This window comes from Bradyrhizobium sp. 154, assembly GCF_023073875.1.
GTDB lineage: Bacteria > Pseudomonadota > Alphaproteobacteria > Rhizobiales > Xanthobacteraceae > Bradyrhizobium.
Genome location: NZ_JADPKG010000117.1, coordinates 230,685 through 288,170, shown reverse-complemented (window position 1 = coordinate 288,170; position 57,486 = coordinate 230,685). Strand labels below are relative to the sequence as shown.

Annotated in this window: 47 protein-coding genes (2 of these 47 running past the window's edge); 22 read left to right on the top strand and 25 right to left on the bottom strand. The window is 65.1% G+C overall.

The window, feature by feature from the left end; all coding sequences use genetic code 11:
* The 4 genes from IVA92_RS32255 to IVA92_RS32240 all read left to right on the top strand — a co-directional run.
* Positions 1–680, top strand: the 3' portion of a protein-coding gene (locus tag IVA92_RS32255) for a flagellar basal body P-ring protein FlgI (RefSeq protein ID WP_247278668.1). It extends 445 nt beyond the left edge of the window; only the last 680 of its 1,125 coding nucleotides appear in the window; its start codon lies off the left edge, out of view; it ends in the stop codon at positions 678–680.
* Positions 680–1,048 carry a flagellar assembly peptidoglycan hydrolase FlgJ gene (gene flgJ, locus IVA92_RS32250; RefSeq protein WP_247278669.1) on the top strand — a complete coding sequence of 123 codons (369 nt, stop codon included), beginning with the start codon at positions 680–682 and terminating at the stop codon, positions 1,046–1,048. Before IVA92_RS32255 ends, flgJ begins: the two co-directional genes overlap by 1 nt.
* An 11-nt stretch (positions 1,049–1,059) precedes the next feature.
* Positions 1,060–1,557: a hypothetical protein gene (locus IVA92_RS32245; RefSeq protein WP_247278670.1), complete on the top strand. Its 498-nt coding sequence runs from the start codon at positions 1,060–1,062 to the stop codon at positions 1,555–1,557.
* 162 nt (positions 1,558–1,719) lie between these two features.
* Entirely contained in the window at positions 1,720–2,079 is a 360-nt protein-coding gene (locus IVA92_RS32240; protein WP_247278671.1) for a hypothetical protein, read from the top strand.
* A gap of 119 nt (positions 2,080–2,198) precedes the next feature.
* Here IVA92_RS32240 and flaF read toward each other — a convergent pair whose 3' ends face one another.
* From flaF to IVA92_RS32225, 3 genes are all read right to left on the bottom strand, one after another.
* Entirely contained in the window at positions 2,199–2,567 is a 369-nt protein-coding gene (flaF, locus tag IVA92_RS32235; RefSeq protein WP_008554779.1) for a flagellar biosynthesis regulator FlaF, read from the bottom strand.
* A gap of 285 nt (positions 2,568–2,852) precedes the next feature.
* Entirely contained in the window at positions 2,853–5,093 is a 2,241-nt protein-coding gene (locus tag IVA92_RS32230; RefSeq protein WP_247278672.1) for a DUF1522 domain-containing protein, read from the bottom strand.
* A 218-nt stretch (positions 5,094–5,311) separates the two neighbouring features.
* Positions 5,312–7,597 (bottom strand): DUF1522 domain-containing protein, encoded by a 2,286-nt coding sequence (locus IVA92_RS32225; protein ID WP_247534644.1) that lies wholly within the window; start codon positions 7,595–7,597, stop codon positions 5,312–5,314.
* A 322-nt stretch (positions 7,598–7,919) separates the two neighbouring features.
* Between IVA92_RS32225 and flbT the strand changes: the two genes are divergently transcribed.
* Complete coding sequence (gene flbT / locus IVA92_RS32220; protein WP_247278674.1) at positions 7,920–8,360, top strand: flagellar biosynthesis repressor FlbT; 441 nt, start codon at positions 7,920–7,922, stop codon at positions 8,358–8,360.
* Between the two features lie 103 nt (positions 8,361–8,463).
* Here flbT and IVA92_RS32215 read toward each other — a convergent pair whose 3' ends face one another.
* From IVA92_RS32215 to IVA92_RS32180, 8 genes are all read right to left on the bottom strand, one after another.
* Positions 8,464–9,963 carry an aspartate aminotransferase family protein gene (locus IVA92_RS32215; protein WP_247278675.1) on the bottom strand — a complete coding sequence of 500 codons (1,500 nt, stop codon included), beginning with the start codon at positions 9,961–9,963 and terminating at the stop codon, positions 8,464–8,466.
* A complete protein-coding gene (locus IVA92_RS32210) occupies positions 9,960–11,183 on the bottom strand; it encodes a hypothetical protein (protein WP_247278676.1) in 1,224 nt (407 codons plus the stop codon). Before IVA92_RS32210 ends, IVA92_RS32215 begins: the two co-directional genes overlap by 4 nt.
* Before the next feature lie 10 nt (positions 11,184–11,193).
* Positions 11,194–11,979 (bottom strand): hypothetical protein, encoded by a 786-nt coding sequence (locus IVA92_RS32205; protein ID WP_247278677.1) that lies wholly within the window; start codon positions 11,977–11,979, stop codon positions 11,194–11,196.
* 71 nt (positions 11,980–12,050) lie between these two features.
* A complete protein-coding gene (locus IVA92_RS32200) occupies positions 12,051–13,934 on the bottom strand; it encodes a flagellar protein (protein WP_247278678.1) in 1,884 nt (627 codons plus the stop codon).
* 21 nt (positions 13,935–13,955) lie between these two features.
* A complete protein-coding gene (gene flgK, locus IVA92_RS32195; protein WP_247278679.1) occupies positions 13,956–15,839 on the bottom strand; it encodes a flagellar hook-associated protein FlgK in 1,884 nt (627 codons plus the stop codon).
* Positions 15,840–15,873: 34 nt separating this feature from the next.
* Positions 15,874–18,135 (bottom strand): flagellar hook-basal body complex protein, encoded by a 2,262-nt coding sequence (locus IVA92_RS32190; RefSeq protein ID WP_247278680.1) that lies wholly within the window; start codon positions 18,133–18,135, stop codon positions 15,874–15,876.
* A 236-nt stretch (positions 18,136–18,371) separates the two neighbouring features.
* Positions 18,372–18,884, bottom strand: a complete 513-nt coding sequence (gene msrB, locus IVA92_RS32185) for a peptide-methionine (R)-S-oxide reductase MsrB (RefSeq protein WP_247278681.1) — start codon at positions 18,882–18,884, stop codon at positions 18,372–18,374.
* Between the two features lie 87 nt (positions 18,885–18,971).
* Positions 18,972–20,429 (bottom strand): FAD-binding oxidoreductase, encoded by a 1,458-nt coding sequence (locus IVA92_RS32180; protein WP_247278682.1) that lies wholly within the window; start codon positions 20,427–20,429, stop codon positions 18,972–18,974.
* A gap of 92 nt (positions 20,430–20,521) precedes the next feature.
* Here IVA92_RS32180 and IVA92_RS32175 point away from each other — a divergent pair, with 92 nt between their 5' ends.
* Genes IVA92_RS32175 through IVA92_RS32165 form a run of 3 tightly spaced genes read left to right on the top strand, consistent with a single transcriptional unit; the run spans position 20,522 to position 22,145 of the window.
* Positions 20,522–21,058: a histidine phosphatase family protein gene (locus IVA92_RS32175; protein WP_247278683.1), complete on the top strand. Its 537-nt coding sequence runs from the start codon at positions 20,522–20,524 to the stop codon at positions 21,056–21,058.
* Positions 21,059–21,107: 49 nt separating this feature from the next.
* Positions 21,108–21,533, top strand: coding sequence for a universal stress protein (locus IVA92_RS32170; protein WP_247278684.1), 426 nt, complete (start codon positions 21,108–21,110; stop codon positions 21,531–21,533).
* A 15-nt stretch (positions 21,534–21,548) separates the two neighbouring features.
* On the top strand, positions 21,549–22,145 hold the full coding sequence (locus IVA92_RS32165) for a hypothetical protein (protein ID WP_247278685.1): 597 nt from the start codon (positions 21,549–21,551) through the stop codon (positions 22,143–22,145).
* A gap of 429 nt (positions 22,146–22,574) precedes the next feature.
* Here IVA92_RS32165 and IVA92_RS32160 read toward each other — a convergent pair whose 3' ends face one another.
* A complete protein-coding gene (locus IVA92_RS32160; protein WP_247278686.1) occupies positions 22,575–22,811 on the bottom strand; it encodes a DUF1127 domain-containing protein in 237 nt (78 codons plus the stop codon).
* Positions 22,812–22,993: 182 nt separating this feature from the next.
* On the opposite strand from IVA92_RS32160, the gene IVA92_RS32155 reads away from it, so the two are divergent.
* On the top strand, positions 22,994–24,337 hold the full coding sequence (locus IVA92_RS32155; RefSeq protein ID WP_247278687.1) for a PLP-dependent aminotransferase family protein: 1,344 nt from the start codon (positions 22,994–22,996) through the stop codon (positions 24,335–24,337).
* 8 nt (positions 24,338–24,345) lie between these two features.
* Here the strand turns inward: IVA92_RS32155 and IVA92_RS32150 are convergent, their stop codons facing one another.
* The gene (locus tag IVA92_RS32150) at positions 24,346–24,927 is read right to left on the bottom strand and encodes a hypothetical protein (protein ID WP_247278688.1); all 582 of its coding nucleotides are present in this window, start codon (positions 24,925–24,927) and stop codon (positions 24,346–24,348) included.
* A 78-nt stretch (positions 24,928–25,005) separates the two neighbouring features.
* Here IVA92_RS32150 and IVA92_RS32145 point away from each other — a divergent pair, with 78 nt between their 5' ends.
* Positions 25,006–25,440 (top strand): hypothetical protein, encoded by a 435-nt coding sequence (locus IVA92_RS32145; protein ID WP_247278689.1) that lies wholly within the window; start codon positions 25,006–25,008, stop codon positions 25,438–25,440.
* 4 nt (positions 25,441–25,444) lie between these two features.
* Here IVA92_RS32145 and IVA92_RS32140 read toward each other — a convergent pair whose 3' ends face one another.
* The 3 genes from IVA92_RS32140 to IVA92_RS32130 form a co-directional block, all read right to left on the bottom strand.
* Complete coding sequence (locus IVA92_RS32140) at positions 25,445–27,844, bottom strand: EAL domain-containing protein (protein WP_247278690.1); 2,400 nt, start codon at positions 27,842–27,844, stop codon at positions 25,445–25,447.
* Between the two features lie 111 nt (positions 27,845–27,955).
* The gene (locus IVA92_RS32135; RefSeq protein WP_247278691.1) at positions 27,956–29,365 is read right to left on the bottom strand and encodes an MFS transporter; all 1,410 of its coding nucleotides are present in this window, start codon (positions 29,363–29,365) and stop codon (positions 27,956–27,958) included.
* Positions 29,366–29,579: 214 nt separating this feature from the next.
* Entirely contained in the window at positions 29,580–30,086 is a 507-nt protein-coding gene (locus tag IVA92_RS32130) for a ferritin-like domain-containing protein (protein ID WP_247278692.1), read from the bottom strand.
* Positions 30,087–30,511: 425 nt separating this feature from the next.
* Between IVA92_RS32130 and IVA92_RS32125 the strand changes: the two genes are divergently transcribed.
* From IVA92_RS32125 to garD, 8 genes are all read left to right on the top strand, one after another.
* The gene (locus IVA92_RS32125; protein WP_247278693.1) at positions 30,512–31,594 is read left to right on the top strand and encodes a YbhN family protein; all 1,083 of its coding nucleotides are present in this window, start codon (positions 30,512–30,514) and stop codon (positions 31,592–31,594) included.
* 78 nt (positions 31,595–31,672) lie between these two features.
* Positions 31,673–33,625, top strand: a complete 1,953-nt coding sequence (locus IVA92_RS32120; protein WP_247278694.1) for a hypothetical protein — start codon at positions 31,673–31,675, stop codon at positions 33,623–33,625.
* Positions 33,626–33,895: 270 nt separating this feature from the next.
* Positions 33,896–35,248 carry an MFS transporter gene (locus tag IVA92_RS32115; protein WP_247278695.1) on the top strand — a complete coding sequence of 451 codons (1,353 nt, stop codon included), beginning with the start codon at positions 33,896–33,898 and terminating at the stop codon, positions 35,246–35,248.
* 126 nt (positions 35,249–35,374) lie between these two features.
* Positions 35,375–36,280, top strand: coding sequence for a LysR substrate-binding domain-containing protein (locus IVA92_RS32110; RefSeq protein WP_247278696.1), 906 nt, complete (start codon positions 35,375–35,377; stop codon positions 36,278–36,280).
* 123 nt (positions 36,281–36,403) lie between these two features.
* Positions 36,404–37,348, top strand: coding sequence for a 5-dehydro-4-deoxyglucarate dehydratase (gene kdgD, locus IVA92_RS32105; RefSeq protein WP_247278697.1), 945 nt, complete (start codon positions 36,404–36,406; stop codon positions 37,346–37,348).
* A gap of 26 nt (positions 37,349–37,374) precedes the next feature.
* Positions 37,375–38,718: a glucarate dehydratase gene (gene gudD / locus IVA92_RS32100; RefSeq protein ID WP_247278698.1), complete on the top strand. Its 1,344-nt coding sequence runs from the start codon at positions 37,375–37,377 to the stop codon at positions 38,716–38,718.
* A gap of 78 nt (positions 38,719–38,796) precedes the next feature.
* On the top strand, positions 38,797–40,245 hold the full coding sequence (locus IVA92_RS32095; RefSeq protein ID WP_247278699.1) for an aldehyde dehydrogenase family protein: 1,449 nt from the start codon (positions 38,797–38,799) through the stop codon (positions 40,243–40,245).
* A 93-nt stretch (positions 40,246–40,338) separates the two neighbouring features.
* Positions 40,339–41,880, top strand: coding sequence for a galactarate dehydratase (garD, locus tag IVA92_RS32090; RefSeq protein ID WP_247278700.1), 1,542 nt, complete (start codon positions 40,339–40,341; stop codon positions 41,878–41,880).
* Between the two features lie 90 nt (positions 41,881–41,970).
* Here the strand turns inward: garD and IVA92_RS32085 are convergent, their stop codons facing one another.
* The 3 genes from IVA92_RS32085 to IVA92_RS32075 form a co-directional block, all read right to left on the bottom strand.
* Positions 41,971–42,327, bottom strand: a complete 357-nt coding sequence (locus tag IVA92_RS32085; RefSeq protein ID WP_247278701.1) for a hypothetical protein — start codon at positions 42,325–42,327, stop codon at positions 41,971–41,973.
* 292 nt (positions 42,328–42,619) lie between these two features.
* On the bottom strand, positions 42,620–43,216 hold the full coding sequence (locus tag IVA92_RS32080; protein WP_247278702.1) for a DUF2147 domain-containing protein: 597 nt from the start codon (positions 43,214–43,216) through the stop codon (positions 42,620–42,622).
* A gap of 118 nt (positions 43,217–43,334) precedes the next feature.
* Positions 43,335–44,363 (bottom strand): NAD(P)/FAD-dependent oxidoreductase, encoded by a 1,029-nt coding sequence (locus tag IVA92_RS32075; protein WP_247278703.1) that lies wholly within the window; start codon positions 44,361–44,363, stop codon positions 43,335–43,337.
* A gap of 184 nt (positions 44,364–44,547) precedes the next feature.
* Between IVA92_RS32075 and IVA92_RS32070 the strand changes: the two genes are divergently transcribed.
* The gene (locus IVA92_RS32070) at positions 44,548–45,015 is read left to right on the top strand and encodes a thioesterase family protein (RefSeq protein WP_247278704.1); all 468 of its coding nucleotides are present in this window, start codon (positions 44,548–44,550) and stop codon (positions 45,013–45,015) included.
* A gap of 17 nt (positions 45,016–45,032) precedes the next feature.
* On the opposite strand, the gene IVA92_RS32065 is transcribed toward IVA92_RS32070, so the two are convergent.
* On the bottom strand, positions 45,033–45,353 hold the full coding sequence (locus tag IVA92_RS32065; RefSeq protein WP_247278705.1) for a 2Fe-2S iron-sulfur cluster-binding protein: 321 nt from the start codon (positions 45,351–45,353) through the stop codon (positions 45,033–45,035).
* Between the two features lie 169 nt (positions 45,354–45,522).
* The gene (locus tag IVA92_RS32060; RefSeq protein ID WP_247278706.1) at positions 45,523–45,897 is read right to left on the bottom strand and encodes an Hpt domain-containing protein; all 375 of its coding nucleotides are present in this window, start codon (positions 45,895–45,897) and stop codon (positions 45,523–45,525) included.
* 398 nt (positions 45,898–46,295) lie between these two features.
* On the opposite strand from IVA92_RS32060, the gene IVA92_RS32055 reads away from it, so the two are divergent.
* Positions 46,296–52,004, top strand: coding sequence for an apolipoprotein A1/A4/E family protein (locus tag IVA92_RS32055; protein ID WP_247278707.1), 5,709 nt, complete (start codon positions 46,296–46,298; stop codon positions 52,002–52,004).
* Between the two features lie 272 nt (positions 52,005–52,276).
* Here the strand turns inward: IVA92_RS32055 and IVA92_RS32050 are convergent, their stop codons facing one another.
* Genes IVA92_RS32050 through IVA92_RS32040 form a run of 3 tightly spaced genes read right to left on the bottom strand, consistent with a single transcriptional unit; the run spans position 52,277 to position 55,069 of the window.
* Complete coding sequence (locus IVA92_RS32050) at positions 52,277–53,146, bottom strand: MlaD family protein (protein ID WP_247278708.1); 870 nt, start codon at positions 53,144–53,146, stop codon at positions 52,277–52,279.
* Positions 53,147–53,162: 16 nt separating this feature from the next.
* Entirely contained in the window at positions 53,163–53,933 is a 771-nt protein-coding gene (locus tag IVA92_RS32045; RefSeq protein ID WP_247278709.1) for an ABC transporter ATP-binding protein, read from the bottom strand.
* A 2-nt stretch (positions 53,934–53,935) separates the two neighbouring features.
* The gene (locus tag IVA92_RS32040) at positions 53,936–55,069 is read right to left on the bottom strand and encodes an ABC transporter permease (RefSeq protein ID WP_247278710.1); all 1,134 of its coding nucleotides are present in this window, start codon (positions 55,067–55,069) and stop codon (positions 53,936–53,938) included.
* 134 nt (positions 55,070–55,203) lie between these two features.
* Between IVA92_RS32040 and dgcA the strand changes: the two genes are divergently transcribed.
* The gene (dgcA, locus tag IVA92_RS32035; protein ID WP_247278711.1) at positions 55,204–56,199 is read left to right on the top strand and encodes an N-acetyl-D-Glu racemase DgcA; all 996 of its coding nucleotides are present in this window, start codon (positions 55,204–55,206) and stop codon (positions 56,197–56,199) included.
* On the opposite strand, the gene IVA92_RS32030 is transcribed toward dgcA, so the two are convergent.
* A complete protein-coding gene (locus IVA92_RS32030; RefSeq protein ID WP_247278712.1) occupies positions 56,169–57,365 on the bottom strand; it encodes a major facilitator superfamily domain-containing protein 6 in 1,197 nt (398 codons plus the stop codon). The two genes, dgcA and IVA92_RS32030, sit on opposite strands and share 31 nt — an antisense overlap.
* A 75-nt stretch (positions 57,366–57,440) precedes the next feature.
* Here IVA92_RS32030 and IVA92_RS32025 point away from each other — a divergent pair, with 75 nt between their 5' ends.
* Positions 57,441–57,486, top strand: partial view of a hypothetical protein gene (locus IVA92_RS32025; protein WP_247278713.1) — the 5' end (the start) only. 1,376 nt of this gene lie beyond the right edge of the window; only the first 46 of its 1,422 coding nucleotides appear in the window; its start codon is at positions 57,441–57,443; its stop codon lies off the right edge, out of view.

The window sequence follows — 57,486 nt, the reverse complement described above, 5'->3', positions numbered from 1 at the left end:
GCTCGCTCGCGATCTCCGGCTTCCAGGCTGAGGGCGAAGCGGCGAAAATCGTGCGCGGCGTGCCGACCGTCGGGCGCATTGCCAACGGCGCCATCATCGAGCGCGAGATCGAGTTCGCGCTCAATCGCCTGCCGAACGTGCGCCTAGCGCTGCGCAATGCCGACTTCACCACGGCCAAACGCATCGCGGCCGCCGTCAACGACTATCTCGGCGTCAAGACCGCCGAGCCGATCGACCCCTCGACGGTGCAGCTGTCGATCCCGCCGGAGTTCAAGGGCAACGTCGTCGCCTTTCTCACGGAGATCGAGCAGCTCCAGGTCGATCCCGATCTCGCTGCCAAGATCGTCATCGACGAGCGCAGCGGCATCATCGTGATGGGCCGCGACGTCCGCGTCGCCACGGTTGCGGTGGCGCAGGGCAACCTCACCGTGACGATCTCCGAGAGTCCCCAGGTGAGCCAGCCCAACCCGTTGTCGCGCGGGCGGACCGTGGTTGCGCCGCGCAGCAGCGTCACCGTCACCGAGGACGGAAAAAAACTGGCCGTCGTCAAGGACGGCGTATCGCTCCAGCAGCTCGTCGACGGCCTCAATGGCCTCGGCATCGGCCCCCGCGACATGATCAGCATCCTTCAGGCGATCAAGGCCGCCGGCGCGATCGAAGCCGACATCGAGGTGATGTGATGCAGACCGGCACGATCAACGCCCCGCGCGTCGCCAACGCTTCGGCCTTCTCGGTCGAGAGCCGCAACGGCCGGCCGGATTTCGAGTTCGCGAGCGCCTTGCAAAAAGTCTCACCGCAACAGCAGGCCAAGGCGCAGAAGACCGCCACCGATTTCGAGGCGATGTTCCTCAACAGCATGTTCTCGCAAATGACCTCCGGCCTGAAGGGCGAAGGCCCATTCGGCGACACGCCTGGAACCGGGGTGTGGCGCTCGATGCTGACGGAGCAATATTCGAAGAACTTCGCCAAGGCCGGCGGCGTCGGCGTCGCCACCGAAGTCTACCGCACCCTGATCATGCAGCAGGCGAAAACGATCCGCACGGCATAAGGTCAAACGAGATGAACCATTCCCACGGCTCACGTCCGCCGATGCAAGCGCCGCGCCCGAACCCCGTGCATGGCAGCGCCGAGGCACGCAAGATCGGCGAGAACCTGATGGATGCAATGAGCGCCCTGCTCGGACTGATCGAGCGCGAGACCGAGCTCGTCCGCGCCGGCAAGGTCCGCGAGGCGATGACGCTCGAGGGCAAGAAGCAAGAGTTGTCGCGCAACTATGTCGGCGCCGTCAGCCAGCTGAAGGCGAACCAACCCCAGCTCGCCAAATCCGCGCCCGAGTTGCTCTCGACGTTGCACCGCCACCACGATGCGTTCCGCGCCATGCTTCAGGTCAACCTCACCGTGCTCGCCACCGCACACGCGGTGTCCGAGAGCGTTGTGCGCGGCGTTAATGCCGAGATCCAGAAGCGCAACGTGCCGAACACCTATACGGCTGCGGGTCGTCGCGCGGCCCCCGGCCCGCGCCACATCACGCCGCTCGCGGTCAGCCGCTCGCTCTGAGCACCCGCACGAACAAGAGACAAATTTTACGAAAAACCGCGCGGCGATGTCGTCGCGCGGTTAGGCACGTTTGCTTACCAGGTCTTTAGTCCTGGTGTTCCATGCTTGCGCAATGAGAGGGGTTGGGATTTGACTCAATACTAGGCAACCAGGAGGCTGCCAATGAGTACAGATTTCAGCATCCGGCCGGTGGGGATCCCGGCCCCCGTGCAGATCATACCGACGTCCAACGCGGCGGCGAACGAGGCTGTGCAAACGGATCTTCCGGTGCGGCAGACGGTCGCCGCCAGCGATACCGGCGCGCCCGTGCGCAATGATCCGCCAAGCCACGAGAACGTCTCGCGCCAGGTCGTGTTCGACCAGGCGGCCGCATCCTTCGTCTTCCAGATCGTCAACGACAAGACCGATGCGGTGGTCAACCAGTTCCCCGACGAAGCGATGCTGCGCCGGCGGGCCTATTTCCATGCGCTGGATCTGAAGTCCGAACCCTCGCGCCCGCTCAGCACCGACCGCAGCGTCTGACGATCGAGCGTCGGGCGGCGTAACGGCAGTATCGAGATAGGTCTGGCTTGCCGCATCTGTAGGCGTGAATTTGGCCCGCACTCGCAGAATGCTCGATCATGACGCAGGACAGCTTGCTGTCACGGCCTTCCGGACAGACCAGCTGCGATATTGCGGTTGATCTCGATCAGCGGACGGAAGTGATCGAACTGCGGGCTCATCTGCAGCGCGGCGGTCTGGCTCAGCACGAACACGCTGATGTTGGCGATCTTCTGCCGGACGTCGATCGGCTGCGGATTGTTATCGCGCATCGCCTCGCTCAAGAAGATGGTCCAGAGCTTGCGGTTGAACATCAGGGCCTGCATGGTCTGCTCGCTGAGCGGATCGGCGTTGTTCACCGCATCCTGAAGCTTGTTCGCGGCCTTGAGCAGGGTTTGCGCCTCGATGTCGCGAGGAGATGCAGTGGTCGTTGCAACACGCGCGTAGGCCGAGGCAGCGGAATTCGACATCAATCACACCCTGGAGGTTACCTAGCGCGTTGAACGCGCTTAAGGATTTCTTTCCCGACCCTAGGCAGCACCGCTTAAGATTTTGCTTACGTGACGAGTGGAACGACTCCGGATTATTACGGTCGAGTCCTTCGTCACCGCAAAGCTAGATGCGCGCACGGATGCTGTAAACACGCCTCGCACGACGCGCATCAATCTCGGCTAATCCTGCCTTAGCGATCTCCATAAAAACGGCGGAGCGTGGGCCCCGCCGTGATGTTCAATTCAGTATCTTGCATCGTGAAATTAGCGGAGCAGCTGAAGCACGCTCTGCTGCGACTGGTTGGCCAGCGACAGCGCGGAGACCGCGATCGACTGCCGGGTCGACAGCGCCTGGCTGTTGGCCGCTTCCTCGTTGGTATCGGCGAGCGTCAGGTTGGACGAGCCGGTCTGGAGCACGTTGATCAGGTTCTTGGAGAAGTCCTGACGCACCTGCACGATCGAGAGGTTCGAGCCGAGCGCAGAGCCTTCCGAGCGCAACGTGCTCGAGGCCGCGTTGAGGCTCGCGAGCACCCTGTTGGTGGCGCCGTTGTCGATGAAATCGACGCCGTTGACGAGGTTGCTGAGACCGAGGCCCGCCGCGTTGAACACCACGCCATTGATGCCGAGCGTCGAGCTGCCGGTCTCATTGAAGATCAGCTTCAGCGTGTCGCCGTTGAGCAGGTTGACGCCGTTGAAGGAGGCGTCCTGCGACGTCGTGTCGATCTGCGCCAGGATGTTGTTGAACTGGTTGACGAGGTTCGAGCGCGCGGTCTGCGCGACCGGATCCTGGATCGGCGGCTGGGCCGTCGTAAAGGCAACCGTACCGGTGATCGTACCACCGACGACGCCGCCGGCCGTCACAGAGCCGAGCGTCGAAGACGCGTATTCGTTCACGGTGGTGATCGTGAGCACGCCGTTGGCGTCGATTGTCGCCGTGAGGTGATTCGCCTGAAGCTGCGAGTTCAGCTGATCGAGTGTCTTGACGGTGCCGTTGGTGCCGTCGCCGAAGGTGACGTTGACCGCCGTGCCGCCGTTGAAGGAGGTAAACGTCAGGGTCTTGCCCGAGATGCTGCCTACTCCCGGCGCGCGTCCCGCGGTGAAGGCCGTGCCGGTGCCGGTGGGACCGGTCAGACCGAACGAGGACAGCGCGTTGCCGGTTCCAGTGATCGACAGATCCGCCGTGGTGCCGGTGCTGAGCTTGAGAGCGCCATTCACGACCGAGGACAGCGACGAACCGCTCGCCGCAACCACGGCGCCGCCGCTGACGATGCCGGCCCCCGAAGCCAGATCGATCGCGTTCAACGAATCCTGAACGTTTCCGCCCTGGAGATACACGACGGAGTTGCCGTTGTTGTCCGTCACGATGTTGCCGATCTTGGTGGAGCCTGTCGGCGCGGCAGCAGGAGCGGCCGCATTCTTGAACGTGACCGTCTTGCCATCCACATTGAGCGTGGAGCCGTCTTGAACGAGAGTGCCGAGCGTCGCCGAAGTCGTCAGGCGCGCCTTGCTCACATTGACATTGCCGGACCCGGTCGCGGTTGTCAGACCGAGCGCCTTGAGGAAGTCGGCCTTGCCGGTGATGCTGAGGTCGGCACCGGTACCAGTGGTGAGGGTGAGAACACCAGAGGTGATGGAGGCGTTGGCGCCGGACGAGCTCGACAGCGTCGCGGTGCCGCCCGTGATGGCAGCCTTTTGCACGCCACTTGCAAGGTCGATCGCATCCATCACGTCCTGGACGGTTGCGGCCGGAGCGGCGTTTGTTCCGAGATAGACAGTCGAGTTGCCATTGCCGTCGGTGACGACGTTGTTGTTCTTGCCGGAGCCGGCAGGAACGTTGGCCACCGCGGGCGCAGCGCCGGCCCTGAATGTGATGGTCTTGCCGTCCACGACGAGCACATCACCATCCGACGGAGCACCGTTCGTCGCGATAGTGCTCGCGCTGGGCGTGCCGAGCAGCGTCAGACCCGCAGCCAGGCTGGCCGCGGTGCCGGCACCATCAGGAGCAGCCGAGCCGACCAGCGACTGCGAGATGCCGCCGAGCGTGGTCGTGGTGGTCGCCGGTGTCGTGCCGCCAGCGGTACCATTGGTGACCACATTGCCGGTTGCCGTTGCGTATGTATAGCTCGTGGTGCCGCGCAGATCAGCCGGCGTCGCGCCAGGGATCGTGGTCGAGATGTTCGACTTGGTCGAGTAGCCGACCGTGGTCTGGAGCGCCTGGTTGGCGATCGACTTGGCGCTGTCGATCAGCTTCTGCAGCGAGGTGATGCCGGTGTTGGCGGCCTGCAACACCTGCACACCGTTGTTGATGCCGTCGAGGAGATTGCTGATATCGCTCGCCCTATTGTCCAACCCCTGTGCCGTGAAGAAGTTGGTCGGGTTGTCGAGCGCGGTGTTGACCTTTTTCCCGGTCGAAAGGCGCTGCTGCGTCGTGGACAGCAGGTCGGCCGTCGACTGCAGCGACAACAGGTTCTGGCGAACTGACGCCGAGAGAACGATGTTGGACATTGGCGAGTCTTCCTCTTGAACCGGATACGAATCGGCCGCGCGGTCTCGAAAGCGGGCTTCTGTCCAGTTTTAGGAGGTGTCCTTTAAAGTATGGTTAACGCCGGTTTAAGCGATAGGGTTAATAGCGGGTGAACGCCCCTGCCCGCCTCCGGACGCAAAAAAGAGCGGCGGGGAAATAGCCCCGCCGCTCGTTTTTTTCTAGTTAGTTCAGTCGCTTATTAGCGGAGCAGCTGGAGCACGCTCTGCTGCGAGGTGTTGGCCAGCGAGAGCGCGGAGACCGCGATCGACTGCCGGGTCGACAGTGCCTGGCTGTTCGCTGCCTCGACGTTGGTGTCGGCCAGCGTCAGGTTGGACGAGCCGGTCTGCAGCACGTTGATCAGGTTCTTGTTGAAATCCTGACGGATCTGCACGACCGAGAGGTTCGAGCCGAGCGCCGAGGCCTCCGAGCGCAGCGTGCTGGACGCGGCATTCAGATTGGTCAGCACCCGGTTGGCGGCGGCGTTGTCGATGAAGTCGACGCCGATGGTCAGCGCGGCCAGACCCAGGCCCTTGGAGTTGTAGGTCACGCCGGTGATGTTCAGGCTCGACTTGCCGGTCTCGTCGAACACGAGCTTAAGCTGATCGCCGTTCAAGAGGTTGACGCCGTTGAACGAAGAGTCCTGCGAAGTCGTGTCGATCTGGTTCAGGATGTTGTTGTACTGGTTGACCAGGTTGGCACGAGCCGTCTGTGCAACCGCATCCTGGACGGGGGTAGAAGCCGTCGAGAAGGTCAGCGCCGAAGTGAGCGTGCCGCCGATCGCGCCGCCGGCGGTCGTCGAGCCGAGCGTCGAGGACGCGTAGTCGTTGGACGCGGTGATGGTCAGCAAGCCGTTGGCATCGATCGTGGCAGCCAGATTGTTGGCCTGCAGCTTGGTGTTGAGCTGATCGAGCGTCTTGACCGTGCCGTTGGTGCCGTCGCCGAAGGTGACGTTGACCGCCGTGCCGCCGTTGAAGGAGGAGAAGGTCAAGGTCTTGCCGGCGATGCCGCCGACGCCGGAGGTGCGGGCCGCGGTGAATGCGGTCGCGCTGCCAGTATTGCCGGCGAGGCCGAACACGTTCAGCACATTGCCGGTGCCGGTGATCGACAGGTCGGCATTGACCCCGGTGGACAGTCTGAGCTGGCCGGAGGTGTTGATCGACGAATTGGCTTGGCCCGTCGCGGTCGCGAGCGTACCGCCACCGCTGCCGTTGAGCGTGAAGGTTTGCACACCGGTCGCAAAGTCGATCGCCTTCAGCACATCGGCCACGGTACCGGCCTGCAGATAGACGGTCGAGTTGCCGTTGCCGTCGGTCAGGACGTTACCGCTGGCCCCGAAGCCGCTCGGAACCGCCGGAGCGTTGGTCGAGCCCGGGATCGGCGCGTTCTTGAAGGTGATGACGTGACCGTTGACGTTCAGCGTCGACCCGTCCTGGATCAACGAACCCAGCGAGCCGGACGCCGTGGTGCGCGTAATGGTGAAGACGGCATTGCCGCTACCCGTTGCGCTGGTGAGGCCCAGGCCCTTGAGGAAGTCGGCCTTGCCGGTGATGCTGAGGTCGGCACCGGTCGAGCTCTTGATCGTCGCGATACCGGCGGCGATGGACGAAGGGGTCGCGCCGGAAGCAGCGCCGAAGGTTGCAACACCGCTGCTGTTAATCGAAGCGGTCTGCACTCCGCTGGCAAGGTCGACCGCGGTCAGAAGGTCATTGACCGTGGCGAGCGGCGTGCCAGTGGTGCCGAGATAGACGGTTGAATTGCCGCTGCCGTCGGTAAGGACGGTACCGCCCGAGTTGACACCGGAACCGCTCGGGATCGACGTACCGCTCGGCGCGGTGCCGGCGCGGAAGGTGATCGTGTGACCGTTGACGGTAAGCGTGTCGCCGTCCGCCGGGGACGTACCGGCAACGGTCGCAGCACCGGCCGCACCGATCAAGGTCGCGGTGCCGGCCAGGTTGGTCGTGCCGTCGGCCGCTTTCACCGCCGCAGCAGCCGTGAAGCTACCCTGGGCAGCACTGCCTAACGTCGAAGACGAGGTCGCAGCGGCCGTGCCGCCGGCAGCGCCGCTATACAGCACGTTACCGAGAGCGGTCGCGCTCGCGTAAGACGTCGTGCCACGCAGATCCGAAGCCGTCGCACCCGCGATCGTGGTGGAGACGTTCGACTTGGTGGAATAGCCGACGGTGGTCTGCAGCGCCTGGTTGGCGATCGACTTGGCGCTGTCGATCAGCTTCTGCAGCGAGGTGATGCCGGTGTTGGCAGCCTGCAGCACCTGCACGCCGTTGGCGATGCCGTCGAGCAGATTGTTGATGTCGCTGGCGCGGTTGTCGAGCGACTGTGCCGTGAAGAAGTTGGTGGGATTGTCGAGAGCCGAGTTGACGCTCTTGCCGGTCGACAGACGGTTCTGCGTGGTGGCGAGAAGATCGGCGGTGGACTGGAGAGAGAGCAGGTTCTGACGAACCGACGAGGAGAGGACGATACCGGACATGACTCTGTTACCTTTCTGGTAAACGACGCTTACTGTTACGCGTCAGCTTGGATCGAGATCGACCCAGCGACCGGCGGACCGTGGCGCCCAGACCTCTAACGAAACATGAAATGAAATCCGTGCTTTTGCCCGGCCGCGCGTGATTCGGGCGTGGGAGTTGCGCACATCACCCCGCCGCCACAACAGATACAACATTGATAATGTTACGCTTTTTCGCGCGAACGCCGGCGATTTACAGCTCGTTAACTAATTCCGGGCGAGAATCATGCCCTGATGAGCCGCAACGAACGCTCGGTTACGAAAGCGTTGATGGAGAACAGGCATGGCCCTCAAGGTCGAGCTCAGACCGCACGAACGCATCATCGTCGGTAACTGCGTGATTACCAACACCGACCAGCGCGCCCGCCTCCTGATCGACGGCGACAACGTGCCGATCCTGCGCGAGCGCGACATCCTCACGCCGGAGACGGCAAACACGCCCGCCAAGCTGGTCTATCTGGCGGTCCAGCTCATGTACATCTCGCCGGATCCGCAGACCCAGCACGGCACCTATTTCAATCTGGTGCGCGACATCGTCACCGCGGTGCCGAGCGCCTGGCCGATCATCGAAGGCATCAACAACAACATCCTCAACGGCGACCTCTACCGGGCGCTGAAAGACGCTCGCAAGCTGATCGCTTATGAGGAGAAGCTGCGGGACCAGTTCGAAGCCACGCATCCGAAGGCGCAAGCGGACAAGGACAACGTCAGCACCGCCGCCTGACCACACGCGTTCGTGCCGCACGCGCGCGAACGATCAAGCCGCGCGAACGACAACGGCCCCGGATCACCTCCGGGGCCGTTGTCGTCTCAGGCATGCATCGCTGCTAGAGCGCCGCGAGCGGCGGCGCCTCGACCTCAACCACTCCGTCGCCGCTCCGGCGTCCACCGAACTCCAGCACGGCCGCGACCAGCGCGTCGATGTCCCTCTCATCGGTACGGTGATTGACGATCGCGGCACGGATCGCAAACCTGCCGTCCAGCGTGGTGCTCGACGGTGCCGCGACGCCCGACTCCTGGATGTCGGCGACGATCTCGCGATTGACCGCGTCATCGGCGCGATAGCGGAAGCAGACGATGTTGAGATTGACCGGCGCCAGCAATTCCAGCCGCGGCTCGGCCAGAATGCGCGCCTCCAGATATTTTGCAAGCGCGCAGCTTCGCGCGATCACCGCACCGAGCCGATCGGTGCCGAACGTCTTCAGAGTGAACCAGGTCTTCAGCGCACGGAAGCCGCGCGACAGATCAGGTCCGAGATCGCAGGGCCAGACCGCACCCGCCGCAAGTCCCCTCGCCTCCCGGCGCAGATAGGCCGCGGGCTGCGCAAACGCCTGCCGATGCTGCTCGCCGTCGCGCACCAGCAGGAAGCCGGCGTCATAAGGCACTTGTCCCCATTTGTGGAAGTCGAGCGCAATGGAATCCGCAAGCTCAATGCCGCCAAGCAGGGGTGCGAGCTCGGGTGACATGATCGCGAGCGCTCCGAAAGCGCCGTCGACGTGAAACCAGATCCCCTCCTCGCGGCACAGCTCCGCGACGGCCTTGAGATCGTCGATCGCGCCGACATCGACCGTGCCGGCCGATGCGACCACCAGGAACGGCTTGAATCCGACTTCGCGATCAACAGCGATCTGCGCGCGCAGCGCGGCAACATCGATGCGATGATCGGCATCGACACCGATCTTGCGTAGCGCGTCCGTGCCGAGCCCGGCAAGATCCATCGCCCGCGAGATGCAGCCATGTGCGGCGTGCGACGTATAGGCCGTGAGCAGCGCGCCGTCATTGCCGATACCGTGCTGGCGCGCCAGCGCGCCGAGCGCGTTCGTACGTGCCACTAGCACCGCCATCAGATTGGCCATCGACGTGCCCGTGACGAAGATGCCGCTCGCGTCGTCCGGAAACGCGAACAGACGGCGCATCCACGCGACGATCTGGCGCTCAACCTCGATCGGCATGTGGTCGCGTCCGCCAAGATTGGCATTGAGGCCGGCTGCGAGCATCTCCGCGAGCATGCCGACCGCGGTGCCGCCGCCATGGACCCAGCCCATGAAGCCCGGATGGACGTTGCCGGTCGCATAGGGCGCGACATGCTCGGCAAAATCGCGATAGACATCGGCGAGGCCGCTCGCCTGGCGCGGCACGTCGGCCTTGAATGCCGCGCGGACGTCGTCGGGGATCGGCTGCCAGACCGGACGCGCCCGAATGTTGGCGACGCCGTCGATCGCCTCGTCCAGCATGCGATGGGCCAGCGCGCGAAACTCGCTCCAGTCCTGGGGATCGAGTGATGTGTGGGTGACCGAGCCGGGCGTGTTGCGGATGATCTCGTTCATGCTGCGCTCTCCTTGCCCGCGCATGCATGCCGCGACAGCATCGCCGTGAACGCCGCAAATATCTTGCGCATCTGCGGCGGCTTGTACGGAAACACGACCGGCGAATCCATGTTGTGCACGACGGCGGTGTTGTCGGCTTCGAAGACCAGGAGCTCACGGTCCTGGTTCTCGGCGCAATCGACGATGAAATAGTCGAGCCCGACGCGTCTGCTCATCTCCTCGAGCGCGCTCCTGTGGCGCACCGCGAAGGTGTGGTCGAAGTCGAGCATGAAGATGGCCTCCTCGGCCCGCTTCTCCTCGCTGAATGCCATGTAGGCGTTGAGATACCAGATGTCCCAGCGATCGGCGATCGCCATGTGGCAAGCGTAAGGCTTGCCGTCGATCATGGCGAGGCGATATTTGCGATAGAGCCCGTCGGGGCTGACATAGTCGACGAAGCGTGCGACGAAGAAGTCCTCCTCCTTCCGTTCGCCGAGATAGGCCGATAGCGCCGCCGCATCAGCGAGCTTGGCGAGCCCGACGCCGGCATGCGAGCCGCGTGGTCGCGCGATCATCGGAAAGTGCAATTCGTCCGCGATGGAATTGCAGGCGATCCGCCCCAGCGCGAGCTCCGACAATTGCGCGCGCGTGGCGTGGACGGTCGCGGGAATGTCGAGGCCGGGCACACCCGTCAGCAGCCGGTACAGCTTGTCCCGATCGAGGTTGCCGATGAGATCGGGGCGATTGAGCAGCGGCCGCGGCCAGCATGGCACGGCCTTCTCGATCAGCGCGAGCGCGTCCCGGCATTCCTCGGAATCGGATGCAACCACGATGGCGACGTCGTGCTCGGGCAAGTTCTCCGGCAGACCGACGCCCTTGACCACATAGAGCGTCAACAGCTCGATGTCGGACCCTTCCAGCAGGAAGTCGATTGGCGTGTTGCCGCCCATGTCGATGTCGGCTGCAAGCGCGAGCACGCGCAAGCCCGGCTTCGGGACAGCGCTGGGCGTACGAAACAACTGATGGAAGGTCAGCACCTCCGACTGGATCGCAAGCCCCGCCTCCTTGTCGCCAAGGAGCTGGACGATCAGCGACAGATCCAGGCCTTCGCCCGCCTGCGCCGTCCCCTCTCTGATCCGGACCACGAGCCGGTCGCGCAACGGCTGCAAATCGACACCTTCGAAAGCCTGGCGCGTCAGCTGCGCAAAGCCAATACGGTCGGCGTACGCGCCGGCGCTCATCCCGAAAAGCTCACGCCGCATCGGCGGCCGCCGCTACGGGCGCCGGCGCGAATTGCGAGGCGATATCGCCGTGGAACACCGACGGTCCGACGTGATCGAGCGAACTCTGGATGTCGGCCCAGATCTCGCCGCCGATGTCGGTCCAGCGCTTGCAGAAGGCGAAGTCCTCGGACAGATACGTTCCGGTCGCTGGATCGATCATGCATTCGAACAGCGCGAACCGGTTGCGGCTCGCCGCCAGCGTATCGTGCGAATGCTCGCGGAAGAATTGCAAGTTGGTGTAGTCGGGGTGGCGGCACATCGCTTCCAACACGTGGCGCCGGATCATCAGGAAGCCGGTGCCGGCATAGCGCACGCGGGTGAAGCCGTTGACGACCACGATGCGCTCGGGATCCTCGATCTCCAGCACGTAGTCGAGCGCAGCCGCCGGCACGTCAGCGCGGCCGGCCTCAATCGCGCGCTTCGCCTTGTCCCAGTTGACCCGCTTGATCGGATAGCAGCCGGCGACGACGTCGGCGCCGCATTCGATCAGCCGGAACACCTGCTCCGGCTTGAAGCCGATGTCGGCATCGATGAAAAGGAAATGCGTCGCCTTGGGATCGTCCAGGAACAGTGCGACCAGATTGGCCCGCGCGCGCGTGATCAGCGCGTCGCCGTCGCGCAAATGCACCTTGAGCTCGAGATTGGACATGCCGTGCACGGCGCGCTGGAGCGCGAAGATCGAACTCGCATAGATGCTCGACACCTGCCCGCCGAAGCATGGCGTGGCCACCACCAGTTGCATCGTGTCCGGCATCCCCAGCTCCGCCCCGCTCCAATCCTCACGAAGAGGTAAAGAGGCATGGTTAACGGCGCCTTAACGCGTCCTTACAGGAACTTGACGAGCGAGAGCTGCGCCAAGTTCGAGGTCACTTGGTAGGATGCCTGGAGCGCATTCTGCAGCGCCAGGATCTCGCTCGCGACCTGGTCCGGCGAGGCCGATTCTGCCTGATCGATGATGGTCTGGAGCTGCGCCTTGGCCTGGGTCTGGCGCGTGGACGCATCCTTCATCGTGTTCTGGGCCATCGCGATGTCGGTCTGGATGTCCTCGATGCGCTGCTGCCCGGGCTGCTGGGTCAGCGCCTGCGTCACCCGCAGGCTCAGCGCGGAAACCTGCCCGCCCGAATATTGGCCGGTCGGCGAAGTCGAGAAGGTCCCGAACACCGCGATCGCCTGCAATTGCCGGCGGATCGCATCCTCATTCGCCTGGGCACCATATTGCACCGTCACGGCATCGTCGACCCGCGCCATCGCGGTTGAGCGCGGCGAGCCCGGCCCGTCGTTGCCCAAGTACCATTTCACTGTATTGGCCGAGCCGTTCACCAGCGTGGTCGCCGAACTCGCCGGCGACGAGCCGACGCGCAGCGGCGGTTGCGTGGCGGTCACGGGCGTCGAACTGAAACCGAGCGAACTCAGCGCGCCCGTGTTCGAGCTCGTAATGCTGAGGCTCGCCGCATCGTCCGTGTTGATCGTGATCGAGCCGCCATGGACGGTCGAGGGCTTCGAGGTCCCCGTGATCTGGTCGATCCTACTCAAGAGGGTCTGGATGCTATCGGTGACGTTGAGCTGGTTGCCGGTCGCGCCGGAAGCGACAAAGGTCAGCGTGGTGCCGTTGACGGTGATGGTGTCGCCGGCGACGAAGCCCGGCGAGATCGAGTCCGAAGGGCTCGCCCCGGACAGTGCCGTTGCGCCGGTAACAGGGGCCAACGGCGTCGCCTGGTTGTTGAGGGGCGCGCCGATTGCAGAGCTCGCGCTGTTGAAGAAGTTGTCTCCGGCGACAACCGCGGATGCCGCCACCAGCGAGGTGTTGGCGAGCTTGGTGATCGCGGTGTTCAGCGCCGTGTTGAGGTTCGCGGCCGTGTTGTTCGGGTTGACGGGGACGCTTGCATCGATCGCGAAGCTGCCGAGCGGGGTCGGCGTCGCCGTCGAGGCGGTCAGGTCGATCTGCTCGGTCGTGCCGTCCGGCAGGGTAAACTGGACACTCAGCTTGTCGCCGTTGTTCGGGTTGACGCCGTTGAGATCGACCGAGAACGATACCGGCGAGCCGCTCGGGCCGGTGACGGTCGCACCGGTCAGCGTCGAGGAGACCGACTTGATCTTGAGCCCGAACGGCGATCCGGCGGCGTCTTCCGCGACCTGCACCGAGCTCGGCGTCGGCTGCGTCTGCACCAGACGGCCCATGCCGTTGGCGCCGAGATCGGCGGCTTGGCGCTCCGCCATGACGGTCTTGAACCCCGCCTGCGTCGTGGTGCCGTTGATGATGTCACCGGCATCGGCGACCGATTGGGTGTTGACGGCCGTTCCGGAGAACAGATAACGGCTACCGGTCTGCGTGTTGAGAACGCCGACCATCGAGCCGAACTGGGCGGCCGCGGTGTTCTGCGCGACCGTCTGGCCGTTGACGTTGAGATCCTGCGCGGTAGAGGCCGAGCCCGTCTGCACCGTGCTGCGGATCTTGGTCAGCGACTGCAACGCGGTATTGGCGAGGTTGATGCTGACATTGACGTTGGTGATCGTGTCGGTATAGGCGGCGATGTTGGAGAGCTGCGCGCGCCCGGCGATCGCAAAACCCTCGTTGGTGCCCATGCCGGAATAGTTCTGCGACAGCTTGCCGGTCGAAAGCTGCGTCGACAGATCGGTGAGCTGCTGATTGATGTTGCGGATCTGCGAGCCCAGAACCGACGACGAGTAGTTGATGCTGCTGATCGACATGTTTCAGAGCCCTGTTACTTGTTACCCTTGAGCCTGGAGCAACGTGTTCATCATACTCTGCACCACCGACATGACGTGGGCGTTGGCGGCATAGGCATTCTGAAGCTGGATCAGGTTCGACATCTCCGAGTCCAGGTTGACGCTGGAGGTCGAGTTGAACTTGGCCTGGAGCGTCGAGACCACCACGCTCTGGCCCTGCTGGAGCTGGGTCGCCTGGGTCGCGGCATTGGCCTGCACGCTCAGGAACTGCTGGAGGTAGTTCGAAACGCTGCCGGCGAAGGGCTGGTTCGCCGAGCCGAGCCCGCTCTGCGGCGAATAGGAGAACACCGCATTGGTGAGCTGGGAATAGAGATAGTCCGAACGCGTGGTATCGCCCGCGGGCGTCACCGGCGAGGTGTTGTAGACCGACAGCCGGGTCGGATCGGAAACCAGCTGCGTGTTCACGGCGATGCGCCCGGCAAGGCCGGTCATCTGCGAACCCGACGCGGTGATCGCGCCGGTGTAGAGCGCCTGGCCGCCGTCGGTGAACAGCGGCAGTTGCGGGTTGCCCGAGGTCAGCGACGAGATCGTCTTGGTGGTCGAGGCTGAATTGACCTTGGCAAGGCCGGTGTTGTCGTCGGCTAGCCGCAGCGTCGTGGCCGTCGCCGGCGACGGGGCGGCGGCGAACGACAGATGCGTGCCTGATAGCGCGGTGTTGAGCGTAGAGGCGATCGCGCCCATGCCGCCGGCGAAGTTGATGCCGATCCGCATCGGGCTGGCATTCGTCGCGTTCTGCAGCGGCAACGCGGCCGGATCGGTCACGTTGACCAGCGTGATCTGGCGCTGCGTGTTGGTGGTCGTGTCCGTGTAGGTGATGTTGACGGTGTTGCCCGGCGCCGCACCGGCGAGGTCGAGATCGAATCCGGCCGGCGGACCGGAGACCGTGCTGCCGGCCGTCGTCTTGTCGGACAGCGCGCTCGACATCGTGGCGGCGAGCTGATCGATCTGGTTCTGCGCCTGCACCAGCGTCTGGTCGCGCAGCTTCAGGTCAGCCGCGATCTGGCCGGAAGACACCACGTTGTTGGCGACGACGTCGACCTGCGAGCCGTTCGGCAGCTTGATGTTGAACGCGCCGACGCCGGACTTGGTCGGATCGATGTTGTAGAGCGAGGTCGCCGACAGCGCGCCCGCGGACGCAAAGGAGAATTCCGAGGCGAGCCCGGCGCCGACGAGCTGAATCCCGGTCGTGGTGTAGATGTTGGCCTGGTTCGAGCCGTCCGTCGTGACCCGGACGTCGACATATTTCGACAGCGTGTTGATGGCCTGGTCGCGCTGGTCCATCAGCGTCGCCGCCGAGGGATCGTTGGCCGAAAGGCCCTGGAGCCTGGTGTTGATGTCGGCGATCTGCTGCATCGCCGCGTTGGCGGCTTGCGCCGAAGTGCCGAGATCCTGCTCGACATTGGAGCGCAGCGACTGGATGCCTTTAGTCGTGACGTTGAGCTGCTGTGCCAGCGCCTGGGCCGCGCCGAGGGCCACGGTCTGCGCCGACGACGCACCCGAACTGGTCGACAGCGCCTGGAGCGCTGTGGTGAAATTGTTCAGCGCAGTTTCGAGCGTGCCGGAATTGCCGGGCGTGCCATAGACATTCTGAAGCTGCTTCAAGATGTTGGCCATCTGGTCGGCGTAGCCGCTGCCGCCGGTCTCGGTCCGTAGCTGGTTCAGCACGTAGCTGTCGAGCTCGCGGCTGACACCGGTGGTCATCGCCGTCGAGCCGAAGTCGCCGGTGGTGACCTCGATCTGGTTCGGCGTCTGGACGACGTAACCCGGCGTCTGCGAATTTGCGACGTTCGAGGAGACGATCGAGAGCGCGGCCTGGTTGGCACGCAGACCGCTCATCGCACTGGCGAGGGCCGAACTCAAACCCATGTTACTAGCCGCCTTTGGTTACGTTACGCGCCGATCAGCGCAACACGTTCAAGAGGTCCTGCACCATCGAATTCGCGGTCGTGATCACCTTGGTGTTGGCCGAATAGGCCTGCTGGGTCACGATCAGCTTGGTGAATTCGTCGGCGATGTCGGTGTTGGATCCCTCCAGCGACGAGCCGCTGATGGTGCCCGAAGCGCCATCGATGGCGTCTCCCGACTGTTCAGTCGCGGCATAAGCGCCGCCGTCGAGCGCCTTCAGATAGTTTGTGCCGTTGAAATGCGATAGCTGGACCTGAGCGAGGTTGAGGTTCTGGCCATTCGAGAAGGTTCCGACCACGATGCCATTGTTGTTGACGGCAACCGAGCGGAGCTGACCGGCGGAATAGCCGTTCTGGGTGATGGTGTTGATGGTCACCGCGCCGCTCGTGCTGGCATATTGCGTTAGCCCGCCCGAGGAGATGTTGAAGGCGACGGAGCCGAGCGACTGGCCGCTCACGCTGACATTGTTGATGGTGATGCCCGAGCCGCTCGGCGAGGTCAGCGAGCCGTCCGAGGCAAAAGTGAAGGCCTGGCCGGTATTGACCCAGCCGACCGTCGTGCCGGTCGCATTCGGGTCGGTCTGGTAGAACAGGTTCCAGGTATCGGAATGGCCCGCGCCCAACGAAGCGCTGTCGGTCTTGGCCCAGCGCAATTGCAGATTCACCGGCGTGCCGGCGGCGTTGTAGGCGGTCACGGCACCGCCGCTGATCGATTCCTTGGTGAAGGTGGCGATGTCGTTGCCGATCACACCGCCGGTGCCGGCGGTGCCGCCGCCGTCGCGATTCTTGGTGATGGTCGAGGTGAAGCCGAGCGCGGCAAAGGCCGCGCTGTTCGAGCTCGACACTGTGAGATTAGAGACGGTGCCGGTATTCAGCGTGATCACGCCACCGCTGCTCACCGACGACCCCGACCCGCCGGAGAGTGCATCGATCTTGCCGAGCAGGGTCGTGATGTTGTCGGTGATGTTGATCTGGTTCGGGCCCGACGCACCCGAGGCGACGAAGGTCAGCGTCTGACCGTTGACGGTGATCGTGTCGGCGGGCGGGCCTGCGGAAAAACCCGACGAGAGCACTTGGGCGCCGCCGGCGGTCGCCGTGCCGCTCAGCACCGTTGAGCCCGAGATCGCGGGCGAGGACAGCACGTTTCCGCCGCGCGTCACGCTGCTGATGCCGAGCGCGGTGGCTGCCGTGCCGCTGCCCACCGCCACGTCGGTGCCGGTACCGCTGGAGATCACGATGTTGCCGCTGGCGGAGAGGGACGCCGTGACACCGGCGCCGCCGGCGGTCTGGATCGCGTTCAGGATGTCCGCCACCGTAGCCGTCGTGCCCGCACCGAGACCGATAGTGGTGTTGCTGCCGACCGTCGAGACCGTCGTGCCGGCGTTGAAGGTGACCGTGTTGCCGTTAATGGTCAGCGTCTGGCCGCTCAGCGCGGTGAGAATGCTAGAGGCGAGATGCGTACCTACCGTGTTGTCGAGGGACGTGGTGGTCGAAGCCACGGCGGACGAATTGTTCTGAAGCGCAACCGTACCCGTGCCCGTGGTCGACGAGTAGGGCGAGCGGACGTTGCCGGTCGCCGCCGCGCCGGAGACCTTTGCGTTGGCATAGGGTGCGGGCGGTGTGCCGACGGGCAACGGATTGGCGGCGAAGTCGGATGGGTTCAGTCCACCAGCGGCCAGCAGCGTGCCCGTCGCCGCCGTCGTGCTCGCCACCGTGTTCGGCTGCGTCGGCAGGTTCGCGGCGTACTGGATCGAGGTGGTCGCCTGCGCCGGAATGAAATTGTTCTGGAATTGCAGGACGGTCGCCACGTTGCCCTGCGGATTGCCCGTCTTCGGGTCGACCGTGACGCCCATCAGGTAATAACCGGCGCCATTGACCAGATTGCCGTTGGCATTGAGCTGGAAGTCGCCACGCCTGGTGTAGTAGGTGACGCCGCTGAACACCGGTACGTTGTCGACGACGCCGGTCGCCTTCTGGATCGAGAAGAAACCGTCGCCGGTGATTGCCATGTTGGTGGCGACGGTGGACGACGAGATCGTTCCCTGCGTCGTGATGGTGGCCTTGGCGTTGGCCGTCACGCCGCCTGCGACCTGCTTGCTCGGCACGGACGAGTCGGGAATGAGATCGACGAAGCTGGTGCCGATGCCCTTGTAACCGGTGGTCGATGAGTTCGCGATGTTGCCGGAAATGTTCTGAAGCGCGAACGACTGCGCCTGCAGGCCACCCACCGAGGTGTTCATTGCATCGAAGATACCCATAACTTTGTCTCCAAATCCGATCCCGGCGGCCGGTCGAGCCTGGCCGCAGTCGGAGGAGACAGTCGCAAAGGCTATGCCAATGCAGGTATCTTCAGGAAATCAACGACTTAAATGAACATGCCCCAGTCGGATGACCGGGGCACAATTGCCGGGCCGGCAACAATTGCCGGGATGCCATAGCGTTTTCGAGCGAAGTGGCTACCGGTTCGCGTGAAGAAGACGCCTCAAAAAAAGCCCTACGTCGCCGACGCCGCCGCGGGATGGAAGACCAGCCCGAAACCGTCGATGCAGTAGCGCAGACCGGTTGGTTTCGGACCGTCGTCGAAGACGTGGCCGAGATGGCCGCCGCAGCGGCGGCAATGCACTTCGGTGCGGACCATGCCGTAAGCACGGTCCTCTGTCTTGCCGACATTGCCCTCGATCGGCTGGTAGAAGCTCGGCCAACCGGTGCCGCTCTCGAACTTGGTGTCGGAGCTAAACAGCGGCAGGTCGCAGCCGGCGCAGGCGAAAATGCCCTTGCGATGCTCCTTGAGCAGTGGGCTGGAGCCGGGCCGCTCGGTGCCGTGATTGCGCAGGATCTCATATTGCTGCGGCGTGAGCTGGGCACGCCATTCGGCCTCCGTCTTCACGATCTCGAACTTTTCCGCGGCCTTCTCGCCAGCCTCGGCCGGCGATGCCCTCAGCCAGCGGAAGGCCGAAAGGCCGAACAGCCCGGCGGCAGTCGATAGCAGGATGCGGCGATCAAACATCTCATTCTCCGTGCGGGAGCGTTCACGCCCTGAGATACGGGCTTCTGACGGCCGATGTTACACTTCCGGGCGGAATTATTCTCGGGTCTATTGCGAGACGCTGTCCTCCTGCGGGGCTGGTTCCGCGGCCTGGGCCGCAGCTCGTGGCGGCGGTGCCGGCCGTGGCCGGACCCCGGGCGGCGGACGGCGCGGACCGGTGCCAGCCGCCCGGTTGGCTTCGGCGAGGCGCGCCTCGCGTTTCCCGTCCTTGACCCGCGCCCGCTCGCGGTAGCGGGCGAGCGAGCCGGCGGCCGCGGAACTCGCCCTGCCCCAGAGCCCGACCAATTGGCCGGCGACCCGTCCGGTCATCCCTCCCGCCCAGACCAGCTCGAAGGGCGAAAACAGGCGCCAGCGTTCATCACCCCGCAGGATGCTGCGCGCGATCAACTGTCCGGCCATGGCCGAGGTGTTCATGCCCTGGCGGCCGAACCCGCTCGCCACCCACAGGCCTTTGCGCAGTTGGCCGATCTGCGGCATGCCGTGCACCGTCTGGCCGGTGGCGCCGCCGAACATATCGGTGATCTCGACATTGCCGAGCTGGGGAAAGATCGTGCGGATCCGCCGCCTGACCGCGCCGGCGAAGCGCTGCGGACGCGCTGCCCAGGTGGTCTGCGGGCTCTCCCACATCAGCCGGTCGCCGTCGACGATACGAAAATGGTCGATGCCGCCGGAGTCCATCACCGATCCCTTGAAGGCGGTGATCTCGTGCACGCGCTCGCCAAGCGGCGCGGTGATGCCGGCATAGCGCCAGACCGGAAGCAACGTCTCCGACAAACGCCGCAGGGGCGCGCCGAGATGGATGTTGCCGGCGAGCACGATATGGCTCGCGCGCAGCCGCGCCGAGGGCGTGACGATGCGCTTGCGGATGCCGGAATGATCGATGCTGACGACCGGGGTATCCTCGAAGATGCTGGCGCCTGCCCGCCGCGCCAGTGCCGCAAGGCCGTGCACATATTTGCGGCCGTCGACCTGGAACGCGCGGGGATAATGGATGCCGTGGAAGTATCGATCGGTCTTGAGCACCGCTCGGACGCGATCGACCTGCCAGCCCTCGACCTCGGTATCGAAATCCTCGTGCAGCATCTGCAGCCGGCTGATCAGCCGGTCGCCGTCATCGACATTCGACACTTCCAGCGCGCCCTCGCGGAGGCCGATCCCCGGCATGTTCTCTTCGGTGGCGTTGGCGCGGACGAACTCGGCGCCCTGCTTCGACAGCGTCCACAATTCGCGCGCGTCCTCAAGACCGACGCGCTCGATCAGATCCGCGAGCGACAGTGCAAAGCCCGGCATCACGGTGCCGAGCTGGTTGCCGGAGGCGTTCCAACCGATATGGCGGCCCTCGAGCACCGCGACACTGGCCCCGAGCCGGGCCGCCTCCAGCGCGACCGAGAGGCCGGCAAGCCCCGCCCCGATCACGCAGATGTCGGCATCGAGATCGAACGTCAGCCGCGTCCGCTCGCGAAAGCCGGCTTCTTCCTGGGACACGCTTGTGAAAGTCTCGCTCATGTCGTTTCTTAACGGAGCCATCAGGCGCTTGTCACCTTGTCCTCAACCCGCGCCTGTAGATTATCGTGGACGCGTAACGATTCGAGAATGCCATGCGCCGTTTGATGCTGCTGCGTCACGCCAAGACCGAGACCGACGCACCGAGCGGCCGTGACCAGGATCGCCGGCTCGACGACCGCGGCCACAGGGATGCTGCGCAGATGGGCGACTGGATCGCCGCCCATCCGCCCTTCCCCGAGACCGTGCTGGTGTCGCATGCCGTCCGGGCCCGGCAGACCTGGGACATCGCCTGGGAGGCAATGAAGGACCGCGTCGCTGCGCCGCAGGTCGAGGTCCTGCCGGAACTTTATGGCGCCGATCCCGCGCAGATCCTGGACGCCATTCGCACTGCAACCGCCCCGGCCGACCCAAAGCAATTGCTGCTGGTCGGCCACAATCCCGGCATGCACGAGGTCGCGCTCATGCTTATGGGCAGCGGCGATCCGGCCGGCGCGCGGGCACTCGGCGACAACCTGCCTACCGCGGGGCTTGCGATCTTCGACTTTGACGTCAAGGATTGGGGTGACGTGGCCTACCGCCGCGGCAAACTGGTGCTGTTGGTCAGCCCCAAGCTGCTTCGATCGGGATGATCGCGCGACGTACCGCCAAGACGTGCTGACCGAAAGATTGGAGGCGCAGATGTTCAAGTCCATCCTCGTGCCCATTGACCTCGCTGACACCGATCTCGCCAAGCCGGCGATCGCAACCGCGGCGACGTTGTCGCAAACCTGGGGCGGCGTTGTACGCCTGCTCAACGTGCTGCCGATGACGCCGGTGATGCTGGCCGAATACGTGCCGGCCGATTTCGACGAGCAGCAGCGCCAGACCTCGGAAGAAGCGCTCGCCATCGTCGCGCGGGAGTCCGGGATCGAACCCTCCCGCATCTCCAGCGTGGTGCGCCAGGGCGGCATCTACCACGAGATCCTGGAGGAAGCGGTGCACATGAAAGCCGACCTCATCGTGATGACCTCGCACAGGCCGGCGATGCGCACCTATTTCCTCGGCTCCAACGCCGGGCACGTCGTGCGCTACGCCAAATGCTCGGTGCTGGTGGTCAGGCACTGAGCTCGGAGCAATGTCGTGAAGCAATGGTGGCGGAGATGGACCTATGAGGTCCCGCTTGCGGTCGGCGACGCACTATGGGAGGTGCTGGTCGTGCGGCTGGCCGCGCTGCTGGACAGACTGACGGTGCGGAAGTTGATCGCCTCCATCCCCGTCGCGATCATTGTGCTGGCCTACTATCACAGAATCCCGATTCCGCCGGAGCTGATGCTGGTCGGCGACTTCCTCGCTTATGTCGACATTTTCTCGGTGCTGTTCCTGGTAGGTATGCTGAGCCGCGTCACGACGGTCATGTTCTTCGTCAAACAAGCGGCAGCACGCGTCGCCCAGCTCACCGGCGGTGTCGTCGCACATATGCAACGTCTCGATATCCGGCATCGACGTGAACGGGGCGCCTGGTCGAGACCACACCGCAAATCCGACCGGCCCGAGCACGACCTCACGGCCTTTGAGCGCGACCGGGCTCAGATCCAGCAACGGGCGGTTTTGCGAGAACCGCCCGTTTGCACATTCTGGCAGATTTCCCAGACACAAGAGCGCGACATAGGCCGTTCCAACCGTCCGCGCAGGGAAGGCCGGGATGTCTCCGGTTGCCCTGTTGTCCGCTATGCATGAAGCACACGCAATCTGCTCTTGGCATGGCGGTCCATGGAAGCCAACCGGCTCCCGGTCTTCCCCCCGTCTTCCCTGCCCCTCTTTCAATTATGAGGGCAAGGCACCGAAGCAAAGCTCGGGCGAACAAGCCGCGAGGATGCGAAGGTGTGTCTGCCACCACACACTCGCTGTCATCGCCCGGCTCGACCGAGCGATCCGGTACGCCGAGACGGCAGTGATTGAACAGAGACGCCGCGGCGTACTGATTCCCCGCCGGGGCCTGTCATCGGGCTCGCCGAAGGCGAGACCCGGTGGCGGGGAATGACGGCGTCACCTGGAGAATCAGGCCGCCGCCTCTTGATCGTCATCGCGAGGAGCCCTTGCGACGCAGCGCGTCCGGGACACGCGAAGGGCGAACGCCGTCACCCACCCTTCGCCATTGTCATCGTCTCACAAATACCGCGTCAGCTCGGCCTTGAACTGCCCGTAGACGGCGTCCTCGATCTCGCTGCGCGTGATGCCGATATCGCGCAGGGCGCGGTCGTCGAGTTGGTTCAGCGTCTTGACGGCGGAGCGGCGCTCGAGGCGGTCGAACAGCGCATAGGTGGCGGCGACGAGCGTGCTGAAAAATCCGCGTGATGAGGAGGGGCGTAAACTCCGCTCGGCAGTTTGCGAGATCGTGGTCATTGTTCTTCTCCGGCATGCTGTCCCGCGCGGCGAAGCCGATGCCGTTGGCGCAGACGCTTCGAGCGCTTGCACCTCATTTGCCGCGGGATTGCTCTCGCTCTCCTCGGCTCGCGGAACTTGATGGAACTTAAATGCTTCAGTACACTGATCGGAGCAAGTAAAACATTGCTCTCGGTGCAATAATGTCCAAGTTCGAGTACGTGAAGCTCGCCGATGCCATTGCGGCCGATATCACTAACGGCACGTTAAGGCCTGGCGACCGGCTGCCGCCGCAGCGCAATTTTGCTTATGACCGCGGCATCGCGGTCTCGACCGCGAGCCGGGTTTACACCGAATTGCTCCGTCGCGGGCTCGTCGTCGGTGAGGTCGGCCGCGGTACCTTCATCTCCGGCGATGTCAGGCGCGAAGTCGAGACGATCAGGGAGCCCGTGGACGCGCGCATCAATTTCGAGGTCAATTATCCGCTGCTGCCGCAGCAATGGGCGATGATCGCCAAGAGCCTTGCAGGGCTCGAGCGCGTCGACGCGCTCGAATCCGCGCTGCGCGTCTCGACCAGCACCGGCACCAAGAGCGCGCGCGTTGCGGCCGCCGCCTACCTCGCACGCAAGGATTTCGCGCCGCAGGCCGAGCAGATTTTCTTTACCGCCAACGGCAAGCAGTCACTCGCGGCCGCGCTCGCAGCGCTCGTCCCCACCGGGGGCCGCTGCGGTGTCGAGGCGCTGACATATCCTTACGTGAAGAGCATCGCCGCGCGGCTCGGCGTGACGCTGGTCCCGATCCCGATGGACGAGCACGGCGCGCGGCCCGACGCCATCCAGAAAGCGCATCGCGAAGCCCACCTGTCGGCGCTGTATCTCCAGCCCATCATCCAGAACCCGCTCGGCGTTACCATGAACGCAACGCGGCGCGCCGATATCATGCGCATCGCCGAGAAGCTCGATCTCACCATCATCGAGGACGCCGTCTACGGCTTCCTCGCCGACGACACGCCGCTCGCAGCGCTCGGGCCCGACCGCTGTATCGTGCTCGACAGCCTGTCCAAGAAGGTCGCGCCCGGCCTTGCGCTCGGCATCCTGGTCGCGCCGCCGCATCTGCGCGAGAGCGTGATGAGCGCGATCCGCACCGGCGGCTGGATCGCCTCCGGCCACGCGCTGGCGTCCGGGCAGCGGCTGATGGCCGACGGCACCGTCGCCGAGCTGACAAGGCTGAAGCGCATCGACGCCGCACGCCGCCAGCAGACCGCAGCGAGGCTCTTGGCCGGCTACCAGCTCGCCGCCGATCCGCGCGCCTATCATCTTTGGCTGACGCTGCCACCGCATTGGCGTTCGCAGACCTTCGTCGCCGCGGCAGCCCGGCGCGGCATCGCGCTGACGCCGTCCTCGACCTTCGCGATTGCTCATGGTCATGCACCGAATGCGGTGCGGCTCGCGCTCGCGCCGCCCTCGCCCGAGCAGCTCGATTCCGGCCTGCGCACGATCGTTTCGCTGCTCGGCACCAAGGAAGAGGATTTTGACTCGACGGAGTAGCGATCTATCTATGGCAGCAAGGACCGGGGTAGTTGATCGAAGCTGTAGCTCCGCGGCCGGTTGCGCCGGACGAAGCCGCCGACCCGCCAGGCGAACAGCGCGGCAAAGCCGAGAATGAACAGCGCGCCCGCGAACTCGCCGATCATCAGCGCGCGGATCAACAGCACCGCCATCGCCACCGTCAGCACCGCAAGGAAGACCAGCACCGCCGCATAGGCCATGCGGCCGAGGCCCGCGCTCAGCGTCGCCCGGCTGCCGGCCTTGGCCATGCGTGCATGCAGCGCGACGATGAACTGGCGAAAACCGCTGTCCTGCGGCGCCATCAGCGCGGCCGTTTGCCAGCTCGTCGACAGGATCGCGATGCGCCGACCATCGGCGTGGCTGACGTCGGCGCGAAAGCGGTGCTGCTGCATCGACACTGGGCGGAACGACAGCCGGATCGCGCTGATCTCGTCATAGCGCCACAGCGCGGAGCGCCCGGCGATGTGCCAGGACAGGCCCTCGTCCGTCAGCTCGAAACGGTGGGCCGAACCGATCAGCGAGGCCTTATAGGCATAGCTCGTGACTGCGTCAGCATCCGAAACCTGCATCTCGACATCGATCCCGTCCTCGCGATCCCGTCAGCGATCCGCTTGCGCGAACGCCCTCGCCCATCCTACAAGCGGGGCATGGCTGAGACGACCTTTTTTCCGCGCCGCCTGATTCTCGGCGCTGCCCTGATCTCCGGCGTGCTGCTCGCGCTCGCGGTGCATATGCTGGGCGCGCGCTACGGGCTCGACCTCGGCGGTCTCTGGCGCGCCGACACGCATGAGTTCATCCCGGCCGGCGCGGCGATCGCATGGTGGCTGATCGCCACCGTCGGCTTTTCCGGCGGCTATTTCACGGCATCATTGATGCAGAGCGCCGTCTCCGGCCAGATCCCGCAACGGATGCGCCAATTCCTGATCGCAGTCGGCGTGCTGCTGCTCGCGGGCGCGGGCCAGGCGGCCTCAGCACCGAGCCCGATCCCAACGGTCTCGGGTGTCCTGGCCGGGCTCGCTGCGCTGTGCCTCGGCGCTGTGATGGCATTTTGCGGCGCGCATTTTGCGTTGCGCCGCGGCTAGGCCATCACGCCGACGCGAGTAGCCGCGGCCGATCCAGCATGATCGCGATATCGGAAGCAGGCCGCGGCTTGCTGAACAGATAGCCTTGCGCCTGGGTACAGCCTTCACGCCGGAGCAGCTCGAGCTGCGCGTCATTCTCGACACCTTCCGCCGTGGTGACGATACCGAGGCTGCGGCCGAGGCCGGTCACAGCGCGGATGATCGCCATGGAATCCTCGCGCGTCGCCAGCTCCGACACGAACGAACGATCGATCTTGATCTTGTCGAACGGGAAGCTGCGCAAATAGCTCAGGGACGAATAGCCGGTGCCGAAATCGTCGAGCGAGATCCGCACGCCCATCGCGCGCAGCTCATGCAGGGTCGTCAGCGTCGCCTCGCTGTTCTGGAGCAGCACCGATTCGGTGATCTCGAGCTCGAGGCGGCGCGCATCAAGTCCCGAGATGGCCAGCGCCTCGGTCACCGATGCGATCAGGTTCGGGCTCTTGAACTGCACCGGCGACAAGTTGACGGCGACGTCGACATCGTCGGGCCAGGTCGCCGCGTCGGTGCAGGCGGAGCGCAGCACGAACTCGCCGAGCTGAACGATGAGCCCGGTCTCCTCGGCCAGCGGAATGAAGCTGATGGGTGCGATCAGCCCGCGCTGCGGGTGGTTCCAGCGCAGCAGCGCCTCGAAGGCGACGACGCGGCCGCTCGCGACGTCACGGATCGGCTGATAATACGCCATGAACTCGTCACGTTGCAGCGCCGCGCGTAGATCCATTTCCAGGAGGCGCCGCGCCTGCGCGCGCGCATCCATGCCGGTTTCGAAGAAGCGATAGGTGCCGCGGCCGTCCGCCTTGGCGCGGTAGAGCGCGAGGTCTGCGTTCTTCAGGAGCTCGTCCGGATGGCTGCCATCCTGCGGCGACAGCGAGATGCCGATCGAGACGCCGATCACGATCTGGTGGTCGTCGATCTTGTAAGGCGCCGAGATCACCTCGACGAGGCGCCCGGCAAGCGATCTCGCAGCGGTTTCCTCGGAACGTCCGATCTGGACCACCGCAAACTCGTCGCCGCCGAGCCGCGCCACGGTGTCGTGCTCGCCGACGGTGGCCTTCAGCCTGCGGCCGACTTCCTTTAGCAGCGCATCGCCGATCGGGTGGCCGAGCGAGTCGTTGATGTCCTTGAAGTGATCGAGATCGAGACAAAGCACCGCGAGCTGGTCACCCGACTTGGTCCGGCGCAGCCCATGCTCGAGCTGTTCGTGGAACAGCACGCGGTTCGGCAAGCTGGTCAGCGCATCATGGCGCGCCATGTGCGAGATCTTGGCCTGCGCCTCCAGCCATTCGGTGATGTCCTCGAAAGTGGCGACCCAGCCGCCGCCCTGCATCGGCTGGTTGACCACCCGGATGGAGCGGCCGAACCGGTTGACGACGTCGGTCGTGGTGCGCCCCTCTCGCGCGTCGGCGACAAGGCGGGCGAAGAATTCATCCGCGTCGCCCTGCCACTGGCCCTTCGCCTGCTCTTCCCTAAGCACGTCGACCAAAAGGCGGCCGGTGAGCAGGATGTCGGTGCGACGGAGCATCGCGGCATAGCGCTCGTTGAACAGGATGATCTTGCCGTTTGCGTCGAACATGCACAGTCCTTGCGACATGTTCTCGAGTGCGCTGTCCAGCACGATCTGCTGGCGCCCCAGTTCGCCCTTGGCGCGGCGGTCGAGCAGCGCGGCCACGAGCGCAATCGCGATGATCGCGACCGCAGCGCTGGCGGTGAGGAAGGACAGCGAGGCCGGCGGGATGGAGAGCCCGCTGATCGCGCGGGTCGGGTCCGGCGTCAGCAGCACCGCGCCCATCGCGGTGAAATGATGCGCGACAATGGCAAGCGTCAGCAGCGCAGTCGCGCTGAGCGCATGGGAGAGGTCGTCGCGCCGCGCGGCGATGAACAATGCGAAGCCCGCCAAGACGATTCCGAACAGCACCGAGGCGGCAACCGTGCTTCCGATCCAGGCCACGCGCGCCGGAATCTCCAGCGCCGCCATGCCGGTGTAGTGCATCGCCGCGACACCAGAGCCGACAATCGCGCCGCCGAGGGCGATCCACACCGGGCGCGAGGACGATACCGCGATGCTCAGCCCCACGAAGGTCACGGAGATCGCAAGGATCAAGGAGAGGAGCGTTACCGGGATGTTGTAGGCGCCGGCACCCCCCGGCCCGTAGGCGAGCATCGCGATGAAATGCGTCGCCCAGATGCCGCATCCGCTGACGACGGCATCCAGGGCGATCCAGACCAGACGTCCGGGGCCCTGCGTCGCGCGTGCGCGCTGGAACAGGCTGATTGCCGCCGCGCTGGCGAGCAGACACACCGCAGCGCCAAGCGCGACCAGTCGCCAATCGTGCTCGTCGGTGAGACAGAAGAGAACTTGATACATCGCCGGCCCCTATCGACCGGCACTTGAGCCGACAGAGATGGACGATTGGTAACTGGCTACAAACCTGCTCCGGGAATGGTGAATGGGAGATGTGCGCGTTCGCTCAATTGTTCATCCTCGCGCCGGCGCACCGACACCGATCACGGCGGCGGCAATCAGCAAGACCGCCGCCGAGATGACCAGCGACAGATGCAGCCCGGTCATGAACGCACGGTCCGACGCCACCAGCGAACCGAACAGGGCAACGCCGAGCACACTGCCGGTCTGCCGCGTCGCGTTCAGGACGCCGGCTGCGATGCCGGAGCGCGCCTTTTCGACGCTGCCGAGCAGCGTTGACGTCAGCGGCGGCACCAGTAGGCCGAGCCCGCCGCTGATCGCGATCGTCTGCGCGCATATCGCCCAATAGCTGGTCCCGGCTTCGATCCAGAGCAGGCCGAGACAGCCGAGTGCCGATATGCAGGCGCCGAGGACGATGGTCGGGCACGAGCCGATGCGCTCGGCTAGGCGCGGCGCTAGCAGATTGACCGGCAGAACCGCCGCCATCATCGGCACGAAGGCAAGCCCGGTCCACCACGCGGACAGCCCGTTGATCCTCTGGAAATACAGGCTGAGCACGAAGATCAGGCCGTAGATCGCGATGTTCACCAGCAGTCCCACGAGTGAGGTCAGCGTGAACAGCCGCTGGCCGAACAACGACAGCGGCAGCATCGGCTGCGCCGCGCGGCTCTCACGCCAGACAAAGAGCACGGCGAGAATGGCGGCTCCGACAAAGGCTGCGATCACGGCCGGATGGTCCCAGCCGAGCGCCCCGCCTTCGATGATTGCTCCGGCAAGCGCGCCCAGCGCACCGATTGCAGCCAGCTGTCCAAGCAGATCGATCTCGCGCGAGCGCGCCCGCGTGGTCTCGCTGGCATAGCGCCAGCTCAGCCACAGGCCGGCGAGCCCGATCGGCAGATTGACCAGGAAGATCGCGCGCCAGCCGACCAGCGTGATCAACGCGCCGCCGACAAACGGGCCGGCGGTGAGTGCAAGACTTGCTCCGGCGGCCCAGACCGCGACGGCGCGGCCGCGCTCGCGGTCGTCCGCATAGGCATGATTGAGCAGCGCAAGAGAATTCGGCACCAGGATCGCCGCCGCCAGGCCCTGAACCAGCCGTGCTGCGATCAGCACGACCGCATTGGGCGACAGCGCACAGGCGAGCGAGGCCGCGGTGAAGATGGCGAAGCCCGCCATGAAGACGCGCTTGGCGCCGATCCGGTCACCCAGCGCACCGGCCGTGAGGATGAAGGCGGCAAACGCGATGGTGTAGGCGCTGACCACCCATTGCAACTCGGCGACCCCGCCGCCGAGCGCCCTCCCCATTGCATCGAGCGCGGTGTTGACGATGGTGACGTCGAGCTGCACCACGCCATAGCCGAGGCTCATGGCGGCAAGCGTGAGGGAGGTTGCAAGATGCGAGCGGGCCCGCGGCGCAGCACTCGCGTTGTCAAAGGTTTGGTGTTTGATAATGCTTGCTCGCATGCTGCCACCTCGCTTGCAGCCCCATGCGAAATATACCCGTCCGGCGTGCCGCCATGTTTCGACAATGGCCGAATGATGGATGCGGATGCGCCCGGCCGCCACGCGTAAAGTACATCGCCCGTCTTGTGCGCAGTGGCGCACTGGGATGAGGACGGAAATAAGAAGACGCCGCGCGGACCATCGCGCGGCGTCTTCATCTTAGCTCCGTCTTGCCTCAGCTCGCCGCGCGCAGATTCACCTTGCTCTCGGCGAGTGTCGTCAGCTTCTTGTCGGTCGCCTTTTCCTCCTCAAGCGTCTTGGCAAGCACCGCCGCGCAATCATTGCGGCCGAGCTGCTTGGCCCAGGCGATCAGGCTGCCGTAGCGGGCGATCTCGTAATGCTCAGCGGCTTGGGCCGCATTGATCAGCGCCGCGTCGAGCACGGCCTTGTCGGCAACTTCGCCCGCCGTCTCGTCGGCTTCCTCGATGATGCCGTCGATCGCCGGGCAGTCGATCGCCTTCACGGCGACGCCGTGCATCTTGAACACTTCCTCGAGACGCGCCACGTGCTGCTTGGTTTCTTCAAGGTGCGTCAAAAAGCCCTGTTTCAGCTGCGGATCGGTGGCCTTGCTGGCCATTTTCGGCAGCGCCTTGGTGAGCTGCTGCTCGGCGTAATACACATCCTGGAGCTGGTGCACGAACAGGTCGTTCATGGTTTTGATGTCTTTTGTGAACAGTCCCATCGTTCCGGTCCTCTCGGTTTCGGGAACACGGCGGCATCGGCCTGCAGAAAGGCCGCCTGTTCCGCCATGTCCGGTTGCTGATGGGGCCTAACGAGCACGCGGCACCGACGTTCCAAGACACCCTCCGCCTGCGCTGGAACAATGCCGACGGCGCCAGGATTGAAACCGTCCTCCTCAAATACGAATGCGCTTTCCGAACCGCACGTCGCGACTCATATGCTTAACGCGCGTCGGATGTGAACCACATATGACAAAGTGGCTGGTCCAACGCAGAACCTATTGTTGTCAAGGGCTGCACAAGCCGCTGTTTTTGCCTTAAATGAGCTGGATCATGCCAAGCGATCGACGCCTGCCCTTTGGCCGTCATCGTACCCGCACTGGCCAATGCCTGGCCGGATCGGTCTTGCCCCCCGCCGGGAGGATGAATGCACGGACTGCTGCCCGCGCTGAAACGCGGCTTCAACAGATGGATTGGCTGGCGACGGCTCGGCATTGCCGCGAGCGTCTTCATCATCGCCTTCGCAATCACCACGCTGGTGCGGACCCTCAAGGGCATCGATACCGGAGTTATCTTGACGGCGTTGACCGAGATTCCTCGCGGGAATATCGGGCTGGCGGCGATCTGCGTTTTGTTTGCGTTCTGCACGCTGACATTCTACGACTTTTTCGCACTGCGAACGATCGGCAAGAAGCACGTGCCCTATCGCATCGCGGCGCTCTCCAGCTTCACGTCCTATTCGATCGGCCACAACATCGGCGCTACCGTCTTCACCGGCGGAGCGATCCGCTTCCGGATCTATTCGGATTACGGGCTGAACGCGATCGACGTCGCCAAAATCTGCTTCCTGTCGGGCCTGACCTTCTGGCTCGGTAACATCTTCGTGCTCTCGATCGGCATGGCCATCCATCCGGGTGCGGCGTCGTCGATGGATCAGCTGCCGTCGTCGATCAACCGGTTGATCGCGCTCGGCGGCCTCGCCTCGATCGGCGCTTATCTGGTCTGGCTCTGCATGGGTGAGAAGCGGCGCGAGCTCGGCCAGAAGGGCTGGAAGGTGGTGCTGCCCTCGGCGCCCCTGACGCTGGTGCAGATCCTGATCGGCGTGATCGATCTCGGCTTCTGCGCCACGGCGATGTACCTGCTGATGCCGGCCAATCCACCGATCGACTTCATGTCGCTCGCCGTTGTGTTCATCCTGGCAACGCTGCTCGGCTTTGCCAGCCATGCGCCGGGCTCGATTGGCGTATTCGATGCCGCCATGCTGGTGGCGCTCCCCGAATTCGGCCGCGAGGAGCTTCTGGCGACGCTGCTGGTGTTCCGCATCCTCTATTTCGTGATCCCGTTCGGCCTCGCCATCTCCATCATGGGCACGCGCGAGCTCTGGATGAACGTGGTCGCGCCGTGGCAGGAGCGGCGGCGGCTGGCGGAGGCCTGCACCCAGGCCAACCTGCCCAAGCAGGTGGCCGCGATGGAGCGCGAGCGTGCGCTGCGGCAGGCCGGCAAGCGGTAGGCCACTCAGACAAAGGTTGCGGGCGGGCAGCGATCCTCTCTTATTTCCGCCTCAACTTTGCCGTTGAACACGCGGGCCATGATCCCTCCCTCCTTTCGCACCCTCTCCGCAGGCGCCCTGCTGCTTGCCGGGATTCTGACCGCTTTGCCGCTCGAGCGCGCCGCCGCTCAAGACGCCGGCGCCATGCAGATCAGCTGGGAGGTGCGCAACCGCTTCCGCCTGTTCCGCGAGGAGCGCGATTTCCTGCTCCATGTCGAGAATGCGCGCAACCGCAGCATCCTGGCCGCCGAGCAGTCGCTGGAGCTCCAGAGCGAGGGCCGCGGCTGGGCCCGCAACATGGTCAACCGGCTCTGCATCGATCTCCAGGGCCGGGTCAACCAGCCCTGCACCCGCGACAACGTCAAGGAGAACTACATCACCCCGATCGATCATCCCGTCACCGTGCGCCTCGTCGGCACAGTGCCGGTCGGCGCCACCTGCACCTGGTCGTTCGATGACGGCGACGGGCCGCAAGCGTCGACCTTCGATTGCGCCGAGCCGGTCAATTTGCGCGTCCGTTACGGCAAGCAGACGGTCGCGACCGTCGACGTCTCCTCCGGCTCCGATCCGACCCAGCGGGTCCAGGCCGAGATCCAGGTTCGCGACATTTTCGTCGCCGGCCTCGGGGACAGTATCGCCTCCGGCGAAGGCAATCCGGACCGGCCGCTGGCGCTGTCGGACGAAGGTTTCTGCTTCCGCTCCTATCTCGGCACCGCCGGCGCGCAGTACTATCGGCCGAGCCGCGCCGGCTTCAAAGGCGGCCGCGCCTGCGAGGCGCCGGACACGCTCGCCAACTGGCAACGCTACAGTGCGCTCTGGTTCAACGCGCCCTGTCACCGCTCGCTCTACAGCTATCAAGCCCGCACCGCGCTGGCGCTCGCGGTGCGCTACACCCATATCGCCGTGACCTTCCTGCCGCTCGCCTGCACCGGCGCCAGCATCGGCGACGGACTGCTCGGCTCGCAGCGCGCCCGCGAATGCCCGCCCGGCAAGACCGGCGTCTGCAACACCAGCGTGAACGCGCAGGTCGCCGAGCTGCGCGAAGCGCTCACCGCGGCGAAGAAGCGCCAGCCCGACCGCACGCTCGATCTCGTGCTGCTCTCGGTCGGCGCCAACGACGTCTATTTTTCCGGCCTCGTCGCCGACGTCATCGTCGACACCGCGACCGAGCGCGCGCTGTTCCGCCGCTCCGGCGTGATGGCGAGCGTCGACGATTCCCGCGACGCGCTGGCGCGCGAGCTGCCGCAGAATTTCGTCAAGCTGCGCGAGGCGCTGAAGCCGCTGGTCGGCGGCGACCTCTCACGTGTGGTCTATGTCTCCTACGCCAACCCGGCGCTCGCCGATGGCGGCGTGCCCTGCCGCGGCGGCCGTGGCGGCTTCGACATCCATCCATCCTTCAATGCCGATCCGCAGCGCCTCGCCCGGGTCTCCACCTTCGTCGACACCGAATTCCTGCCGCAGCTGAAGGGCCTCGCCACCTGCACCCGTGGCGCGCTCTGCCGCGATCCCGAAGCCGATCGCATGACCTTCGTCGATGCGCACCAGGCCGCGTTCGCCGATCACGGCTTCTGCGCCCATTCCGGCAACGATCCCGAATTCGACCGCACCTGCTTTGCCGAGAACGGCCAGAGCTTCAATCCCGACATCGTGACGGCGGCGAGTCAGCCGATGCTGTGCGGTCGCGGCGCCTCGGAATATCGCGCCTACCTGCCCCGTGCCCGCTGGATCCGCGACGCCAACGACAGCTATTTTGCTGCGATGACCTATCCGCAAGGATTGCCGGCCGCGAGCCAGCCGACCGACATCCATGACGCCACCTGGGGCGTGCTCTCCGCCGTCTATGGCGGCGCCGTGCATCCAAGCGCCGAAGGCCACGCCGCGATGGCCGATGCCGCACTGCCTGCTGCGAGCGCCGTGCTCGGGCTGGATGCAGTACCGCCAAGCGTGACGCGCGGATTTCTGCCGCAGCTATTGCCGAGCGCCCGGCAGTAAAAGCAAGAGCGAGCTCTCTCCACACCGTCATTGCGAGCGCAGCGAAGCAATCCAGAGTCCCTCTGCGGAAAGAGCCTGGATTTGCTTCGCTGCGCTCGCAATGACAAGTGCGGGGCTCACGGCTCTAATCTCCTCGCATCGTTCCCCTCATCTGCCGTTCCATCAATCCAAAAACGGCATCGATCGATACTCCCTTGAACTTGGACACTTTGCCGCGCGCGCCTCTAGGAGTCGCCTTGAGGAAATGTTCGAGTTCTAAGGAGGCGCGTGATGAGCGCAGTGGTGTCCGCGGCGGACGTGAGGAGGTCTCGCGTCAGGCTGTTCATCGTGACCATGTTGTTCCTGGTCACCACCGTCAATTATGCCGACCGCGCAACGCTGTCGATCGCAGGCCCCGCACTCTCCAAGGAGCTGCATCTCGATCCGGTCGCGATGGGCTACATCTTCTCGGCGTTCGGCTGGTCCTATGTGATCGCGCAGGTGCCGGGCGGCTGGTTGCTCGACCGCTACGGCTCGCGCCTCGTCTATGCCTTCAGCATCATCGTTTGGTCGATCTTCACGATGATGCAGGGCTGGGTCGGCTTCTTCAGCGCCGGCACTGCGATCGTCGTGCTGTTCGCGTTACGCTTCCTGGTCGGCATCGCCGAAGCGCCCTCCTTCCCCGCCAATGCGCGCATCGTCGCGGCCTGGTTTCCGGGCAACGAGCGCGGCACCGCGTCGGCGTTCTTCAATTCGGGGCAGTATTTCGCGACCGTGATCTTCGCGCCGCTGATGGGCTGGATCGCGCACGCCTACGGCTGGCGCTTCGTGTTCTTCGTGATGGGCGCGCTCGGCATCGTCATGGGCCTCGTCTGGATCAAGACCATCTACGGCCCGAAGGAACATCCTTCGATCAACGATGCCGAGTTCGACTACATCAAGGAGGGCGGCGCGCTCGTTGATCTCGACGCGCCCAAGGACGATCTGAAGCAGGAGCGCGCGCCTCAATCCGGCTCCGGGTGGGACCACATCCGCCAGTTGCTCTCCAACCGCATGATGCTCGGCGTCTATCTCGGCCAGTATTGCATCAACACGTTGACCTATTTCTTCCTGACCTGGTTTCCGGTCTACCTCGTCAAGGAGCGTGGGCTGTCGATCCTGCAAGCCGGCTTCGTCGCGACGCTCCCGGCGCTGTGCGGCTTCATCGGCGGCGTGCTCGGCGGCATCATCTCCGACGCCATCCTGCGCAAGACGGGCTCGCTGACCCTGGCGCGCAAGATCCCGATTGTCGGCGGCATGCTGCTGTCGATGTCGATCATCGCCTGCAATTATGTCGACGGACAGGCATTCGTGGTCGGCTTCATGGCGCTCGCCTTCTTCGGCAAGGGCATCGGCGCGCTCGGCTGGGCGGTCGTCTCCGACACCTCGCCGAAGGAAGCCGGCGGCGTGTCCGGCGGCCTGTTCAACACGTTCGGCAATCTCTCCTCGATCACCACCCCGATCGTGATCGGCTACATCCTGGCCGCAACCGGTTCGTTCAACGGCGCGCTGGTGTTCGTTGGTCTCAACGCGCTGGTGGCGGCGTTCGCCTACCTCGTGATCGTCGGCAAGATCGAGCGGGTGGTGCTCAAACGTTCCTCCTGAGAGCTCCGAGCAATCGGAGCGGACCAGGCAACTCAACGGCGGCTTAATCAGCCGCCGTCTTTGTTTTGGGGGTGATCGATGCTAGAAGTGCCGGGGAAACGCCTTATCCATCTAAGGCATGTATCGATGTTCGACCTCAACCAGCTCCGCTGTTTCGTCACGGTGGCGGAGGAATTGCATTTCGGCCGCGCCGCCGCGCGGCTGAACATGACCCAGCCGCCTTTGTCGCGGCAGATCCAGGTGCTCGAGCACATCATCGATGCGCCGCTTCTGGAGCGTACCAGCCGCTCGGTGCGCCTGACGCCCGCGGGGCGCAGCTTCCTGCCGGAGGCGCGGCGCATTCTCAAGCTTGCGGAAAGCGCCTCGCAGGTCGCCCGCCGCATCGCGCTCGGCAAGACCGGCTCGCTGAAGATCGGCTTCACGGCCGCCGCGGCCTACGGCTTCCTGCCTGAGCTCGTCGCCGCCTGCCGTGCAAAGCTGCCTGAAGTGGATTTCTCGCTGAAGGAGATGGTGTCCGGCGACCAGTTCGAGGCGCTGACCTCGGGCCAGATCGACGCCGGCCTGCTGAGGCCGCCGATCGCGCGTCCCGAGCTTGCCAGCCGCCGCGTCGTTGCCGAGCCCCTGCTCGCCGCGATCCCGAAGAAGCATCCGCTGGCGAACGCCGACAGCGTCACCATCAAGGATTTCGACGACCAGCCCTTCGTGATGTATTCGCCTTACGAGAGCCGCTACTTCCACGATTTGCTGGTGGCGCTGTTCACGCGCGCCGACGTGCTGCCGCGCTACGTCCAGCATCTCAGCCAGATCCACTCGATCCTCGCCATGGTGCGCGCCGGGCTCGGCCTCGCCATCGTGCCGGCGGCGGCGGCGAGCCTGAAGATCTCCGACGTGCGGCTGCGGCCGCTGAAGCTGCGCACCCGCCTTCCGGTCGAGCTCTTCATGGTCTGGCGCCGCGACGACGAGAATCCGTTGCTCTCGGCCCTCGTCAAAATCGCCGGTGAATTGTCCTCCGCGGAGGTGATAGAGGATTGATGCTCAATCTGCATCAGTCGATATAGGCTTTGGCTTGGACGCGCATCGAACGGTTTCCTAAACACCGGCCCATGGACGCGCAGGCTTGCGTCCTCCACAACACGCAAGAAGGGAGCCGCGCCCATGAGCAAGATGACCCCGCCGGAGATGGCCCAGAAGATCGGATCTGGCCTCCTGTCCTTCCCCGTCACGCCGTTCAGGGCTGACTACTCCTTCGACGAGGCGACCTATCGCGCTAACATGGACTGGCTGTGCGGCTATGACGTCGCCGGCCTGTTCGCCGCCGGCGGCACCGGTGAGTTCTTCTCGCTGACGCCGACCGAGGTTCCGCAAATCGTCAAGATCGCCGTCGAGGAGACCAAAGGCCGCGTGCCAGTGCTCGCCGGCACCGGCTACGGCACCGCAATCGCCCGCGAAATCGCCCTTGGTGCCGAGAAGGCCGGCGCCGACGGCCTGTTGCTGCTGCCGCCCTATCTCACGCATGCCGAGCAGGAGGGTCTCGCCGCCCATGTCGAGGCAGTCTGCGCTGCCGTGAAGATCGGCGTCATCGTCTACAACCGCGACAACGCCATTCTCCAGCCCGACACGCTGGCTCGCCTTGCGGAGCGCTGCCCGAACCTCGTCGGCTATAAGGACGGCATTGGCGACATCGAGCTGATGACCCGCGTCTATACCAAGCTCGGCGACCGCCTGACCTATATCGGCGGCCTGCCGACCGCGGAGACCTTCGCGCTGCCCTATCTCGACATGGGCGTGACGACCTATTCCTCGGCCGTGTTCAACTTCGTGCCGGAATTCGCCACCAACTTCTACGCCGCCGTGCGCAAGCGCGACCATGAGACGATCCACGCCGGCCTGAAGAACTTCATCCTGCCGCTGATCGCGATCCGCAACCGCAAGAAGGGCTATGCAGTCTCGATCATCAAGGCCGGCATGAAGGTGATCGGCCGCGACTCCGGCCCGGTCCGTCCGCCGCTGACCGATCTCACCGAGCAGGAGGTGGCGGAACTGACCGCGCTAGTAAAGAATCTGCCCGCCATCCGATCGACACAACAGGCAGCAGAATAGCGAACGACAATAGAGAGGAGCGTGCGATGGTCCAGACGGAGATCTCTGGCGCACCGGTCGTCACATCGATGCAAGTGATCCCGGTCGCGGGCCGCGACAGCATGCTCCTCAATTTGAGCGGCGCGCATGCGCCGTTCTTCACCCGCAATATCGTCATCCTCACCGACAATTCCGGTCATACCGGCGTCGGTGAGGTGCCCGGCGGGCAGAAGATCTGGCAAACGCTCCAGGACGCCCGCGATCTCGTGATCGGCAAGACCGTCGGCGCCATGAACAACATCCTCGCCGACGTCCGCACCACTTTCGCCGACCGCGATGCCGGCGGTCGCGGTAAGCAGACGTTCGACCTGCGCGTCATGATTCACGCGGTCACAGCGATCGAATCCGCACTGCTCGATTTGCTCGGCCAGCATCTGGGCCTGTCCGTCGCGGCGCTGCTCGGCGAGGGCCAGCAGCGCAACAGCGTCGAGACGCTCGGCTACCTCTTCTTCGTCGGCGACCGGCGCAAATCCCGCCTGCCCTATGTGGAAGGCGAGACCGGCAAGGCGGAATGGTTCAACCTCCGCCACCAAGAGGCGATGACGCCGGAGAGCGTGGTGCGGCTCGCGGAGGCCACCCACGACCATTATGACTTCGCCGATTTCAAGCTCAAGGGCGGCGTGCTCCGCGGCGAGCAGGAGATCGAGGCCGTCACCGCCATCGCAAAACGCTTCCCGAACGCGCGCGTCACGCTCGATCCCAACGGCGCCTGGTCGCTCGATCAGGCTGTCCGGCTTTGCAAGGACATGCACGGCATCCTCGCTTACGCTGAGGACCCCTGCGGCGCCGAGGCCGGCTTCTCCGGCCGCGAGATCATGGCCGAGTTCCGCCGCGCCACGGGCTTGCCGACCGCGACCAACATGATCGCGACCGATTGGCGGCAGCTTTCTCATGCGCTGCGTCTCGGCGCGGTGGACATTCCGCTGGCCGATCCCCATTTCTGGACCATGCAAGGCTCGGTGCGCGTCGCCCAGACCTGCCGCGACAATGGCCTGACCTGGGGCTCGCACTCCAACAACCATTTCGACATTTCGCTCGCCATGTTCACCCATGTCGGCGCCGCCGCACCTGGCAAGGTCACCGCGATCGACACCCGCTGGATCTGGCAGGACGGCCAGGCGCTCACCAAGGAGCCGCTCCAGATCAAGGGCGGCAAGATTGCCGTCCCGGACAGACCTGGTCTGGGTATCGAAATCGACAGGGCCGCCATCGACGCCGCGCATGACCTCTACAAGCAGCATGGACTTGGCGCCCGGGATGACGCTATTGCCATGCAGGACCTGATCCCCGGCTGGACCTTCGACGACAAGCGTCCCTGCCTCGTTCGCTAAGAAACTCCGGCATGATTCCGGAAAAGTGGGTACCGGTTTTCCGAGAGGGATCATGCCCCTAATGACTTGGAGGAATACATGACTGCGATCCTGAAGAACTTCATCGGCGGCGAATGGGTCGACGGCTCCGGCGTCACCAGGAATATCAACCCCTCCAACACCAACGACCTCGTCGGCGAATATGCCAAGGCCGACAAGGCGCAGACCGAAAAGGCGATCGCCGCCGCCAAGGCCGCCTTCCCCGCCTGGGCGCGTTCGACGCCGCAGGAGCGCTATGACGCGCTGAACAAGATTTCTCTCGAAATCCTGGCCCGCAAGGAAGAGCTCGGCCGCCTGCTCGCGCGCGAGGAAGGCAAGACGCTGCCGGAAGGCATCGGCGAAGTCGCCCGCGCCGGCCAGATTTTTGCGTTCTTCGCCGGCGAAGCGCTGCGCCTGATCGGCGAGAAGGGCGCCTCGGTGCGTCCCGGCCTCGACGTCGAGCTCACCCGCGAGCCGATGGGCGTCGTCGGCATGATCACGCCCTGGAATTTCCCGATAGCGATCCCCGCCTGGAAGATCGCGCCCGCGCTCTGCTACGGCAACACGGTGGTGTTCAAGCCGGCCGAGCTGGTGCCGGGCTCGGCGCACGCGCTGTCCGAGATCATCACCCGCTCCGGCATTCCCGCGGGCGTGTTCAACCTTGTCGTTGGCTCCGGCTCCGTGGTCGGCCAGACGCTGCTCGAACACCCGGACGTCGCCGCGATTTCCTTCACCGGTTCGGTTCAGACCGGCCGCAAGATCGCGCAGGCCTGCGTGCTGTCGAATCCGATGAAGAAGTTCCAGCTCGAGATGGGCGGCAAGAACCCGCTAGTCGTGCTCGACGATGCCGACCTCAAGACCGCCGTCGAGGTCGCCGTCAACGGCGCCTTTTTCTCGACCGGCCAGCGCTGCACCGCTTCCTCCCGTCTGATCGTCACCGAAGGCATCCACGACCGCTTCGTCGCCGCGATGGCCGAGCGCCTGAAGGGCCTGTCGGTGGACGACGCGCTCAAGGCCGGCGTGCATATCGGCCCCGTCGTCGACCAGAGCCAGCTCGATCAGGACCTGCGCTACATCAAGATCGGCCAGGACGAGGGCGCCAAGCTTGCGTGGGGCGGCGAGCTGCTCAAGCGCGAGACGCCGGGCCACTACCTCCAGCCGGCGCTGTTCACCGAAGCCAACAACAATATGCGCATCGCGCGCGAGGAAATCTTCGGACCCGTCGCCGCCGTGATCCGCGCCAAGAACTACGAAGAGGCGCTGGCGATCTCCAACGACACCGAGTTCGGCCTGGCTTCCGGCATCTGCACCACCAGCCTGAAATACGCCTCGCACTACAAGCGCAACAGCGAGTCCGGGATGGTGATGGTCAATCTGCCGACCGCCGGCGTCGACTATCACGTGCCGTTCGGGGGGCGGAAGGGCTCGAGCTACGGCGCCCGCGAGCAGGGCTCGTACGCGCGCGAGTTCTACACCACGGTGAAGACGGCTTATACCTTCCCTGGCTGATAGGCCGGGATCGCGTCGCAAGCGTAGGTGCCCACCTCTCCCTTTGGGAGAGGTGAGCGAAAGCACGGCTTCTCCCGTTCTTCAGGAAAGCGTATGGACCAGTCAGTCGCAGCGAAAGAGCAACCTCGCTACATCAAGCTCAACGAGCGCGACAATGTTGCGATCGTCGTCAATGATTTCGGGCTTCCCGCCGGCACCCGCTTTGCCTGCGGGCTGACGCTGCGCGCCTTCGTGCCGCAGGGGCACAAGACGGCGCTGGTCGACATCGCGCGAGACGCGCCGATCATCCGCTACGGCGAGGTGATCGGCTACGCGCTGTCGCCGATCCTGGCCGGCGAATGGGTGGATGAGGCGCGCATTCGCATGCCGGAAGCCCCTGCCCTCGACAAGCTCGAAATCTCGACGGCCGTGCCCGCGCCGCTGCCGCCGCTCGAAGGTTTCACCTTTGAGGGCTATCGCAATCCCGACGGCTCGGTGGGCACCAAGAACATCCTCGGCATCTCCTCCTCCGTGCAATGCGTCAAGGGCACGATGGAATATGCGGTGAAACGCATCCGCGCCGAGCTGTTGCCGAAGTACCCGAACGTCGATGACGTCGTCCCCCTCACCCACGCCTATGGCTGTGGCGTCGCCATCACCGCGCCCGACGCGGTGGTGCCGATCCGCACGCTGCAGAACATCGCGCTCAATCCGAATTTCGGCGGCGAGATTCTGGTCGTCGGGCTTGGCTGCGAGAAGCTCGCGCCGGAGCGGCTGGTGCCGGAAGGCGTCAGCGATGCGATCGTGCGCATGCAGGACGAGGCCTTCGATGGCTTTGGTGCGATCGTCGATGCGATCATGACCCAGGCCGAGGCGCGGCTGAAGGTGCTCAACACGCGCAAGCGCGAGACCTGCCCGGCCTCCGACCTCGTGATCGGCCTGCAATGCGGCGGCAGCGACGCGTTCTCCGGCGTCACCGCCAATCCCGCCGTCGGCTTCGCCGCGGACCTGTTGGTGCGTGCCGGTGCCACCGTGATGTTCTCGGAAGTCACAGAGGTGCGCGACGCCATCCAGCTGCTCACGCGACGCGCCATCAACGAGGACGTCGGCCGCGCGCTGGTGCGCGAGATGGCCTGGTACGATTCTTATCTTGCCCGCGGCGGCGCCGATCGCAGCGCCAACACCACGCCCGGCAACAAGAAGGGCGGCCTTGCCAACATCGTCGAGAAGTCGCTGGGCTCGATCGTCAAGTCCGGATCGTCCGCCATCACCGGCGTGCTTTCGCCCGGCGAGAAGGCGACTCAGAAAGGCATGCTGTTCGCGGCAACTCCTGCCTCCGACTTCATCTGCGGCACGCTCCAGCTCGCCTCCGGCATGACGCTGCAGGTGTTCACCACCGGCCGCGGCACGCCCTACGGCCTTGCGGCCGCCCCCGTCATCAAGGTCGCAACCCGCAGCGAACTCGCGCGGCGCTGGAAGGACCTGATCGACTTCGATGCCGGCCGCATCGCCACCGGCGAGAAAACCATCGAGGAAACCGGCTGGGACCTGTTGCGCCTGATCCTCGACGTCGCCAGCGGCCGGACAAAACCGTGGTCGGACCGCTGGGGCATCCACAACGATCTCACGCTGTTCAATCCGGCGCCGGTGACCTGAAGAAAGCGATCGACGAAACGATCTTGAAACCGAACCCTGAAGCGTTTCGTCTTCCTTTCACCGCCGCTACCCATCGAGGACTTACCGCGTTCACGTCATGCTGCCCGGCATGAAGCAGCGCACGCGCGGATGGCCGTCGATATAGTGTTTCCACACCATGGTGCGGCCGATCTTGTTCGGCACGGTGATCACCGCGCCGTCGGGCACCACGACCCATTCGTTGTCGATGCGCACGCGGTAGCGGCCGCGATCGGACTCCCAATCGACGTCGGCGATGACGTAGCCGTCGGCGTCGGTGCAGCATTGTCCGAACTCGCTGTGCAGGCTTTCGAACCAGGGTTTTAGCGGCGAGTTGGCGTAGCGCCCGTCGTCGCGCGCCAGCGCCGATGTGGCCAGCAGCGTCATAAGGCCCAGCAGCGGGGCCGCACGCGATGTTGCAGATCTCATGTCGTCTCCGCGGATCGAAATCATCGCCGCGAGGGACAACGCCTGCCGTTCGCCTTTCGCGGCTCGGCGAAAGGCGTGAAGGACAGCGACTCACCCCCCAACAGCTTTGCGGAGGCTATGCAATTCCAGCGCCAGCACGCATTCCGGGGAACTACTGGCGGAGGGCGGAATGATCGACGCGTTGCGGCGGATGCGCACCATCATCGGGCTCGCCGAAGGCGAGACCCGGTGGCGGGCCGATGACGCCAGTGAATGGGAAAGCAGCCGGGATGATACCCAGCGTGAAGCGCCCTTACTGCTTGGGCGCCGGCGCCACCATCGCGCCGCCCTTCTTCGCCGCAGGGGCCGCCGGCTTCGCGGCGGCGGCCTGCGCAGGGAGATATTTTGCCACGATGGCAGGATCGATCTGCGCGATGTTGGCATCCGGCAGCCGCGTCCAGGTCTCGTCCTTGCCGAGCAGCGCGATGCCAAGATAGCCGCGCAGCGTCAGGGTCTGGCCGTCTGGACTGATCTTCATGTTGGCCTTCCAAATCTGGCCGTCGCGCGGATTGAGCACATTGCCGCCTTCGTACTTCAAGCCTTCGCGCTTCATGTTGCGGACGAAGGAGATGCCGAGCACCGGCGCGTTCTTGCGGTCGTCCGTGCACTTGGAGCAGACCTCGTTCGGATCGTCGCCGGGCCGCGGGAAGGTCTTCGCGATCACGCCTTCGAAGACGCCGTTGCGGTCAATGAAGAGAAACCATCCGACCGTCTTGCCGTCTTCGATCTTCTGCCAGAGCCCCGCCGCCGTAGGCTCGGCGGTCTGTGCCGCAGACGGTGTCACCGCAAGAAGCGACAACGCGAGCGCGAGGAAGGGGAGCAGCCGAGAGCTGGAAAGAAGATTCTGCATTAGATCACCTTGCTATGCCAATCACTTGCTAGCCAGGACTGGATGGCCACAGAGTACGGCGATTTCGCGAACGGCTCCAGCACCAGAACATGGGACTTGGCCTTCCGGCCCCAACCGCTCAGTTGACGCCGAGCTTCTTTTGCAGACTGGAGGACGAGGTCGTGTACTGGAACACCAGCCGCTTCTCCGGATAGACGTAGCGATGGGCTTTTTGCGACATCAGCGCCCCCTCGTGGAAGCCGCACAGGATCAGCTTGATCTTGCCGGGATAGGTGTTGATGTCGCCGATTGCGAAGATGCCGGGCACGTTGGTCTCGAACGCGGATGTCTCGACCGGCACTAGATTGTTCTCCAGCGCGATGCCCCAGTTCGCAACCGGCCCGAGCTTCATGGTCAGGCCGAAGAAGGGCAGCATGGTGTCGCAGGCAATTTCAGTCATGGTGTTGTCGTTGCCCTTGATGGTGGCACCAGAGAGCTTGCCATCAATGCCGGAGAGCGCCGTGACTTGGCCGAGCCGCAGATCCATCTTGCCGCCTGCGACCAGCGCGCGCATCTGCTCGACGCTGTGGGGCGCGGCGCGAAACTCGTCGCGCCGGTGCAGCAGCGTGATGCGCTTGGCAAGTGGATGCAGATTGAGTGTCCAGTCCAGCGCGGAATCGCCGCCGCCGACGATCAGCACGCTCTTGTCACGAAATGTCTCCATCTTGCGCACGGCGTAGTGCACTGAAGTGCCTTCATAGGCCTCGATCCCCGGGACCGGCGGGCGCTTGGGCTGGAACGAGCCGCCGCCGGCCGCGATCACCACCACCTTGCATTCGAACACCTTGCCGGCATCGGTGGTGCAGCGGAATGCAGGATCGCCGATCTTCTCCACCGTCTCGACCATCTCGCCGAGATGGAAGGTCGGATGGAACGGCTTGATCTGTTGCATCAGCGCCTCGGTCAGCCCCTGGCCCGAGACCTGGGGAATGCCGGGAATGTCGTAAATCGGCTTTTCCGGATAGAGCTCGGCGCATTGGCCGCCGACCTTGTCGAGAATGTCGACGAAATGCGCCTTCATGTCGAGAAGGCCAAGCTCGAAGGCGGCGAACAGACCGCACGGGCCGGCGCCAATAATCAGCACATCGGTTTTGATCACGTCGCTCATGTCGTCTCTTTTATCGGTCGTTACCGGTTGGACGGCGTCCCTTAGGCCGAGGGTGACCCTGCCTGTCTAGCCAACGGGGATGGATCAGGGAAGGCATAAAAGCGGGAGCGCCCCGCAGCCGCACCCACTTGCCGGGTCAAACTAACTGGGCTGTAACGAGCAAGGATATGACGGAGATCAATCGGTGAACGCACCAAGCCACCTCGATACGACGCCGCGCCTGGAAGACTACCCATATCGCCTCAGCGACAACGTGCGCTTCGGCGATCTCGATCCCAACCAGCACGTCAACAACGCCGTCTACGCCACCTATTTCGAGACCGGCCGTGTCACGCTGATGAAGCTCCCGGAATATGGGCTGACGCCGCCGGGTCTTGCCTGGATCATGGTGCGGCTCGACATCCATTTCCGCGCCGAGCTGCACTGGCCGAACACCATCGAGCTCGGCCTCGGCGTGGTCAAGCTCGGACGAACGTCGGTGACCTTCGAGCAGGTCGTATTCTCGCAAGGAAAGTGCATCGCGTCGGCGAATTCGGTCGGCGTGATGATCGACGAAGCGTCGCGGCGGCCGACGCCGCTCACAGCGGAAGTGATCGCAAAGCTGAGACCCTGGCACAAGCGCGGCATCGAGGTCGCGCCGGCGAGGACATAGTTACCTAATCGAGTGGATCAGGCCTGGCGTTCCGGCGTCGCGACGACGAGCCCGTCGAGTTCGTCGGAGACCTTGATCTGGCAGGACAGGCGCGAGTTCGGGCGCACGTCGAAGCCGAAGTCGAGCATGTCCTCTTCCATCGGCGTCGGGTTGCCGACCTTCTCGCGCCAGGCTTCGTCGACATAGACATGGCAGGTCGCGCAGGCACAAGCGCCGCCGCATTCGGCCTCGATGCCCGGAATGCTGTTGCGGATGGCGGCTTCCATCACGGTTGCGCCGTTCTCGATTTCCACCGTGCGGGTTTCGCCCTTGTGGTCGACAAAGTGAATCTTGGCCATGTGTGCTCGTGCTGCCGCGGTGCTTGGAATGAAGGAGGGGTCCCGGCCTGTCCTATAACGGGTCGGTCAGCCCGGCGCCATAGCGTTTTCGGCGCGCGGTGAATCCCGCTTCGCGGGAAGAAAACGCGTCAAAACAAAAGAGTAGAACCCGGTTCTGACAGTCCGCGCCTTAAGGCTTCAGCATCGCCTCGATGGCGGCGCGAGCCTCGGTGACCGCCTCTTTCAAGGCAGCAAGGGCGTGGGGCCGACCATGGCCGGTGCGGATCGCGGTCTCCAGGCTGCCTGCGGCATCGGCCACGGCAAAGGCGCCGATCCCTCGTGCCGAGCCTTTGAGCTTGTGGGCCAGTGCGCCCGCCTCGGTCGGCAGCGCCGTCATCGCTGCAACCAGGCGGACCGCCTGCTCGGCGAACATCGCCAGCACTTCCCGTTCCAGCTCGGCATCGCCGAGCGTCATGCGGGCAAGGTGATCGAGGTCGAGCGGACTGTCGATGGGTGCAAGCGGGGGCGAGGGCATCCAGTCCATCCGTTGCAGTTCAGGCGTCATGACCCAGGCCCCGGCAGCGCGCGATCGTCCCGCCGGTCCGGCGGTCAGGTTCCTCCCACCCAAGCATGAAAATGGTTAACGAAATGTTTGGGCCGTTTTACGCAATTTCGCCGATTTGTTGACGAGAAGTTGCCGCAATCGGCCGAGTTCGGTGGAGAATTGCATTTAGTGCTAAGGCGTTACGGCGCGATCCTGTTAACGATGATTAACATTGTCTTAATCGCAGCCATTTCATTCGCGACGCTCTGCCAATAGGATGTTGCAGAAATTGGCGGACAAGCCGTCCGGGTGGGGACGGCTCGGAGATCCGCGCAAGCGGCATGATCCGGTCTGTGGGCTTGCGTATCGCGCAGGGCTCGCGGGGGGACGCGTACAAGTAACGAGGGCTCGGACTGAACATGGCGAACACTCCGAAAAAGGCCAAAGACCCCACAGAAGTTGCGCTTTCTGCGATCCAGGAAGCCCTTAACATTAGTGACACCGCTGCGGATACCAGCCGCAACGCCGCGATGCGCAACGAGACGGTGCCTCCGGTGGGGCCGCCCGCGCCTCCGGTCTTCGACGAGCCGAGCTTCGAGTCGCGCCCCGCCGCCAACGAACGCGCAACTGCGTTCGACCCGATCGAGGAGCCGCGCACCTCCCGCCGCGCCGCCAATGACGACCGTGAGACCATCGGCCAGTTGCTCCAGGCGCTTCAGAGGGGCCGCCCTACCCGCAACGTCTACACCTTCGCCACCATCTTCGCCGGCGTCTGGCTCGCCGCCTGCGCCGCGCTGACATTCGGCTTCCTGCCCTCGATCCAGGCCGCCATGGGCCAGAGCGGCGGCGTGCTCGTCGTTGCCGGCCTGATCGCGATGTTCTTCGCGCCCATCATGCTGTTCTACTTCCTGGCGAGCCTCGTTTGGCGCGGCCAGGAAATGCGCATGATCGCGCAGGCGATGGCGCAGGTCGCGATCCGCTTCTCCGAGCCGGAAGGCTCGGCCTCCGATTCCATGGTCACCGTCGGCCAGGCCATCCGCCGTGAGGTCGCAGCGATGGGCGACGGCATCGAGCGCGCCATCGCGCGCGCCGGCGAGCTCGAGACGCTGGTCGCCAACGAGGTCGCGGCGCTCGAGCGGGCCTATTCCGACAACGAGGTGCGCATCCGCGCCCTGCTCCAGGACATCGCGCATCAGCGCGACAACCTGGTCGGCCAGGCCGAGCAGGTCCGCAGCGCCATCTCCGGGGTGCAGATCGACCTGCGCCACGACATCGCGCTGATCTCGGACGCGATCGCCTCGCGCGTCGACGAGGTCGCCAAGTCCATCACCGGCGCGCTGGAAGAGCGCGGCGCCCACATCACCCAGGCGCTGAGCAATGCCGGCGACAACATGATCCTGGCGCTCGGTGAGCGCGGCGGCGACCTGCTCGATCGCCTCGAGGAGGCCAGCAACGAGACCACGCGCGCCGTGCTCGACGCCAGCGAGCGGCTGACCACCAGCCTCAACTTCAAGACCGGCCACGTCCACGACGAGTTCGTCGATCTCGCCGACCGCGTCCACGAGATGCTGAACGAGCGCATCGACCGCATCACCGGCGAGTTCGAGCAGCGCTCCGCCGCGATCGTCGACGGCATCTCCGAGCGCACCGAGCTGGTGCATGATTCCCTGAAGAATTCGTCGGACTCGCTGCTGCTCGAGCTTGAGCTGCGTTCCAACGACATCTCCGCCAAGATCGACGATGCCGGCAACCGGCTCGCCGGCCAGATCATGACGAGCGGCGACAAGGCGAGCGAGGCGCTGGACGCCACCGTCAACAACCTGGTCGCCAAGGTCGTCAGCCAGACCGAGACCGCGCACGACTCGCTGTCGCTCCAGATGAGCGCCTTCGACGAGCTCGTCAGGAACCAGGGCACCGAGCTGGTCGAGAAGTTCGCCCGCGATTCCGGCACGCTCGGCGCGCTGATCACGCGCCACATCTCCGAGTTCGACCGCACCGTGAAGACCTTCGGCGGCGAGATCGTCGAGCGCATGGGCCAGCGCACGCAGGACATCGCCGAGACGTTGAAGACCTATGTCGACAATTTCGACACCCGCTTCACGTCTAACGGCGGCCAGATCACGGCCGTGCTCGACCAGCGGTTGGTGCAATTCGAGACCACGGTCGGGGAACGCGTCAGCAACCTCGACGCCTCGCTCGACGGCAAGATCGCCAGCCTCGACGGCACGATCGAAGGCCACATCAGGACCTTCGACCAGCAGCTCGTCGGCCGCGTCGCCGCGCTCGAACAGTCGTTCGACACCCGCGCCAGGTCCATGACCGAAACCATCGACGGACGCATCAATACGCTGGCAACGTCGCTGAGCGAGGGCGCCGCGCAGGCGATCCAGTCAATCGATACCCGCCTCACCTACCTCACGACGTCGCTGACCGGCGGCGCATCGGAGGCCATCGAAACCATTGACGCGCGCCTTAACCACCTCACCACCTCTCTGACCGACGGCGCATCGCAGACCATCCAGTTGATCGACACGAGGCTAACGCATCTCACGACGACGCTGACGGGCGGCGCGTCGCAGGCGCTCGAATCCATCGACTCCCGCCTCACTTACCTGACCTCCGCGGTGACGAACGGCGCCTCGCAAGCCGTGCAGTCGATCGACACGCGCCTCACGCTGCTGACCTCGACCCTCACGGACGGCACCGCGCAGGCGATCGAGGCCGTCGACCGCCGCATCACCGGCGTCACCGAGGTCATCGACGGCCGCACCGCGCATCTGTCCGACACGGTCACGGCGCGCTTCCAGGAGATCCACCACGCCATCGAGACCAAGGTCGGCTCGGTCGCGAGCGACATCGACGTGCGCGTGGCGCAGTTCGAGGACCTGCTCGGCTCGCGCGTCGAGGCGGTCGCCGGCCGCATCGAGAGCAGCGGACGCCAGGCCAGCGAGGACATGATGTCCCGCGCCGAGATGATCTCGACCGCGATCCGCTCGCACGTCGAGGACGCCGAACGTTCGCTCACCAACCTCGTCGTCAACACCAGCGAGACCATCCAGACCGGCGCGCGCACCGCTCAGCAGTCGCTGCTGACGGTCTCCTCCGACGTCAACGCCCAGCTCAAGATGACCTCGTCCGAGGTCGAGCGCGCGCTGACCGCCGTCGGCACCGGTGCTGCGAACTCGATCCTGACCAGCGCCCGCGAGGCGCAGTCGACCCTGGTCGCCGCATCGGGCGATGCCTCCAACCAGATCAAGGGGCTCGCGGCCGACGTCGAACGCACGCTGTCCGCAGCGGGCTCGGCGACCGCGGCCTCGATCCTGGCCGGCGCCCGCGAGGTGCAGACCACGCTCGTCACCGCCTCTTCGGATGCGGCCAACCATGTCAAGACGCTCACCGCCGACGTGCAGCGTTCGCTGTCGCTGGCCGGCACCACCACAGCGGAGTCGATCGTCGCCGGCGCCCGCGATGCGCAGGGCGCGCTGATCGCGGCTTCGACCGAGACCGCCAACCAGATCAAGGCGCTGTCTTCCGATGTGCAGCGCTCGCTCTCGATGGCGGGCACTTCGACCGCCGAGACCATCATGAGCGGCGCCCGCGAGGCCCAGAGCACGCTGGTCACGGCGTCCTCGGATGCAGCGAGCCAGGTCAAGTCGCTCGCGGCCGAAGTGCATCGTTCGCTCTCGCAGGTCGGCCAGTCGACCGCCGAGACGATCACCACCAGCGCCCGCGACGCCCAGAGCACCCTGCTCACGGTCTCGGCCGAGCAGACCAGCCAGGTGCGTTCGCTCGCGGCCGAGATGCAGCGCGCGCTGGCAACCGCTGGCGGCGCCACCATCGAAGCGCTCACCAGCGGTATCCGCGAGGCCCAGGGCACGCTGATCTCCGCCTCGACCGACGCGGCGAGCCAGATCAAGTCGCTGACCACGGATATCGAGCGCACGCTGACCGCGGTCGGCGCCGACACCGCCTCGACGATCCTCAACAGCGCGCGTGAGGCGCAGACCTCGCTGACCTCGACCTCGGCGGATGCCGCGAGCCAGATCCGCACAATCTCGACCGAGATCGAGCGTACACTGAGCGCAGCCGCCGCGAACGCGACCAACGACATCCAGACCAGCGCGCTCAGCGCCCAGAACGCGCTGATATCCGCCTCTAACGAGGCCAGCTCGCGGGTCAAGTCGAGTTCGGCCGACGTCGAGCGCTCGGTGCTCGCCGCCAGCAGCAGCTTCGGCCAGGCCATGACCGGTAAGACCGACGAGATCGTCACCTATGTGCAGCAGCAGGCCGACCGTCTGTCGAACATGATTGACGCCAAGCGCGGCGCCCTGGTCGACGCGATCGGCTCCCAGACCAACCAGCTCACGCTCGACATTGATCGCGTCACCTCCGACGCGCTGAAGTCGATCGAGACGCGCGGCCAGGCCTTCTCGCAGACTATGATGGGCAACGGCTCGGAAGTCGCCCGCGCCATCAATACGGCGAGCGAGATCGCCACCGGCGCGGTCGGCAAGTCGCTCAAGGACCTCGAGCAGGCCTCGCGCTCGGCGATCGACCAGTCGCGCCAGGTCTCGATCGCGGCCGTGACCGAGATGCAGGAGACCAGCAAGATCCTACGCACCGACACGGTGGCGCTGTTCGAGCGGCTGCGCGAAGGCAACATCCTGCTTCAGGAGGTGCTGACCGGTGCGCACGACAACCTCAACTCGCTCGAGCGGGCGCTGGTGACGCGCGTCGCCGACTTCGTCTCGGCGATGAACGACGTCACCTCGCGCAACGGCGCCGCGACGCAGAACCTGGAAGACCAGCTCAACGTCTTCAACAGCAAGACCACGAAGGCGCTCCAGGACCTCGGCGAGCTGTCGACCCAATTCGACAAGCATGGCAAGGCGCTTGTCGAGGCCGCGCAGGTCGTCGAGCAGAGTAACAAGAACACCACCGCCTCGCTCGCCGAGCGCAAGCAGGCGCTGGAATCGCTCGTCACCACAATCGACCTGCGTACGGCCGATCTCGACCAGCGCCTGTCGCGCTTCACCGGCCTGCTCGATGAATCGCTGGCCGCAGCCGAAGAGCGTGCCCGCGACATCGCCCGCGTCGTCGCCGAGACCGCCGGCGCAGGCTCTGCCGCAATCACCCGCCAGTTCGAGGCGGTGCGCGCGGCGTCCGAAGAGGAGCACCGCCAGACCATCGAAGCCATGCACGACATCTACCGCCAGACCACCGACGAGGCGGATGCGATGTTCAAGCAGTCGACCGAGCGCTTCAGCAATCTGGTCGCAAGCATGAAGCAGATGGCGCTCGAGATGCACAACGAGCTCGAATCCACCCGTAACGAGCTGCGCCGCGGCGTACTCGAGATGCCGCAGGAGGCCGCCGAAAGCACCGCGCAAATGCGCAAGGTGATCGTCGACCAGATCGAGGCGCTCGCCGAGCTCAACCGCATCGTAGCCCAGCATGGCCGCGGCCTCGACGTCACCACGACGAGCCGCGGCAGCGTGCAGCGCCAGGAAGAGCCGGCGGTGCTGGCCGCAGTCGCAGGCCGCGCCACCGAGACCCGCATGCGCGACACCGGCAGCGCCTCGACGCTGCCGCCGCCGGATCTCGGCATGCCGGCTGCGCGCCGCACCGAAGCGCCGTCGGTCGCGCCTGCCGGCAATGACCAGGGCCGCGACGGCTGGCTGTCGGACCTGCTCAACCGCGCCGACACGGGTCCTGCCGCCTCGGCCGGCCGTGAGGCTCCCCGCGGCCGCGCGGCACCCGCTCCGCAGCCGCAGGCGCTGCAAGGTGGTGGCAATCCGCTGGAATCGTTGTCGCTCGACATCGGCCGGCTGATGGACCGCAACCTCGCCGCCGAGATGTGGGACCGCTACCAGCGCGGCGAGAACAAGGCCTTCACCAAGCGCCTCTACACGCCCGCCGGCCAGAAGGCCTTCGACGAGGTCGCCCGCAAGTATCGCGCCGACCGCAACTTCAAGGGCACGGTCGACCGCTACATCGCGGAGTTCGAGCGCCTGCTCGACGAAGTCGCCCGCGACGGCCGCGGCCCGCAGGAGCTGCGCAGCCACCTGACCTCGGAGACGGGGCTGGTCTACACGCTGCTGGCCCACGCGGCGGGACGGCTCGGGTGAGCGGCTCGTAGCGTCACCGATTAGCGGATGAAAACGGAGGCCTCACGGCCTCCGTTTTGGTTTTGGGCGGCATCCTCGCTGTCGTGCCCCGGACGCAGCGTAGCGCCTCTTCGGCGGCGCGCTGCAGAGCCGGGGCCAATGTCGCACATCACACCGTGTTGCCTTCTGGGTCCTGGCTCTGCGCAGCAACGCTAAGGTCGTTGCAGCGCGTCCGGGACACGAGACCTGGCGCTCACAATACGATGGTGAGCGACACGCGAACGCCTCGCCAACTATCGTCTGCGCTCGCTCGCCGTCGGCTTTGGCGGCTCGGGCGGCGGGCCGGGTTGCGATGAGTTGCTGGCGCCGAACAGGACGCGGGTCGGGTTGCGGTCGAAGTTGTTCACGGCGCGGCTGATGTCGCCGAGAGTGCGGCGGCCATCGCTCATCAGCGCGCCGGAGCGCTTGTCGAAATCCTCGGCCAGTTCGCGGATCGACTTCACCGCCTGGAACAGCTCGCCGCCGTCCTTGCCGCCGGCCAGCGTGTTGAGGCCGAGCATGAGATTGTCGGCCTTGAGCATCACGCCGTCGACCTTGGCCATCACGCCATCGATCTTCTCGGAGTTGCGGGCGAGCGAGTTGGTGAAGGTTTCCAAATTCTTCAGCGAGTTCTTCACCGATTCCTGATTCTCGGCGACGATCTTGTTGATGTTCTGGAGCGTGCCGCGGATCGCCTCGGTGACGTCCTGGAGCTTGTTGGGATCCGCCGTCAGCGTCGGGATGCCGTCCTGGTCGAGCGGCGGCGGGGCCGCGGCCTCGTCGCCGCCCTTGAGCGAGATTGCGGCGACGCCGGTGAGGCCCTGGAATTCGAGCCCGACCAGCGTGTCCTTGCGGATCGGAGCGTTGTTCTCGATCATGGCGAGTGCGACGACCCGCCGCGGGTTGTCCAGCTTCACCGAGACCACCTCACCCACCCGAATTCCGTTGAAATTGACGCTGCCGCCGTTGCGCAACCCCGCCGCGGGGCCCTCGAACACGACGCGCAGGGGGCTGCGCTGCTTGGTGGTGTGCAGCGACTGAAACCACAGCACGAAGCCGATCGCAGCGGCGATCACCGCCAGCGTGAACGACCCGATCAGCACGTAATTTGCGCGCGTTTCCATCAGCTACTCCGGCACCTCAGCCCATCACCGCGCGGGCGCGCTTGCCATGGAAATATTGTCTCAGCCAGGGATGCTGCGAGGCCTGCATGTCGGCGATCGACCCTGCTGCAATGATCTTACCGTTCCCTAAAACTGCGATGCGGTCACATGCTGTGTAAAGGCTATCGAGGTCGTGCGTTACCATGAAAACGGTCAGCCCCAAAGTGCGCTGGAGCGTCCTGACCAGCTCGTCGAAGTCGCCGGCGCCGATCGGATCGAGGCCCGAGGTCGGCTCGTCCAGAAAGACGAGATCCGGATCCAGCGACAGTGCACGGGCGAGCGCCACGCGCTTGATCATGCCGCCGGAGAGCTCGGACGGGAAGCGCTCGGCAACTTCCGGCTTGAGACCGACCATGGTCAGCTTGGCCATCGTGATCTCGTCCATCAGCCGCTGCGACACGCGTAAGTATTCGCGCATCGGAAACTGGATGTTTTGCCGCACCGTGAGCGAGGAGAACAGTGCGCCCTGCTGAAACAGCACGCCCCAGCGCCGCTCGACATTTCGCCGCTGCGACGTGCTGGAGGAATCGAGGTCGACGCCGAACACCTCGATCGAGCCTGCGACCTTCGGCACGAGGCCGATGATGGTGCGCGTCAGCACCGATTTGCCGGCGCCCGAGGGACCGACGAAGCCCAGGATCTCGCCGCGCTTGACGTCGAGGTTGAGGCCGTCGAGCACGCGCGTTGCGCCGAACTGCACGGTGACGTCGCGGACGCGGATAATGGGATCTTGAATTTCGCCTGCCATCGTCACATCCCGATCGAGGCGAAGAAGATGGCGAAGATGCCGTCCATGACGATGACGAAGAAGATGCCCTTCACCACCGACGCGGTCGTGTGCTGTCCGAGCGATTCCGCGCTGCCCTGCACCGCGAGCCCTTCCACGCAGGCGACGATGCCGATCACCGCGGCCATCACCGGTGCCTTGACGATACCGACGATGAAATGATCGATCGAGATGGCGTCGCGCAGCCGCAACAAGAAGGCCTCCGGCTGGACACCGCCATAAAGCCAGGCGACAAGCCCGCCGCCATAGAGCGCGGCCATCGCGCCGAGGAAAGCGAGGATCGGCAGCGCAATCACGAGCGCCATCATGCGCGGCAGCACCAGCACTTCGATCGGGTCGAACCCCATGGTGCGCAGCGCGTCGATCTCCTCGCGCATCTTCATCGAGCCGAGCTCGGCAGTGTAGGCGCTGCCCGAGCGGCCGGCGACCATGATCGCGACCAGCAGCACGCCGATCTCGCGCAACACCAGCACGCCGAGCATGTCGACGACGAAGATATCGGCGCCGAACCTTCGGAAATGGAAGATGCCTTGTTGGGCGATGATGCAGCCGATCAGGAATGTGATCAGCACGATGATCGGCACCGCGCGCCAGCAAACCTGCTCCATGTGGTGCACGGTCGAGGTCAGGCGGAACGAGCGCGGGTGGATCAGGACGCGAAAGCCCGCCGCGAGCACCGCGCCGAGCATATCGACGAGGCCCGCCATCGTACCGGCGACGCCGGCGACCGCCCGGCCGATCTGCTCCAGCATGCCGATGATGGTGATCGTGCTGCCGTCGACCACTGGAGTCGCCCTGACCCGCCGCACCTCGTCCACCAGGCTCGAATAATTGGTGGAGAGTCCCGCAATCTGGGCCTCGACAGGTCCTTTCGTCAGGCTGCGGCGCAGCCGCTCGATCAGCCAGGCGCCGAACGTGTCGAGCTTGGCGACTTCGGAGACGTCGATGAAAATGCTTTGGGGGCTGCCGGCGAGCTTCTCGGCATCGGCCACCATCCGCTCCAGGACCGGCGCGAAGCTCGCGGTCCAGGTCCCGGTGGCGCAGAGTGCCAGCGCATTGCCTCTGGCAACCCGTTCCAGCTTCGGATCGCCGCTCAAGATGTCCGCTCCCCTGCCGGGACGGAGGAAAACAGAAGGTTGCGCACGCGCCCTTACCTAGAGAAGGTATCCCCAACTGGCCACTATTAGTTGCTAGAGGTAACCAGCAGGTTCAGATTTCGCCAGAGTTCAAAATGACTTCCAGCAAACTTGTCCCCCTGGCGGCACGAATCGAGCGCTTTCCGATTGCCGGCAGCTTTACCATCAGCCGGGGCGTCAAGACCGAGGCCGTGACCGTCGTGGCGGAGGTCAGTCAGGACGGGCTGACCGGCCGCGGCGAGTGCGTGCCCTACCCCCGCTACGGCGAGACCCCGGAGGCGACGCTCGGTGCCATTCAGGCCATGCAGCAGGCCGTGGCGGGCGGGCTGACGCGGCAGGCCCTCCAGGCGGCAATGCCGCCTGGAGCGGCTCGTAATGCGCTGGATTGCGCCCTGATTGACCTCGAGGCCAAGGCGGCCGGCCTGCGCGCCTGGAACCTGCTCGGCCGCCCGGAGCCCGGCGAGCGGACGACCGCCTACACCATCTCCCTCGGCACGCCGGAGACCATGGCCGCGGCAACCGCCAAGGCCGCACACCGGCCGCTGCTCAAGATCAAGCTGGGCGGCGAAGACGATCCGGCGCGGATCGCGGCGGTGCGCAAGGCCGCCCCCGAATCCGAGCTGATCGTCGACGCCAACGAGGCCTGGACCGAGGCCAATCTGGAGCACAATCTTGCCGCCTGCGCCGACGTCGGCGTCACGCTCGTGGAGCAGCCGCTGCCGGCTGGCAAGGACGAGGCGCTGGCACGGATCAAGCGTCCGCTCGCGGTCTGCGCCGACGAGAGCGTGCACGACCGCTCGTCGCTTGAGCCCCTGCGTGCGCGCTACGACGCCGTGAACATCAAGCTCGACAAGACCGGCGGCCTCACCGAGGCACTGGCCATGGCCGATGCTGCGCAGTCGCTCGGCTTCGAGATCATGATCGGCTGCATGGTCGCGACCTCGCTGTCGATGGCGCCTGCGATGCTGGTAACGCCGCAGGCGCGCTTCGTCGATCTCGACGGCCCGCTGCTGCTGGCGCGCGATCGCGATCACGGCCTGCGTTATGACGACAGCCTGGTCTACCCGCCAGACGCTTCGCTCTGGGGATGAGGCTTGAGCCGGTGCCGCGCCGACCAGATCACCAGCGCACCGGCAGCGGCCATCGCGGCCATGACGTAATACAGGCCGTCGCCGATGCGGGCGTAGATCGCGCCTGACGCGATCGAGGTCGTTGCGCCCAATAGACCGTTGCATGCGGCGTAGTAGCCCTGTCCCCGCGCGATCTGGTGCGGCGGCACGCGCTGTACCAGGAGATTCATGGTGCCGACGATCGTCATGCCGAAGGTGAGACCATGGCCGAGTTGCACGATCGCGAGCAGCACCAGCGGCGGCTGGTTGGCGGTGACGATCCAGCGCACCACGGCGCTGAGCCCCCCGATCGCCATCATCGTGGACGGATGCAGCGAGAAGCGCGGCGAAAGGGCGAACACGACGATCTCCGCGATCACACCCAGCGTCCACAGGGCCGCGATCGTCAGCCCGCCGAGACCCTGGAGCTGCCAATTGATGGCCGAGAACGTGTAATAGGCGACGTGGCTGCCCTGGATCAGCGCCGCCGAGGCGATGATCGCCCAAAAGCCGCCATCGCGCAGCATGGCCTTGCCGGCATGCGTCTCGGCGGTCCTGCGCCTGACCTCGTCGAGCGGCTGAAGCAGCAGGCTGGCGAGAACCGCAACGACGGCCCATGCCACGATGACCCAGATCAGATCACGCGGCGCGATGCTGTCGACCAGATAGCCGCAGGCGAGCGAGCCTGCGGCGAACGCCGCCGAGCCCCACAGCCGCAACGGCCCGTAATCGAGCCCGTAACGCGCGACACCGCGCAGCGCGTAGGCATCGGTCAGCGGCATCGTCGGCGTCCACATCATGCAGGTCAGCGCATAGATCAGGAACAGCGCCAGCGGCTGCTGCTGCAAGCCGACCGCGGTAAAGCCGATCGCCGTCGCCAGCACCGACACCATCATGGCGGCGCGAATAGCCTGCCGCTTTTCGGCAAAGGCGGTCACTTGCGGCAGCGTGGTGAAGCGCGTGATCGCCGGCAGCGCGTTGATAAGGCCGATCCAGGCCGCGTCGACGCCGATCGCCTTCAGCCACACCGGGAAGAACGGCAGATGCGTGCCCGAGACCGCGAAGACGGCCGAATAGAACAGGGCGAGGCTCACGGCGAATCGCCGCTTCTTGGCTTCCGCGATGGGGATTTGTGATTCGCCTGCCATCAAACCAATTGCGATTCGGTCGATATCGTGGTGATCGTTACAGTAACGCGCGGTGATTTGCGCGACGAGATTGTCATGGCCAACGAAGCATTCGCCCTTTCGCCCATGTCTGCCCGCGCGG

Excerpts from the sequence above, each read along its gene's own strand:
- flgJ (WP_247278669.1), top strand. The coding sequence starts at position 680 with ATGCAGACCGGCACGATCAACGCCCCGCGCGTCGCCAACGCTTCGGCC.
- IVA92_RS32245 (WP_247278670.1), top strand. The coding sequence starts at position 1,060 with ATGAACCATTCCCACGGCTCACGTCCGCCGATGCAAGCGCCGCGCCCG.
- IVA92_RS32240 (WP_247278671.1), top strand. The coding sequence starts at position 1,720 with ATGAGTACAGATTTCAGCATCCGGCCGGTGGGGATCCCGGCCCCCGTG.
- flaF (WP_008554779.1), bottom strand. The coding sequence starts at position 2,567 with ATGTCGAATTCCGCTGCCTCGGCCTACGCGCGTGTTGCAACGACCACT.
- IVA92_RS32230 (WP_247278672.1), bottom strand. The coding sequence starts at position 5,093 with ATGTCCAACATCGTTCTCTCGGCGTCAGTTCGCCAGAACCTGTTGTCG.
- IVA92_RS32225 (WP_247534644.1), bottom strand. The coding sequence starts at position 7,597 with ATGTCCGGTATCGTCCTCTCCTCGTCGGTTCGTCAGAACCTGCTCTCT.
- flbT (WP_247278674.1), top strand. The coding sequence starts at position 7,920 with ATGGCCCTCAAGGTCGAGCTCAGACCGCACGAACGCATCATCGTCGGT.
- IVA92_RS32215 (WP_247278675.1), bottom strand. The coding sequence starts at position 9,963 with ATGAACGAGATCATCCGCAACACGCCCGGCTCGGTCACCCACACATCA.
- IVA92_RS32210 (WP_247278676.1), bottom strand. The coding sequence starts at position 11,183 with ATGAGCGCCGGCGCGTACGCCGACCGTATTGGCTTTGCGCAGCTGACG.
- IVA92_RS32205 (WP_247278677.1), bottom strand. The coding sequence starts at position 11,979 with ATGCCGGACACGATGCAACTGGTGGTGGCCACGCCATGCTTCGGCGGG.
- IVA92_RS32200 (WP_247278678.1), bottom strand. The coding sequence starts at position 13,934 with ATGTCGATCAGCAGCATCAACTACTCGTCGTCGGTTCTGGGCTCGCAG.
- flgK (WP_247278679.1), bottom strand. The coding sequence starts at position 15,839 with ATGGGTTTGAGTTCGGCCCTCGCCAGTGCGATGAGCGGTCTGCGTGCC.
- IVA92_RS32190 (WP_247278680.1), bottom strand. The coding sequence starts at position 18,135 with ATGGGTATCTTCGATGCAATGAACACCTCGGTGGGTGGCCTGCAGGCG.
- msrB (WP_247278681.1), bottom strand. The coding sequence starts at position 18,884 with ATGTTTGATCGCCGCATCCTGCTATCGACTGCCGCCGGGCTGTTCGGC.
- IVA92_RS32180 (WP_247278682.1), bottom strand. The coding sequence starts at position 20,429 with ATGAGCGAGACTTTCACAAGCGTGTCCCAGGAAGAAGCCGGCTTTCGC.
- IVA92_RS32175 (WP_247278683.1), top strand. The coding sequence starts at position 20,522 with ATGCGCCGTTTGATGCTGCTGCGTCACGCCAAGACCGAGACCGACGCA.
- IVA92_RS32170 (WP_247278684.1), top strand. The coding sequence starts at position 21,108 with ATGTTCAAGTCCATCCTCGTGCCCATTGACCTCGCTGACACCGATCTC.
- IVA92_RS32160 (WP_247278686.1), bottom strand. The coding sequence starts at position 22,811 with ATGACCACGATCTCGCAAACTGCCGAGCGGAGTTTACGCCCCTCCTCA.
- IVA92_RS32155 (WP_247278687.1), top strand. The coding sequence starts at position 22,994 with ATGTCCAAGTTCGAGTACGTGAAGCTCGCCGATGCCATTGCGGCCGAT.
- IVA92_RS32150 (WP_247278688.1), bottom strand. The coding sequence starts at position 24,927 with ATGCAGGTTTCGGATGCTGACGCAGTCACGAGCTATGCCTATAAGGCC.
- IVA92_RS32145 (WP_247278689.1), top strand. The coding sequence starts at position 25,006 with ATGGCTGAGACGACCTTTTTTCCGCGCCGCCTGATTCTCGGCGCTGCC.
- IVA92_RS32140 (WP_247278690.1), bottom strand. The coding sequence starts at position 27,844 with ATGTATCAAGTTCTCTTCTGTCTCACCGACGAGCACGATTGGCGACTG.
- IVA92_RS32135 (WP_247278691.1), bottom strand. The coding sequence starts at position 29,365 with ATGCGAGCAAGCATTATCAAACACCAAACCTTTGACAACGCGAGTGCT.
- IVA92_RS32130 (WP_247278692.1), bottom strand. The coding sequence starts at position 30,086 with ATGGGACTGTTCACAAAAGACATCAAAACCATGAACGACCTGTTCGTG.
- IVA92_RS32125 (WP_247278693.1), top strand. The coding sequence starts at position 30,512 with ATGCACGGACTGCTGCCCGCGCTGAAACGCGGCTTCAACAGATGGATT.
- IVA92_RS32120 (WP_247278694.1), top strand. The coding sequence starts at position 31,673 with ATGATCCCTCCCTCCTTTCGCACCCTCTCCGCAGGCGCCCTGCTGCTT.
- IVA92_RS32115 (WP_247278695.1), top strand. The coding sequence starts at position 33,896 with ATGAGCGCAGTGGTGTCCGCGGCGGACGTGAGGAGGTCTCGCGTCAGG.
- IVA92_RS32110 (WP_247278696.1), top strand. The coding sequence starts at position 35,375 with ATGTTCGACCTCAACCAGCTCCGCTGTTTCGTCACGGTGGCGGAGGAA.
- kdgD (WP_247278697.1), top strand. The coding sequence starts at position 36,404 with ATGAGCAAGATGACCCCGCCGGAGATGGCCCAGAAGATCGGATCTGGC.
- gudD (WP_247278698.1), top strand. The coding sequence starts at position 37,375 with ATGGTCCAGACGGAGATCTCTGGCGCACCGGTCGTCACATCGATGCAA.
- IVA92_RS32095 (WP_247278699.1), top strand. The coding sequence starts at position 38,797 with ATGACTGCGATCCTGAAGAACTTCATCGGCGGCGAATGGGTCGACGGC.
- garD (WP_247278700.1), top strand. The coding sequence starts at position 40,339 with ATGGACCAGTCAGTCGCAGCGAAAGAGCAACCTCGCTACATCAAGCTC.
- IVA92_RS32085 (WP_247278701.1), bottom strand. The coding sequence starts at position 42,327 with ATGAGATCTGCAACATCGCGTGCGGCCCCGCTGCTGGGCCTTATGACG.
- IVA92_RS32080 (WP_247278702.1), bottom strand. The coding sequence starts at position 43,216 with ATGCAGAATCTTCTTTCCAGCTCTCGGCTGCTCCCCTTCCTCGCGCTC.
- IVA92_RS32075 (WP_247278703.1), bottom strand. The coding sequence starts at position 44,363 with ATGAGCGACGTGATCAAAACCGATGTGCTGATTATTGGCGCCGGCCCG.
- IVA92_RS32065 (WP_247278705.1), bottom strand. The coding sequence starts at position 45,353 with ATGGCCAAGATTCACTTTGTCGACCACAAGGGCGAAACCCGCACGGTG.
- IVA92_RS32060 (WP_247278706.1), bottom strand. The coding sequence starts at position 45,897 with ATGACGCCTGAACTGCAACGGATGGACTGGATGCCCTCGCCCCCGCTT.
- IVA92_RS32055 (WP_247278707.1), top strand. The coding sequence starts at position 46,296 with ATGGCGAACACTCCGAAAAAGGCCAAAGACCCCACAGAAGTTGCGCTT.
- IVA92_RS32050 (WP_247278708.1), bottom strand. The coding sequence starts at position 53,146 with ATGGAAACGCGCGCAAATTACGTGCTGATCGGGTCGTTCACGCTGGCG.
- IVA92_RS32045 (WP_247278709.1), bottom strand. The coding sequence starts at position 53,933 with ATGGCAGGCGAAATTCAAGATCCCATTATCCGCGTCCGCGACGTCACC.
- dgcA (WP_247278711.1), top strand. The coding sequence starts at position 55,204 with ATGACTTCCAGCAAACTTGTCCCCCTGGCGGCACGAATCGAGCGCTTT.
- IVA92_RS32030 (WP_247278712.1), bottom strand. The coding sequence starts at position 57,365 with ATGGCAGGCGAATCACAAATCCCCATCGCGGAAGCCAAGAAGCGGCGA.